The following is a 41,249-nucleotide window of genomic DNA, read 5'->3' as shown; positions in this document are numbered from 1 at the left end:
TCGGGTTCCGGTCGCCTTCTACGTTCAGCGGCGCCAGCACTTCGCCGCACAGTTTCGCGGATTCTTCGATCACGGCCTGAGCCGTTTCAAGGCCGGCTTCTTCGAAGCCAGGCAATGCAGCGACGTCGTCAAGCCCCGCCAGTTCCCGCATCACGAACATCATGTCCTTGATGGGTGCCGTGTAGCTCATTTGTGCCTCCTCCACGACTTCGATAAAAAAGGGGCGCTGGATTCAACATCCTCGCGCCCCTTTGTCTGGTGCCTGACTGTCGTGCGCCGTCATGCGGCGCGGTGTTCTATCAGCCGAGTGCGTTCACCAGTTCCGGCACGAGCGTGAACAGATCGCCGACGAGACCATAGTCCGCGACGCTGAAGATCGGCGCCTCTTCGTCCTTGTTGATCGCGACGATCACCTTCGAGTCCTTCATGCCCGCCAGGTGCTGGATCGCACCCGAAATGCCCACCGCGATGTACAGCTGCGGCGCGACGATCTTGCCCGTCTGGCCGACCTGGTAGTCGTTCGGCACGTAGCCCGCATCGACGGCTGCGCGCGAGGCGCCCATTGCTGCACCCAGCTTGTCGGCCAAAGGCTCGAGCACCTTCGTGTAGTTCTCGCCGCTGCCCAGACCACGGCCACCCGATACGATGATGTTTGCGCTGGTCAGTTCCGGACGGTCCAGCTTCGTGACTTCACGGCTCACGAACTGCGAGACGCCCGCATCGGCTGCGGCTTCGATCTTCTCGACCGACGCGCTGCCGCCTTCCGCCGCGACCGGGTCGAAGCCCGTTGCGCGCACCGTGATGACCTTGACCGGGTCGGCCGATTGCACGATCGCGATCGCGTTGCCCGCGTAGATCGGGCGTTCGAACGTGTCGGCGCTATCGACGGCCGTGATGTCGCTGATCTGCGCGACGTCGAGTTTCGCGGCAATGCGCGGCGCGATGTTCTTGCCGTAGGCCGTCGCGGGCGCAAGGATGTGCGAGTAGTCCTTCGCGATGTTCAGCACCGTCGCCTCGACGTTTTCCGCCAGGCCCGCTTCGAGTTGCGGCGCGTCGGCGAGCAGCACTTTCGCGACGCCTGCAATCTTCGATGCAGCTTCCGCGGCTGCCTGTGCGTTGTGGCCCGCGACCAGCACATGAATGTCGCCACCGATCTTCTGTGCGGCAGCGACCGTGTTCAGCGTCGCGGCCTTGATCGACGCGTTGTCGTGTTCAGCAATTACCAGAATCGTCATTTCATTCGTCTCCGCTTTCCGTAAATTCGCGTCGATCAAAGCACCTTGGCTTCCGTCTTGAGCTTCTCGACCAGCGTCTTCACGTCCGGCACCTTCACGCCGGCGGAGCGCTTGGGCGGCTCACTGACCTTCAGCGTCTTCAGACGCGGCGTCACATCGACGCCCAGGTCTTCGGGCTTCACGGTCTCAAGCGGCTTCTTCTTCGCCTTCATGATGTTGGGCAGCGTGACATAGCGCGGCTCGTTGAGGCGCAGATCCGTCGTCACGACAGCGGGCAGCTTCAGCGACAGCGTTTCCGCGCCGCCATCGACTTCACGCGACACCGTCGCCTTGCCATCGGCCACTACGACCTTCGATGCAAACGTCGCCTGCGGCAGACCCGCCAGCGCGGCGAGCATCTGGCCCGTCTGGTTCGAGTCGTCGTCGATGGCCTGCTTGCCGAGGATCACCAGCGAAGGCTGTTCCCTGTCGACCAGCGCCTTGAGCAGCTTGGCCACCGCCAGCGGCTGCAGGTCTTCATTCGATTCGATGAGGACCGCGCGATCCGCGCCGATCGCCAGCGCCGTACGCAGCGTTTCCTGGCACTGCGTGACGCCGCATGAAACAGCAATGACCTCACTAGCGACACCCGCTTCCTTCAGGCGCACGGCCTCTTCGACGGCAATCTCGTCGAACGGATTCATCGACATCTTCACGTTCGCGATGTCGACTCCCGTGTTGTCCGACTTCACGCGGACCTTCACGTTGTAGTCAACCACTCTTTTGACTGGCACCAGGATTTTCATGCACACGCTCCAAAGTTACGAATACGTCAACCCGACGGACATTATAGCGATAGCCTCCGCGGGAGCCGCCCGGGATTGCTTGATATCGAGGATATCGCTCCCCGATGGCGATGACGGCAATTTCGAACGGTCGTGCTATTCTAGACCGGAAAAAGCCCAAAAGCCAAGTCGGGGTTCCTACCGATACGGCCGCATAGCGGGGCCGGATGCGGCGCACGGCGCCGCGCCGATCATCCTCTGCTCCGACACGCAGCGGCGCGGCGCGCTCCCGCACCACCGCGCCGCATCGATCACCAGGACGCGATCACCGCGCCGCCAAACTTGCTATCGATGAACTGCTTCACTTCCGGCGAGTGATACGCCGCGATCAGCTTCGCCACCCACGGCTTGTTTCGGTCCGACTCGCGGATCGCAATGATGTTCACGTACGGCCCCTTCGGGTCCTCGATCGCGATCGCATCCTGCTTCGGCTTCAGGCCCGCTTCCATCGCGAAGTTCGTGTTGATAGCGGCCGCGTCGACATCGCCGAGCGAGCGCGGAATCTGCGCCGCGTCGAGTTCGACGATCTTCAGCTTCTTCGGGTTCTCGGCGATGTCGAGCGGCGTCGCCTTCAGGCCCGCACCGGCGCGCAGCTTGATCAAGCCCTGCTTTTGCAGCAGAAGCAGCGCGCGTCCGCCGTTGGTCGGATCGTTCGGCACGGCGATCTTCGCGCCCGCCTGCATTTCGGCAAGCGACTTCACCTTCTTCGAATAGATGCCCATCGGGAAGGTCACGGTATCGGCGATCTTGATCAGCTTGTAGCCGCGGTCCTTCACCTGCGCCTGCAGATACGGATCGTGCTGGTAGCTGTTCGCGTCGAGATCGCCGCTCGCGAGCGCCGCATTCGGCTGCACGTAATCGGAGAACTCGATCACCTTGATGTTCAGGCCGTTCTTCGCGGCGACGGTCTTCACCACATCCATCAGTTGCGCGTGCGGACCGCCCGTCACGCCGACCTTGATCGATTCGTCGGCGAACGCGAGCGACGATGCGCCGAACAGCGACACGGCGCCCAATGCGGTCGCGAGCTTCAGAATGAAACGACGTTGCATGACCAAACCTTTATTTTCTAAGAGTGTTATTTGTGGCTCAAACGGCGCACGAGCCAATCCCCGAACGACTGCACCAGTTGCACGAAGACGATCAGGATCACGACGACCGTCACCATCACTTCCGGCAGAAAACGCTGATACCCATAGCGGATGCCGAGATCGCCCAGACCGCCGCCGCCGATCGCGCCCGCCATCGCCGAATAGCCGACCAGCGACACGAACGTGATCGTCAGACCCGCGACGATGCCCGGCAGCGATTCCGGCAAAAGCACCTTGAACACGATCTGCGACGTCGTCGCGCCCATCGCCTGCGCCGCTTCGATCAGGCCGCGATCGACTTCGCGCAGCGCCGTCTCGACAAGCCGCGCGATGAACGGCGCGGCGGCGATCGTCAGCGGCACGACGGCCGCGGCCGTGCCGATCGACGAGCCGACGACGAGGCGCGTAAAAGGAATCACGGCAACGAGAAGAATGATGAACGGCGTCGAGCGCACGGCATTGACGACCACGCCCATCACTCGATTGACGCCGAGGTTCTGCAGCACGCCCTGGCGGTCGGTCAGATAGAGCAGCACGCCGAGCGGCAGGCCGACGGCCGCGCCGATCAGTCCCGAGATGCCGACCATGATCAGCGTCTCCCAGAACGACTGCACGAACATATCGAACATTTCACTCAACATGCGACAACTCCTCGACAACCACGCCCTGTTCGCGCAAAAACGCTTGCGCCTGCGCCACCTTCGACGGCTCGCCGCCCGCGAGCACCGCGAGCGAGCCGAACGCCTGCCCCTGAATCTCGTCGATCTGGCCGTGCAGGATGTTGAAGTCCAGCTCGTAGCGGCGAATCGTCTCCGAAAGAATCGGCTGATCGACGCCCGAACCCGTGAACGCGAGCCGCAGCAGATGGCCGCTGCCCGACTTCAGACGCTCCGCGACGCGCGCCTTCAGCGCCGGCGGCAATTCCTGCGCGATCACGTCGCCGATCAGCGCGCGCGTGACTTCGTGATGCGGTTGCAGGAACACGTCGATGATCTTGCCCTCTTCGACCACGCGTCCGTTGTCGAGCACGGCGACGCGGTCGCACACCTGCTTGATCACTTCCATCTGGTGCGTGATCAGCACGACGGTCAGCTTCAGCTCGCGGTTGATGCGCTTGAGCAGATCGAGAATCGCGCGCGTCGTTTCGGGATCGAGCGCGGACGTCGCTTCGTCGGAGAGCAGCACTTTCGGCTTGCTCGCGAGCGCGCGCGCAATGCCGACGCGCTGCTTCTGCCCGCCGCTGATCTGCGCCGGATAGCGGTCCTTCTGCGCCGACAGCCCGACGAGTTCGAGCAGCGGCAGCACATGCGCCTCGATCTCCGCGCGCTTCATGCCGGCCAGTTCGAGCGGCAGTGCGACGTTGTCGAACACCGTGCGCGACGACAGCAGATTGAAGTGCTGGAAGATCATGCCGATCTCGCGGCGCGCCTCGCGCAACTGCGCGGCGGGCATCGTCGTGAGGTCGCGGCCGTCGACGACGACATTGCCTTCCGTCGGGCGCGTCAGCAGATTGATCGTGCGGACCAGCGTGCTCTTGCCCGCGCCGCTGCGTCCGATGATGCCGAACACCTCGCCTTGGGGAATCGACAGATTGACGTTGTGCAGCGCTTCGACCCAGCCCCGTGGCCCCGGAAAACGCTGCGAAAGATTGCGTAGTTCGATCATGAAAAACGAAACGGCGGACTTTGCCAGCAAGCGTCGCACGCTCCAGGCACCGGCCGCCGTGACTTTTATTGGGATTTGAGCCGCCGATTTTACCGCAGACGCGTCATATCCTTTAATAATCAATTAAGAGACTTTCATAACCGGTGGGAATTAGAGGGCTGCCCGGTTCGATCGGCCGCAACGGGCGCGATGCGCGCCGCTATGATCGCCGCACCACGACAACAATCGGAAGATGTCCATGGAGACGACCCGAGCCGCTGCGACTCCCGCGATGCCCCATCCCGAACGGTCGCGCGCCACCACGGCCGACGGCATCGAACTGCCCGTCTACCGATGGCGCGCGGCGGGGATGCGGCGCGCGACAGTCGCCCTTCTCCACGGGCTCGCGGAGCACGCCGGACGCTACGCGGCGCTCGCGCAAGCGCTCAACGCAAACGGCATCGAACTGATCGCGATCGATCTGCGCGGGCATGGCCATGCGCCCGGTCCGCGCGCATGGATCGAGCGCTTCGACGAATATCTGCTCGATGCCGACGCGCTCGTCACAGTGGCCACGCGCAACGACGGACCGCTGTTCCTGATGGGCCACAGCATGGGCGGCGCGATCGCGGCTTTGCACGCGATCGAAAAGCACGCCCATCACGGACGGCCGTTGAACGGCCTGATCCTGTCGAGCCCCGCGCTCGCTCCAGGCCATAACGTGCCACGCTGGATGCTCGCGTTAAGCCAGAAGATCAGCCGCGTGTGGCCACGCTTCCCGGCGATGAAAATCGAAGCCGCGCTGTTATCGCGCGATCGCGCAGTCGTCGAGGCGAACCGGAACGATCCGCTCGTGCATCACGGTCCGATTCCCGCGCGCACGGGCGCCGAACTGCTGCTCGCGATGCAGCGCATCGAGCAAGGCCGGGCGGGCCTGCGCATGCCGCTGCTGACCTGGCACGGCACGGCGGACAAGCTCACCGAGCCCGACGGCAGCCGCGACTTCGGCGCGCACGCCGGCTCACCGGACAAGACGCTGACGCTCTACGAAGGCAGCTATCACGAGACGATGAACGACCTCGATCGCGAGCGCGTGATCGATGCGCTCGTCGACTGGATATTGAAGCGTTCGGAATGAAGCGGACGGACGCGCGGCCTAGCGGCCGGACGTGTGCTTCCAGTCGGGCGGCCGCTTGTCGATGAAGGCCTGCACGCCTTCGAGCGCCGAGTCGTCCATCATGTTGCAGGCCATCGTCTGCCCGGCCAGCTGATACGCCGCCTCGATGCCCATTTCGAGCTGCCGGTAGAACAGGCCTTTGCCTGCTGCGACGGCCTCGCGCGGTTTCGCGCAAATGCTCTTCGCGAGCGCGGCCACCTCGATATCGAGGATGTCGAGCGGCACCACGCGATTCACGAGGCCTTGCTGCTTCGCCGCCATTGCATCGATGAAATCGCCCGTCAGCAGCATTTCGAGCGCGGCCTTGCGCGATACGTTGCGCGACAGCGGCACCGATGGCGTCGCGCAGAAGAGTCCGAGATTGACGCCCGACACGGCGAAGCGCGCGATGTCGGCGGCCACGGCGAGATCGCACATCGCCACCAGCTGACAGCCCGCTGCCGTCGCGACGCCGTGCACGCGCGCGATCACCGGCTGCGGCATGCGCTGGATCGCGAGCATGACTTTCGTGCAGCGCGCGAAGAGCGCCTGGTAATAATCGAGCGACGGTGCGGCGCGCATTTCCTTCAGGTCGTGACCGGCGCAGAACGCGCGGCCCGCGCCCGCGATCACCACCACGCGCGCATCGCTCTTCGCGATGTCGGCGAGCCTGGTCTGCAGTTCGTCGAGCAGCGCCTCCGACAGCGCATTGAACGCGTCCGGCCGGTTCAGCGTGAGACGCACGACACCGGGCACATCATAGGCATCGTGCGTAACATCGATCAGCGGGCCCGTTGCATCGCTATTCATGATGAGCTTTCCTCCCGTGCGCGGCGCTCGCGTTCAGATGCCCGCGAGCGTGCGCACATGCGCGACGACGCTGCGTCCGAGCGCCGACAGGTTGTAGCCGCCTTCCAGACAGCTGACGATGCGCCCTTGCGCGTACTTGTCCGCGACATGGCGAATCTGCTCGGTGATCCACACGTAGTCGTCCTCGACGAGCCCCATGTTGCCGAGATCGTCCTCGCGATGCGCGTCGAAGCCCGCCGACACGAACAGCATCTGCGGCTTGAATGCATCGAGACGCGGCAGCCAGATCATGTCGATTGCCTCGCGCACGACCATCCCCTTCGAACGCGCCGCGATGGGCACGTTGCACATGTTCGGCGCCTGGTTGTCAGCGCCCGTGAACGGATAGAACGGGTGCTGGAAGATGCTGCACATCAGCACGCGCGAATCGTTCGAGAACGCGGCCTCCGTACCATTGCCGTGGTGCACGTCGAAATCGATGATCGCGACGCGCTCGAGGCCATGTACTTCGAGCGCGTGCCGCGCGGCGATCGCGACGTTGTTGAAGAAGCAGAAGCCCATTGCGCGCGCAGGCTCCGCGTGATGGCCCGGCGGACGCACGCTGCAAAACGCGTTGTCGTAACGTCCTTCGATGACGGCGTCGGTGGCCGCAACAGCCGCGCCCGCCGCGCGCATCGCGGCCGTCCACGTATGCGGATTCATCGACGTGTCGGGATCGATCTCCGCATAGCCGGAGCCCGGCGAGCGCTCGCGGATGTAGTCGACATGTGCCTTCGTATGCACGCGCAGCAACGCGGACTCGTCGGCAAGCGGTGCGGACTCTCGTTCGATCAACTCGCCGATGCGGCTCGCGATCAGTTGGTCTTCGATTGCCTGCAGGCGCGCGGGGCATTCGGGATGCCATTGCCCCATCTCATGTTGCAGACAGTCTGCGTGTGTATAGAAGCCGGTTGCCATGAGTCTATTTCGGGCGGCGCGCCGCGCGAGGCGTGCGAGGGGCACCGCGTGTCTCCGTCCATGAGCGCAAGGGGTTGCGCGAATACTACGAACTTACCACACGATGCGCCAGGACCGCGCTGGCGCAACGCTTCTACACAGATTGGCGAACCTCGTCGGGTATACTCCCCCGTAACTTTTTTGCCCGCACACACCCTCAGTTCACTATGACCGTCAAGCTTGCACTGTCCGCTCAACATCGGCTACGCGCAACGACTGTAGCCGCCGCACTGACCGTCGCGTGGTGCGTGTTCGCGGGAGCCGGCCCGGCCTCGGCGCAAACCGTCAAAAGCAGGCCGCGCGCGCTGCTTGCGCAAAGCCAGCCGGAACAGCCGACGCAAGGACAGACGTTCGAAGAAGAGATCGTTCCGCAGCGCTATGCGAACAACGGCAATGTCGATGCATTCGTCAACGACATGGTCGCGCGCTATGACTTCGATCCCACCGCGTTGCATGCCCTCTTCGCGCGCGTGAGCTATTCGGCGACGGCCGTGAAACTCGTGACGCCATCGCCGACGCCGTCGATCAAGAACTGGCGTGTGTATCAGGCGCGCTTCCTCGATCCCGTCCGCATCAACGCGGGCGTGAAGTTCTGGCGCGCGAATCAGGCAACGTTGCAGCGCGCGTACGAGCAGTACGGCGTGCCGCCGGAAGTGATCGTCGGCATCATCGGCGTCGAGACGATTTATGGGCGCTACATGGGCAACTTCCGTGTGCTCGACGCGCTCACCACGCTCTCGTTCGATTACCCGGGCACGCCCAATCGCGACGAACGCCAGGCGACGTTCCGCAAGAATCTCGAAGACTATCTGGTGTGGACGCGCGACGCGCAGATCGATCCGACGACAGTACTCGGCTCGTACACGGGCGCGATCGGCATTCCGCAATTCCTGCCCAGCAGCATCGTCCAGTATGCGGTTGACTACGAAGGCAACAAGAAGATCGATCTGCGCACGAGCCAGGCCGATGCGATCGGCAGCGTCGCGAACTATCTCAGGCAGAACGGCTGGGAAACGGGCCGGCCCGTCGTGTGGAACATCGCGACAGATACGGGCAGCCTCGGCATCGCGCAGGCGGCCGCGACGGGCGCGCCGGAACCGCGCTGGTCGCTGCAGCAACTGCTGAAGGCGGGCATGCTGATGAACCAGCCGGGCCTCGACACGCGCACGGAAGCGGGTACGCCCGTCACCGTGGTCGATCTGCCGTCGCCGGGCCGGCCGACGGAATTTGTGCTGGGGCTGAAGAACTTCTACGTGCTCACGCGCTACAACCGCAGCTTCTTCTATGCGCTCGCCGTGTATGAACTCGGTGAGCGCGTGAAGGCGCAACTGGATGCGAGTTCGGTGGGCAATGCATCGGTGCCTGCCGCGTCTCAGTAGTCGACTGACTGTCGATGTGATTCATGAAAAACGCCGGCAGTTGCCGGCGTTTTCTCCTATGGCATGCCACATCTGGCATGTCATGTTTATGCAGGGAACACGCCCGTCGACAGATAGCGGTCGCCGCGATCGCACACGATGAACACGATCGTCGCGTTCTCGACCTGGCGCGCGATACGCAGCGCCACTTCGCACGCGCCCGCTGACGAGATGCCGCAGAACACGCCTTCGACGGCCGCCATCCGGCGCGCCATCGCTTCAGATGCCGACTGGCTCACGTTCTCGACGCGATCGACGCGGCTGCGGTCGAAAATCTTCGGCAGATATGCCTCGGGCCATTTGCGGATGCCCGGAATGCGCGAGCCCTCTTCCGGCTGAGCGCCGATGATCTCAATGGACGGCTTCTGTTCCTTCAGATACTGCGACACGCCCATGATCGTGCCCGTCGTGCCCATCGCCGACACGAAATGCGTGATGCGGCCTTCCGTGTCGCGCCAGATTTCGGGGCCCGTCGCTTCGTAGTGCGCGATCGGATTGTCGGGGTTGCCGAACTGGTCGAGGATGATGCCTTTGCCTTCGCGCTGCATCTGCTCGGCGAGATCGCGCGCGTATTCCATGCCGCCTTTCACAGGCGTCAGCAGGATTTCGGCGCCGTATGCCGCCATGCTCTGACGCCGCTCCAGCGACAGGTCTTCCGGCATGATCAGGATCATCTTGTAGCCGCGGATCGCCGCCGCCATTGCGAGCGCGATGCCCGTGTTGCCGCTCGTCGCTTCGATCAGCGTGTCGCCCGGCTTGATGCGCCCGCGCAGTTCGGCTTTCTTGATCATCGAAAGCGCCGGGCGGTCTTTCACCGATCCCGCCGGATTGTTGCCTTCGAGCTTGCCCAGCACAACGTTGTTGCGGCTGCGGATGTCGTCGTCCACAAGGCGGACGAGCTGGATGAGAGGCGTGTTGCCGATCGTGTCTTCAATCGTTTTGTAAGCCATGTCGTTGTGTGCTGTGACGATGCGCGGAGTCTTGAATCCGTCGATTTTAAACCAGCATCCGGATGGCCGCCCGCAGCCCCTAATGGCTGCATGGATGCCACCGGGTTCCTGTCCTGTCGCATGTGACTACGATGTGGCCGCGATGTGGCTGCATACAGGGAGGCATTCGCCGCTCTTTCGACGGCAAACGGAATACGCGATCTCCTGCGACGACCGGTCGCGCAAACGCAAAAAGCCGCGGCAGGCTGGATCTGCCGCGGAAGCCAGTCATTTGCATGACGGCTGAAGGGAGCGGTTGCCACAACTCCGGCCAGAAGGAAAGATGGATGGCACTGGACGAGCGCCCGCCGCGCGCGAGCGTTGCCGCGCATGTCAGGCGCTCAGTTCATGCGGCTATTTCTTGACCACCACGGCGGCGTCGTTCTTCGCAGCGGGCGCGGCTTTCGCGTGAGCCGGCGCAGCCTGTGCGCCAGCAGCAGCGACAGTCGCCGCACCAGCGCCCGATGTGCCGACAGCGAGGCCCTCGGCCTGGAGACGCTCGACGGTATGACCGCCGAGACCTTTGACACGCTTGCTGAGATCCGCCGCATCCTTGAACGGGCCATGGGCCGCACGTTCGTCGAGGATAGCTTTGGCCTTCGCGGGACCGATGCCCTTGATGCCACGCAGCCCGGCCTCGTTAGCGGAATTGACGTCGACCGTAGCGAATGCCTGGCCGAAAGCGGCGAGCATGGCCGCCGTGACGATGACTTTTTTGAACATATGGAATCTCCCTGAAACGCCGGCCGGTGACGATCACCGACCGGGAGACTCCAGTGTAGAGAGGCGTACGAACGATTTACACCTGGCCGAACAGCCAACGCACGTAGCGATCGACGCCTTCCTGCACTGTCAGGAACGGGGCCTCGTAGCCCACTGCGCGCAGCTTCGTCTGATCGGCTTGAGTGAAGCACTGGTACTTGCCGCGCAGCGCATCGGGGAACGGAATGTACTCGATCAGCCCGCGCTGCACCAGCTCGGCGAGCGACAGCGCCGGCTCGCCGTCGAGCACGCGCAGCGTGTTGACGACCGTCGAGGCGATGTCGTTGAACGGCTGCGCGCGGCCGCTGCCCAGATTGAAGATGCCCGACTTCTCCGGATGATCGAGGAAATACAGGTTGACCTTCGCGACGTCTTCGACGGAAACGAAATCGCGCGTCTGCTCGCCTGCTGCGTAGCCGTTGTACTCGCCGAACAGCTTGACCTTGCCTTCGGCGCGGAACTCGTTGAAGTTGTGGAACGCGACGGAAGCCATGCGCCCCTTATGCGCCTCGCGCGGCCCATACACGTTGAAGTAGCGGAAGCCGACGATCTGGCTCTTCGCGGTGGGCAGCACGCGGCGGATCACCTGGTCGAACAGGAACTTCGAATAGCCGTACACGTTGAGGGGCGCTTCGAACTCGCGCTCCTCGACGAAGCGCGACGAGCCGCCATACGTCGCCGCCGACGATGCATACAGAAACTGCACGCCCTGCGCGAGGCACGCGTCGAGCACCGCGCGGCTATAGCGAAAGTTGTTGTCCATCATGTAGCGGCCGTCGGTTTCCATCGTGTCCGAGCAGGCGCCTTCGTGGAAAATCGCGCGCACCTTGCCGAAGTCGCCGCGCGCAAAACGCTCGACGAATTCCGTCTTGTCGATGTAATCGACGATTTCGCAGTCGACGAGATTCTTGAACTTGTCGGCGCGCGTCAGGTTGTCGACGGCGATTATGCTGTCTTCACCGCGCTCGTTGAGCGCCTTGACGATATTGCTGCCGACAAATCCAGCCGCGCCGGTGACGATGAGGGTCATGGTCGTCCTGATGAGATGAGAGTCAACGGATGCGGAGATGAGCTGCGCGCCGCGCTGCATGAGCCGGCGCGCGGCGACATCAATGAAAGAGTTCGTCGTAGTCGACGGTGGCTGTGCCGAGCTTGGCGACCACGATGCCCGCTGCTCGATTCGCGAGTGTGACGGCTTCGTCGAGCGGCAGGCCCGCGCCGATCATCACGGCGAGCGTCGCGATCACGGTATCGCCCGCGCCCGACACATCATACACTTCGCGAGCTACAGCCGATGCGTGCAGAATGCCTTCGTCGGAGAAGAGCGTCATGCCTTCTTCGGAGCGCGTGAGCAGCAGCGCCTTCAGCTCCAGTTCGGCGCGCAGCTTCGTCACGCGCGCGAGCAGATCGGCTTCCGACTTCCACTGCCCGACCACCTCGCGCAGTTCTGCGCGGTTCGGCGTGATCAGCGTCGCGCCGCGATAGCGCTCCCAGTCGTCGCCCTTCGGATCGACCAGCACCGGCTTGCCTGCCGCGCGCGCCTTCTCGATCATCTTCGTGACGTGCGTGAGACCGCCCTTCGCGTAGTCCGACATCAGGATCACGTCGTGCGTCGGCAGCAGCGCGTCGTAGCGCGCGAGGCCCGCGAGCAGCGCTTCGTGCGCGGGCGCCCTTTCGAAGTCGACGCGCAGAAGCTGCTGCTGACGCGACAGCACGCGCAGCTTGATCGTCGTCGGCAACTCGGGGTCGCGCTCCAGATGCGGTGCGACGCCGCTATCGCCGAGCAGTTGCACGACGCGCTCGCCCGGCTCGTCGTGGCCGACGACGCACAGCAAGCCTGCCTGCGCGCCAAGCGCCGCGGCGTTGCGCGCGACGTTCGCCGCGCCGCCCAGACGGTCTTCCTGCTTCTGCACGAGCACCACGGGAACGGGCGCCTCCGGTGAAATGCGATTGACGTCGCCGAACCAGTAACGGTCCAGCATCACATCGCCGACAACCAGCACGCGCGCCGCCGCGAGGCGCTCGCGCGCGACGATGCCCACCTCGGGTGCGAGCGCCGCGCCTTCAGGTACGGTCGGAGTCGGATGTAGATTCAGCGGGTCGTGCATACGGACGTCCAATCGAGTGATAGTCGATGCCGAGTTCGGCCATCGCGTCAGGTTCATACAGATTGCGGCCGTCGAAGATCAACGGCGTCTTCAGTTCGGCCTTCATATGCACGAAGTCCGGGCTCTTGAATTCCTTCCATTCCGTGACGATGACGAGTGCATCGGCGCCCGCCAGCGTCTCGTCCTGCGTGCTCGTGAAGTGCAGGCGCGCCTGCTGGTCGGGTACTCCGGCGAGGTCGAGCGCGAAGACGCGCTTCGCTTCCGTCGTCGCGACGGGGTCGTACGCGTGCACCGTCGCGCCGCGCGCGAGCAGTTGCGCGATCACGCGGCGGCTCGGCGCCTCGCGCATGTCGTCGGTGTTCGGCTTGAACGACAGGCCCCATACGGCGAACGTGCGGCCGCTCAGATCGTCGCCGAGTGCGGCCGTGATCTTGCGCACGAGCACTTCCTTCTGCTCGTGGTTCACCTCCTCGACGGCTTCCAGAATGCGCAGATTGTGCCCCATCTCGTTGCCCGTGCGGATCAGCGCCTGCACGTCCTTCGGGAAGCACGAGCCGCCGTAGCCGACGCCCGCATACAGGAAGTGATAGCCGATGCGCGGGTCCGAGCCGATGCCGTGGCGCACGGCTTCGATGTCCGCGCCGACCGTGTCGGCCAGATTCGCCATCTCGTTCATGAACGAGATGCGCGTGGCAAGCATCGCGTTGGCCGCGTATTTCGTGAATTCCGCCGAGCGCACGTCCATGTACAGCGTGCGGTCGTGGTTGCGGTTGAACGGCGCGTAGAGGCGGCGCATCTTTTCGCGCGCCTTGTTGCCGTCCGCATCGTTGTCGATGCCGACCACGATGCGGTCGGGGCGCATGAAGTCATCGACGGCCGCGCCCTCTTTGAGGAATTCCGGGTTCGAAACGATCGAGAAGCGGTGCTGCGCGCTGCCCGCGAGACCGCGCTTCTGCAGCTCTTCTTCGATAACGGCACGCACACGCTGCGCGGTGCCGACGGGCACCGTCGACTTGTCGACGATCACCTTGAAGCTGTTCATCGTGCGGCCGATATTGCGCGCCGCTTCGAGCACGTATTGCAGGTCGGCGGAACCGTCCTCGTCGGGCGGCGTGCCCACCGCGATGAACTGGACCTCGCCGTGCGCGACGCTCGCCTCGACATCCGTCGAAAACGTGATGCGTCCCGCCGCGCGCGAACGCGCGATGATCTCTTGCAGACCCGGCTCGTGAATCGGCATGCCGCCGTTATTCAGGATTTCGATCTTGCGTGGGTCCACGTCCAGACAGAAAACGTCGTTGCCGACCTCGGCAAGACATGCGCCCGTGACGAGACCTACGTAACCCGTGCCGATAATGGTGATTTTCATACGCTTTCCGGTAGGTGATGCCGGTTCAAAGTTTGAAACTTCAGTGCTGCGCGATGGCCGCTGTCCGCGCTGACGCGCTCGCGACGCATGTCAGCTCGACGCCGTGATCGGCTCGACGCGGCGCGGCGCATAGGTTTCCCAACCACTGCAGCCCGGACACTGCCAATAGAACAGCCGCGCCCGGAAGCCGCAATTCTGGCACGTGTACCGTGGCAGATTCTTGGTCCGCTGACGGATCAGCGTGCGCATCAGTTCCAGTTCGCTGCGGCGCGGCTCTTCGGCCACCGCCTGTTGCGCTTCGAGCAAGCGCGTCATGCCCGCCAGATTCGGCGACTTCTGCATCTGCGTGCGCGCGAGCGCATGCGCCGCCTCCGGGCCGCGCAACGCCGACACGTACTGGTACGCGACGTCGAGCAGATCGTTCGACGGATAGCCGTCGACCCACGTCGTCAGCAGGTCTGCGCCCTCTTCCTGCCGGCCGAGCGTTTCGTAGGCCTTCATGACCTTCTCGGCGACGAGCGGCAGATACGCGGGATTCTGCTCCTCGACGCGCCGCCACTGGACGATCGCCTTGTCGTGATGGCCGGCCGCCGCGTCGACGTCGCCGAACAGAATCGTCGCGCGCACGTTCTGCGGATGCGCCTTCAACGCGAGTTCCAGCTGACGCCGCGCTTCATCGGGCTTCTTCTGCTGCAGCGCTTCCTGCGCGAGCTCGCAGTGAAAATGGCCGATTTCCTTGTCGAGCGACTCGGCGCCCATCGTTTCGAGCCGGCGCGCCGTGTCGATCGATTTGATCCAGTCCTTTTCGATCTGATAGATCGTCAACAGAGCACGTTGCGCGCCTAGCGCATAGTCGCCCGACTGCAGCGCCTTGAACGTCTCTTCCGCGCGATCCAGCAGGCCGGCCTTCAGGAAGTCCTGGCCCAGTTCGTACAACGCATGATCGCGCTCGGTGACGGGCAGATCGGCCCGGTTCAACAGGTTCTGATGCACGCGGATCGCCCGGTCGGTTTCGCCGCGACGGCGGAACAGATTGCCCAGCGCGAAGTGCAATTCGACCGTTTCCGGGTCGAGCTTGACGACTTCGATGAACGCGTCGATCGCCTGGTCCGGCTGTTCGTTCAACAGAAAGTTGAGTCCGCGAAAATAGGAACGCGGCAAATTGGCGCTTTCGGAAAGCAGCGCCTTGAGGTCATAACGCGCGGCTACCCAACCGAACGCGAACGCGACGGGTATGACGAGCAGCCACCAGAGGTCTAGATCCATGCGAATGTGCGGGAGTGCGAAAGAGGCCGCGTGGTGCACGCGGCGTGTAAGGGCTAGATGAGCGGCGGCATCGGCGGCTCTTCGACGGCGACGGGCGTTTCGCGCGCCACGCGCAGTTCACGCTTGAGCCGGCCGTTTTCCATCCGCAAGCGGAACATCGCCGGCAATGACGACACCAGGCCGGCCAGCAGGCCCACCACGAAGAACGCCAGTCCGATCAGGATCAAGGGCGCCTGCCACGAATATCCGGCGAGGAAATTCAGCGTAGCGCTCTGCGTATTGGACAGTGCAAGCACCAGCAGCAGCACGAACACCAGCACGCGAATCAGCCAGACGATAAATTTCATGTAGTGATCTCTTGACGGCAGTTGCGGGAGGACGCCGGCCAGATGACGCGTCGCGCCACGGTGTGTGCCCGCGCCGAAGTGACCCGTATTGTAAATGAACGCCATGGCGACTGGCACAAGCGTGCGGATCGTGATGCCTCGCTGTCGTTTAGGGAATGGATGCAGTCCACGTTCCAGACCCGGCACCCTCAAACCGACGGGCGAAAAAAAAGCGCCCAAAGGCGCTTTTTCTGGTCAATGCCGACTGGCGTGGCCACCGGCGAACTTCAACGCGAGCTGCATACTTGCATACGGCCGGCTCAAAGGTCGTCATCCGGCGCTTCGTCTTTCAGAGGCTCGCCCGCGCGACGATCGACGCGTTCACGCAACTCTTTGCCAGGCTTGAAGTGTGGCACGTGCTTCTCAGGCACCAACACCTTTTCGCCCGACTTCGGGTTGCGCCCGACGCGGGATGGACGACGGTTGAGGCCGAAGCTGCCGAAGCCGCGAATTTCGATGCGATGGCCGTTGGCCAGAGCGTCCGACATCGCATCGAGCATCGTCTTCACCGCGAAATCCGCATCCTTGAGGACAAGTTGCGGAAATCGCGTAGCCAGCTGGGCGACCAATTCCGATTTGGTCATACTGCAGCAGACCCCTTAAGTCTTACTGGTTCTGGCCGTCGAGCTTGGCCTTCAGCAGCGCGCCGAGGTTCGTCGTGCCGCTTGCTGCCGAGCTGCTGTCAGCTTGCAGGCCGCGCATGGCTTCCTGCTGCTCAGCCGAGTCCTTCGCCTTGATCGACAGGTTGATGCCGCGCGACTTGCGGTCGATGTTGATGATCATCGCATTGACCTTGTCGCCGTCCTTCAGCACGTTGCGAGCGTCTTCCACGCGGTCTTGCGCGATTTCCGAAGCGCGCAGGTAGCCTTCGACGTCAGCCGTCAGCTGAACCACAGCGCCCTTCGCGTCAACCGACTTGACCGTGCCGTCGACGATCGAACCCTTGTCGTTCATTGCAACGAAGTTGCTGAACGGGTCGCCTTCGAGCTGCTTGATGCCCAGCGAAATGCGTTCCTTCTCGACGTCGATGCCGAGAACGATCGCTTCCACTTCGTCGCCCTTCTTGTACTTGCGAACAGCTTCTTCGCCCGTTTCGCTCCACGACAGGTCCGACAGGTGAACCAGACCATCGATGCCGCCAGGCAGACCGATGAACACGCCGAAGTCGGTGATCGACTTGATGGCGCCCTGGATCTTGTCGCCCTTCTTGAAGTTGCGACTGAAGTCGTCCCACGGATTCGGCTTGCACTGCTTCATGCCGAGGCTGATACGGCGGCGGTCTTCGTCGATCTCGAGAACCATGACTTCGACTTCGTCGCCCAGCTGGACAACCTTCGACGGCGCAACGTTCTTGTTGGTCCAGTCCATTTCCGACACGTGGACGAGGCCTTCGATGCCCGATTCGACTTCAACGAACGCACCGTAGTCGGTGATGTTCGTGACCTTGCCGAACAGACGCGTGCCCGACGGGTAGCGGCGCGAGATGCCTTCCCACGGATCGTCGCCCAGTTGCTTGATGCCGAGCGAAACGCGGTTCTTTTCCTGGTCGAACTTGAGGATCTTCGCGGTGACTTCCTGGCCAACCGACAGCACTTCGCTCGGGTGACGCACGCGACGCCATGCGATGTCGGTGATGTGCAGCAGGCCGTCGATACCGCCGAGGTCCACGAACGCGCCGTAGTCGGTGATGTTCTTGACCACGCCTTCGACGATCGCGCCTTCCTTCAGCGTCTCGAGCAGCTTTGCGCGCTCTTCGCCTTGCGTCGCCTCGATGACGGCGCGGCGCGACAGCACGACGTTGTTGCGCTTCCGGTCCAGCTTGATGACGCGGAATTCCAGCGTCTTGCCTTCGTACGGCGTCGTGTCCTTGACGGGGCGCGTGTCGACCAGCGAGCCCGGCAGGAACGCACGGATGCCGTTGACCATGACGGTCATGCCGCCCTTGACCTTGCCCGTGATCGTGCCCGTCACGAGTTCGTTGTTGTCGAGGGCCTTTTCCAGCGACAGCCACGAAGCCAGACGCTTCGCCTTGTCACGCGACAGGATCGTGTCGCCATAGCCGTTTTCCAGCGCATCGATCGCGACGGAAACGAAGTCGCCCGCCTGCACTTCTACCTCGCCCGCGTCATTCAGGAACTCTTCGAGCGGGATGTAGGCTTCGGACTTGAGACCAGCGTTCACAACGACGAAGTTGTGGTCGACGCGCACGACTTCGGCGGAGATCACTTCGCCAGCGCGCATGTCCTGCTTGGTCAGCGACTCTTCGAACAGAGCCGCAAAAGATTCGGTATTCGGGGTAGAGGTTTGCAGGTCGGACATAAAAATCTGAATTTGCATGGTTTTCGCAGCGTCAGGTGAACCACCATGGTTCAGCACTACGGCAAAGGAGCGAAAGCCATACGGGGTTAAGGGTTAAACAATCGCTTCGCGCTTCGTTCACACTCAGCGGCAAAGCACCTACTCGACAACAAAAACAACTTCGATGCGAGCTTCCGCATTCAGTTCTGCGGAGCCAGCGCCCGGTACCATTGCACCACCTGTTCGACCGCCTGGTCGATCGACAGTGCCGAGGTATCGAGCAACTGCGCATCGGCTGCGGGCTTGAGCGGCGCGGCTTCGCGCTTGCTATCGCGCTCGTCGCGTTCACGCAAATCCCGAAGCAAGTCATCCATATTAGCAGAAAAACCTTTTTGGATCAATTGCTTATGCCGACGGGCCGCGCGCGCCTCGACGCTGGCCGTCAAAAACACCTTCAGCAAGCCGTCAGGAAAGATCACAGTGCCCATGTCGCGGCCATCCGCGACCAGGCCGGGCTGCTTGCGAAAAGCCCGTTGACGGGCCACCAGCGCGGCCCTGACGGGTGCGTGGACGGCAATCGCCGACGCCCGGTTGCCGATTTCCTCGGCGCGGATTTCCGTCGACACGTCGACGCCGTCCAGTTGCGCGATGCCCTCGCGAAACGTGATATGGAGATCGCCGACCAGTTTTGCAAGCGCCTCGGCGTCAGCGGCGGCGATGTTGTAGCGCACGCTGGCGAGCGCCGCGAGCCGGTACAGCGCGCCGCTGTCCAGCAGGTGGAAGCCGAGTTCGGCGGCTACCAGCGCGGCCACCGTGCCTTTGCCGGATGCGGTCGGGCCGTCGATCGTGATGACGGGCGTCTGGTGAAAGGGACGAGTCGATTTCATCTAGAAAGTCGCCCGTCGAAACGGGCGGCGGATGTTGTCAATGCGAGGGTCAGGGTTGAGCGAGCGCAAGGAAGCGCTCGAAATAATCGGGGAACGTCTTGCCGACGCACTTCGGGTCGTTGATCCGCACCGGCACGCCGCCCAGGCTCACCAGCGAGAAGCACATCGCCATCCGGTGATCGTCGTAGGTGTCGATTGCGGCGTTCGGCGTCAGTTTTTCGGGCGGCGTGACGACGAGAAAATCCTCGCCCTCCTGCACCTTCGCGCCGACCTTGCGCAATTCCGTCGCCATCGCGGCGATCCGGTCGGTTTCCTTCACGCGCCAGCTCGCGATATTGCGCAGCGTCGACGTGCCGTCGGCAAACAGCGCCGCCACCGCGATCGTCATGGCCGCGTCAGGAATCAGGTTGAAGTCCATGTCGATCGGATCGAGCTTGCCGTGGTCGTTGCCGACGCCGCGCACCTCGATCCAGTCGTCGCCCATCGTTACGTTCGCGCCCATCTTCGTCAGCGCCGTCGCGAAGCCGACGTCGCCCTGGATGCTCGCGCGGCCCACGCCTTCGACGCGCAGCGGCCCGCCGCCCAACGCGCCCGCCGCGAGGAAGTACGACGCCGACGACGCATCGCCCTCCACCATGATCTTGCCCGGCGACTGATAGCGCACACCGTTCGGAATCGTGAAGCGTTCCCAGCCGAGCCGCTCGACTTTGATGCCGAAGCGGGCCATCAGTGCAATCGTGATCTCGATATAGGGCTTCGAAATCAGTTCGCCCGCCACTTCGACGATCGTCTCGCCGCTTGCCGTCCTGACAAGCGGCAGCGCCATCAGCAGCGCCGTCAGGAACTGGCTCGACACGTCGCCGCGCACGCGGATCGGCGCGTCGACGGAGATTTGCCCCGGTCGGATGCGCAGCGGCGGAAAGCCTTCGTTCTCTTCATAATCGATCTTCGCGCCGATCTGACGCAGCCCGTCGACCAGATCGCCGATCGGCCGCTCGTGCATGCGCGGCACGCCGTGAATGCGGTAATCGCCGCCGTTTACCGCGAGCGCCGCCGTCAGCGGCCGCACGGCCGTGCCCGCGTTGCCGAGGAACAGATCGGCGCGCGCCGCCGGCAGCGCGCCGCGCGTGCCCGTGACGACGCAGGTGTCGCCGTCGCGCTTGAGCTTCGCGCCGAGCTTTTCGAGCGCGTCGAGCATCACGCGCGTGTCGTCGGAATCGAGCAGATTCGTGATCGTCGTCTCGCCCTCGGCCAACGCCGCGAGCAGCAGCACACGGTTCGAAATGCTCTTCGAGCCGGGCAGACGGACCGTGCCGGACGCACGGGAAAATGGTCCGAGATCGAGATGTTCCATATGAATTCCAGTGTCCAGTTATTTCGACGCGTCGTCGGTTGCGGAGCGCGCGGGCGACGGCTGCCGCGACGCTTGTTGCGACGACGCCGCGCGTTCCTGCCACTCGCTGCGTGCCGAGCGCGAGCGTGCGAACACGGCTTCGAGCGTCGCGCCGTCGCCGGCTTCGATCGCCGCGCGCAGACGCGCCAGCACGGCCGTATAGGCGTCGAGTTCGTCGAGCAGCGCCGCGCGGTTCGCCACGCACACGTCGCGCCACATTTCCGGGCTCGACGCGGCAATCCGGGTGAAGTCGCGGAATCCGCCCGCCGCGAACGAGAACTTGAGCGCGGCGTCGGGCGAGTTGAGAATCTGCTCGACGAGCGCGAACGACAACACGTGTGGCAAATGGCTGACCGACGCGAACACGCAGTCGTGCTGCGCAGGCGACATCGCGTGCACACTCGCCCCCGTCGCGCGCCACATGGCGACTACGCGCTCGACCGACGCCGGCGCATTCTCCGGCAACGCGCACAGCACGACGTTGCGGTTCACGTACAGGTCAGGCAGCGCCGCATCGACGCCGCTCGATTCGCGGCCCGCGATTGGATGCCCGGGCACGAACTGGCCGATGCGCTCGCCCAGCGCCGCGCGCGCCGCAGCGACGACATCGGACTTCGTGCTGCCGGCGTCGGTGACGATCGTCGACGGATCGAGAAACGGCGCGATGCGTTCGAGCAGAGGCTGCGTCTGCGCGACGGGCGCCGCGAGCAGAACCAGATCGGCGCCCTTTAGCGCGTCGCGCAGCGCGGCGTCATCGGCAAGCGCTGAGCTCGCATCGATCACGCCCAGCTCCAGCGCGCGTTGCGTCGATGCCGCCGTGCGCCCCACGCCGATCACGCGGCGCTCGCCGCCCACGTCGGCGCGCTCGCGCAGCGCGCGAGCGAGCGAGCCGCCGATCAGCCCGACGCCGAAAATCACCAGTTTGTCGAAAGAGAACGCTGCCACATCAGTCACAGAAAAAACGCGCCTCGCACTCGATGAGGCGCGTGGATTGCATTGAGCGCTCAGGCCGTCGCCAGCGTCTTTTCGAGCGCGGCGATGAACGCCTCGTTTTCTTCGGGCAAGCCGATCGTCACGCGCAGCCACTGCGGCAAGCCGTAGCTGCCCACGGGCCGCACGATCACGCCCTGCTTCAGCAGTTCGAGATTCACGCGATTGCCCGCGCTGTCGTCGTCGCCCACGCGCACCAGCACGAAGTTGCCGTCCGACGGCACGTATTCGAGACCCAGCTTGTCGTACGCTTCCGTCAGCCGGCGATAGCCCTGCGCATTCAGTTCCGCGCTCTTCTGCAGGAAAGGCTTGTCGCTCAGCGCGGCGATCGCGGCCGCTTGCGCCAGCGTATTCACGTTGAACGGCTGACGCAGACGGTTCATCAGATCGGTCAGCTCCGGCTGCGCGATCGCGAAGCCGACACGCAAGCCGGCAAGACCAAACGCCTTCGAAAACGTGCGCGACACGAGCAGCTTCGGATAGCGGCGCACCCACGCGATCGAGTCGTAGCGCTTGTCCGCGCTCAGGTATTCCGTGTATGCCTCGTCGAGCACCACGGCGACGTGGCGCGGCACCTTCGACAGGAACGCTTCGATCGTCGGACCGTCGATGAACGTGCCCGTCGGATTGTTCGGGTTCGCGACGAAAACGAGCCGCGTATCGTCGGTGATCGCGGCGAGCATCGCGTCGAGATCGTGGCCGTACTTCACGGCGGGAACGACGATCGCGCGGGCGCCCAGGCCTTGCGTCGCGAGCGCGTACACGGCGAACGAATACTGCGAGTAGACGATCGACTGGTCCTTCTCGACGAACGCATGTGCGGCCAGTTCGAGAATGTCGTTGCTGCCGTTGCCGAGCGTGATCCAGTCGGCGGGCACGTCGTAGTGCGCGGAGAGCGCCGCCTTCAGTTCGAACGCGTTCGCGTCCGGATAGCGGCCGAGTTCGCTCGCGGCCTGCGCCATCGCCGTCTTCGCGGACTCCGGCATGCCGAGCGGATTCTCGTTCGACGCCAGCTTCACGATGCGCGCTTCGTCCAGCCCGAATTCGCGCGCGACTTCCGAGATCGGCTTGCCAGCCACATAAGGCGCGATCGCGCGAACGTAGGAAGGACCGAAAGACGTTGTCATAGGGCTCTCCGGATAGCTCTGTCCAGGTGTGTTGGTTGGATCGGAATCGAACGCGGCGTGTCAGCGGGCGCGCGGATACGAGCCGAGAATCTTCAGGAAGGCCGCTTTCTGGCCCAGCTCGGCGAGCGCGGCCGCAACGGGCGCATCGTCGCGATGGCCTTCGACGTCGATGTAGAAGTAGTACTCCCACGTGCCGACGCGCGCCGGACGCGACTCGAAACGCGTCATCGACACGCCGTGCCGCGCGAGCGGCTCCAGCAGCTTGAACACCGCGCCGGGTTCGTTCGCCACCGACACGATCAACGACGTCTTGTCGTAGCCGCTCGCGCCCGTCGGCTGCTTGCCGATCATCACGAAGCGGGTGCGGTTGTGCGGGTCGTCCTGGATCAGCGCGTACGTGACTTGCAGACCATACTGGGTCGCGGCGCGGTCGCCGGCGATGGCCGCGATGGTTGGATCTTCCGCAGCCATCCGCGCGGCCTCCGCGTTGCTCGACACCGCCTGGCGCTCGACATGCGGCGCATGCGTGGACAGCCACCGCTGGCACTGCGCCAACGCCTGCGCGTGCGCGCATACGCGGGTCACGCCCGTCAGCGCGCCGTCGAGCGTCAGCAGATTGTGGTGGATCGGCAACGCGAGTTCGCCGCCGATCAGCACCTGCGTTTGCAGCAGCAGATCGAGCGTGCGCGACACCGCGCCTTCCGTCGAATTCTCGATGGGCACGACGCCGAATTCCGCGCCGCCCGCTTCGACCGAGCGGAACACTTCATCGATCGACGAGCACGGCAGCCCTTCGATCGACTGGCCGAAGTATTCGTGCATCGCCTGTTCGCTGTAGGTGCCCGCCGGCCCGAGGTATGCAGCCGTGAGGTTCTTTTCCAGCGCGCGGCTCGCGGCCATGATCTCGCGCCAGATCGCGTCGATGTGCTCGCCGGCAAGCGGGCCCTGACTCATGTCCTGCAGACGCGCGATCACCTGCTGCTCGCGCTCCGGACGAAACACGGGCGCGTTGAAATGCTTCTTCACCTCGCCGACTGCGAGCGCGATGGCAGCGCGCTGATTCAGCAGCGCAATGAGCTGCGCGTCGATCGCGTCGATCCGATCGCGCAGCGGTTTGAGTTGGGAGTTGAGTTCGTCGTCCATGCTTCTAAAGGGCCGCTTCGGGTCCTGTATGGGCCAGTTCGGAAAGGATGCGCGCGCCGTGCCCGAAGGATCACGCGCTGCGCTGTTCAAATTCCCTCATGTACTCGACAAGCGCTTTGACGCCTTCGAGCGGCACCGCGTTGTAAATCGACGCCCGCATGCCGCCGACGGACTTGTGGCCCTTCAGCTGCACCAGCCCGCGCGCTTTCGCGCCGGCCAGGAAATCTTCGTTGCGCGACTCGTCGGCGAGGAAGAACGGGACGTTCATCCGCGACCGCGCGTTGCGCTCGACCTTGTTCAGATAGAAGCGGCTCGAATCGATGGTGTCGTACAGCAGCTTCGCCTTTTCGACGTTGCGCGCCTCGATCGCCTTCAGACCGCCCTGCTTCTTCAACCACTTGAACACGAGCCCAGCGATATAGATCGCGTACGTGGGCGGCGTGTTGTACATCGAATTGTTCAGCGCGACCGTCTTCCACTCGAACGCCGACGGACAGATGGTCATCGAACGGTCCAGCAGGTCTTCGCGCACGATCACGACGGTCACGCCCGCCATGCCGATGTTCTTCTGCGCGCCACCGAACAGCACGCCGTATTTGGCAATGTCCATCGGGCGCGACAGGATGTGCGACGACGCGTCCGCGACAAGCGGAATGTCGCCGAGATCGGGAATCTCGAACGTCTCGACACCGTGAATCGTCTCGTTCGTGCAGAGGTGCACGTAGGCGGGATCATCGGATAGTTTCCACTCGGCGCGCGGCGGGACGCGCGTAAAGCCTTCGGGCGTTTCGCCGCTGGCGGCCAGATTGGCCATGCCGTATTTCTGCGCTTCCTTGAACGACTTCTGCGACCACGAACCCGTCACGACGAAGTCGGCGCGCGCCTTGCGGCCCATCAGGTTCATCGGCACGATTGCGTTTTCGCCGAGCCCGCCGCCTTGCAGGAAGAGAATCTGATGACTGGACGGCACGTGCAGCAAATCGCGCAGATCGGTCAGCGCCTCTTCGTGGATCGTCATGAACTCTTTGCCGCGATGGCTCATTTCCATCACGCTCATGCCGCTGCCGCGCCAATCGAGCATTTCGTCGGCTGCCTGGTGCAGCACGTCTTCGGGCATGGCCGCCGGACCGGCGGAGAAATTGAACACGCGCATCGTGAGAACCCCGAAAGGCAGGCGCACGGCATAGAAAAGAACCGGAAACCGCGCCTGAAAGAAAATGGCCGTCTGCGCGCAAGCGCAAACGGCCATTATCGCATTGACGCTCAAAACCCGCCAAACGCGGCGATTCAAGGGAATTCAACAAACTCCTTCAACCGCCGCCTGTGTCACGCGCTTCGAACGTCGTTCAGCCTCGTTCGACCTGCTTACTTCGCCGGCTTGACGGAAGCGACTTCCTTGTCGGCCTGGTCGCGCGTCGCCTTGATCGATTGCGGCATGTACTTCTGCATCAGACCGTTCACCACGTCGCGGCCAACCTGGTCTTGAACCTGGATGAACTTGCGGCCCGTCGGGCTCTTGTAGAACGTCGTCAGGTCCTTGATTTCCTGCACGCTGTAGTACTTCGCGTAGGCGTCGTACTGAGCTTGCATCGCGTCCTGCTTGAACGCGTCCGTTGCGAAGACCTGGCCTGCCGAGTCAACCAGCTTCGGCACGGCGTTCTTCTGCAGCGACGGGACGGAAGCCTGCTTTTGCTTGTCCGTCATCGTCTTGTTTTCCGACAGCGCGTCCGACAGGATTGCCGGAACCAGTTGCTTGGCCTGCATCTGCGCGCTGTTGCCGATCGCGCCAACCAGCTTCTGCGCGTCGATTGCATCCAGCAGATCCTTGATGGCGGCTTGCTTCGCGGGGTCGACCGGGCCAGCGGCAGCCGGGGCAGCCGGAGCCGGCTGCTGGTTTTGCAGCGCTTGCGCCATCGCCAGGGTCGGCACGAAAGCGGCCAGAACCATCAACTGCTTGAATCGTTTTTGCATCACTACTCCCTAAGAGAAATTAACCTAACTGGTTTGCCGCGCAGGCGGCGCATCGACCCGATGCGCCTATGAGGCCCGCGCGATCACACGCATGACTTGAGAAGCTTCGGTGCGGATCAGGACGCTTCGCCGTTGGTGTCGTCTGCTTCGTCGGCGGAAGTGTCGGTGTCGCCGTCCACGTCAGCTTCCGCTTCGGCAATCTGTTGCAGACCGGAAAGCTTGGTGCCTTCATCAAGGCTGATGAGTGTAACACCTTGCGTTGCACGGCCCATTTCTCGAATTTCCGACACTCGCGTACGAATCAGCACACCCGTGTTGGTGATCAGCATGATCTGCGATTCCGGATCGGCCAGCGTCGCGGCGACCACCTTGCCGTTGCGCTCGGATGTCTGGATCGCGATCATGCCCTTCGTACCGCGGCCGTGGCGCGTGTACTCCGTAATCGGCGTGCGCTTGCCGTAGCCGTTTTCCGTTGCCGTCAGCACCGACTGCTGCTCGTCGCCAGCGACGAGCAGTGCGATCACCTGCTGGCCGTCTTCGAGTTGCATGCCGCGCACGCCGCGCGCCTCGCGGCCCATCGGACGAACGTCGTTTTCGTCGAACCGGACTGCCTTGCCCGAATCCGAGAACAGCATCACGTCGTGTTCGCCGTCGGTGATCGCCGCGCCGATCAGGTAGTCGCCGTCATCCAGACCGACCGCGATGATGCCCTTCTTCAGCGGACGGCTGAACTGCTCGAGCGGCGTCTTCTTGACGGTGCCGAGCGCCGTCGCCATGAAAACGAACTTGTCCGCCGAAAATTCCTTGACGGGCAGAACCACCGTGATCTTCTCGCCTTCCTGCAGCGGGAACATGTTGACGATCGGACGGCCGCGCGAGTTGCGCGAGCCCTGCGGCACTTCGTAGACCTTCAGCCAGTAGACGCGGCCGCGATTCGAGAAGCACAGGATGTGATCGTGCGTGTTCGCGATGAAGAGCGTGTCGATCCAGTCGTCGTCCTTCATCTGCGTCGCCTGTTTGCCGCGACCTCCGCGCTTCTGGGCGCGATATTCGGACAACGGCTGCGATTTCACATAGCCGGCGTGCGACATCGTCACGACCATGTCCTGTGGCGTGATCAGGTCTTCGGTGTTCAGCTCCGTCGCGTTCATTTCGATCTTCGAGCGGCGCTCATCGCCGAATTCGCTCTTGATCGACGTGAGTTCGTCGAAGATGATCGCAGTTATGCGCTCGGGGCGTGCCAGGATGTCCAGCAGGTCGGCAATCTGCGCCATCACGTCGCGGTACTCGCCGATGATCTTGTCCTGCTCCAGGCCCGTCAGGCGTTGCAGGCGCATCTGGAGAATTTCCTGAGCCTGCGTGTCCGACAGCCGGTAGAGTCCGTCGGCCTGCATGCCGTACGCGGGGTTCAGCCCTTCCGGACGGTACGCCGCGCCGCCGCCGGACGACGCGGCGTCGGATTCCGCGCGCTGCAGCATGTCGCGCACGATCGTCGAATCCCACGTGCGGTCCATCAACTCCTGCTTCGCGATCGGCGGCGTGGGCGCGGCCTTGATGATCGCAATGAACTCGTCGATGTTGGCAAGCGCGACGGCGAGGCCTTCGAGCACGTGACCGCGTTCGCGCGCCTTGCGCAGCTCGTACACGGTACGCCGCGTCAGCACCTCGCGACGATGCGACAGGAAATGCGTGAGCATTTCCTTCAGGTTCAGCAGCTTCGGCTGGCCGTCGACCAGCGCGACCATGTTCATGCCGAACGTGTCCTGGAGTTGCGTCGCCTTATAAAGATTGTTGAGAATGACCTCAGGCACTTCGCCGCGCTTCAACTCGATCACGACGCGCATGCCGCTCTTGTCGGATTCGTCGCGAATGTCCGAAATGCCTTCGAGCTTTTTCTCATTCACCAGCTCTGCGATTCGCTCGAGCAGCGAACGCTTGTTCACCTGATACGGCAACTCGTCGACGATGATCGCCATGCGCTGACCGCGGTCGATCTCTTCGAAGTGCGTCGCGGCGCGCATCACCACGCGCCCACGGCCCGTGCGATAGCCGTCGCGCACGCCGGCGACGCCGTAGATGATGCCGGCTGTCGGGAAATCCGGCGCGGGCACGATTTCGATCAGCTCGTCGATCGTCGCTTCCGAATTCTTCAGAAGATGATGGCAGGCGTCGACGATTTCGCTCAGATTGTGCGGCGGAATGTTCGTCGCCATACCCACGGCAATGCCCGACGAGCCGTTGATCAGCAGATTGGGAATGCGCGAGGGCAGAATGGACGGCTCGTTCTCGCTGCCGTCGTAGTTCGGCTGGAAGTCGACCGTTTCCTTGTCGATGTCGGCGAGCAGTTCATGGCCGATCTTCGCCATGCGGATTTCGGTGTAACGCATCGCCGCGGCGTTGTCGCCGTCGACTGACCCGAAATTGCCTTGTCCATCGACGAGCATATAGCGCAGCGAAAAATCCTGCGCCATGCGCACGATCGTGTCGTATACAGCCGAGTCGCCGTGCGGGTGGTATTTACCGATCACGTCGCCGACGATACGCGCCGATTTCTTGTATGCCCGATTCCAGTCGTTGTTCAGCTCGTGCATCGCGTAGAGCACGCGCCGGTGAACCGGCTTCAGACCATCGCGGACATCGGGAAGCGCGCGCCCTACGATCACGCTCATCGCGTACTCGATATACGAGCGGCGCATTTCCTCCTCTAGGGAGATTGGTAGAGTCTCTTTGGCGAATTGATCCATTTTCCGTATCGTTTACGCGCGAAGACGATGAGGGACACGCGTTTTTCGCCTCACCGCTTGGGCCTACCCCTATGCGTCTGCGAGCGCAGCGCATCACGCGATTCTAACATGCGGCGCAACCGCTCCCGACGACGTGCGTATACCTATTAGTGGGACACGCGAAAACAGCACCTGGAAGCGCCTCGCGCGCGCCATGGCCGGGCCCGGAAAATGCTCGCCGGCAAGCCGCGCCGAACCGCCTCTGGCGGGCTCCAGGCGAACTTGGCACCTTTTGTTGCGCATGCACCACATTCGACCGGGCGTATCTGTAGGGGGAGGATTTTTTTATCGTCGGAAGGGAACGATATGGCAAAATGCGAACGCACAAAGTTAGACACTGCTCGAAGTCTACACACAGCGTCTTTTGTTCCGCACCGATGTTATACTTCGAGCAATGTATGACTGGTCTTCGTCAACAGGCTCGCAGTAAACCTGCGGTAATCTCAATTTCGAGAGGAGAAATATGAATAAACTTTCAAAGCTCGCGTTCATTGCAGCTACCGCAGTTATGGCTGCATCCGCTTCGGCACAGTCGGTGCCGGCGTCGCGACAAGCCACGAACGACAACTGGGTGAACGGCACCGGCGAATACGTGTGGATGAACGGCACGAACGAGCTTTGCTGGCGCGATGCGTTCTGGACGCCGGCAACGGCTAACGCAAAGTGCGATGGCGCACTGGTCGCACAAGCACCGACCCCGCCGGCTCCGCCGCCGGCAGCTCCGGCAATCACCAGCCAGAAGATCACGTATCAAGCTGACGCCCTGTTCGACTTCGACAAGGCAATCCTGAAGCCGGCTGGCAAGGAAAAGCTGGATGACCTGGCATCGAAGATTCAAGGCCTGAACCTGGAAGTCGTCGTGGCCACGGGCTACACCGACCGCATCGGTTCGGACAAGTACAACGACCGTCTGTCGCTGCGTCGTGCACAAGCTGTCAAGGCATACCTGGTCAGCAAGGGCATCGAAGCCAACCGCGTCTACACGGAAGGCAAGGGCAAGCGCAACCCGGTCACGACGGGCTGCAACCAGAAGAACCGCAAGCAACTCATCGCCTGCCTCGCACCGGATCGTCGCGTGGAAGTCGAAGTTGTCGGTACTTCGAAGCAGTAAGCTACAAATTACCGCAGTGTCAAAGCCCCGCTTCAGCGGGGCTTTTTTTATGCCTTTATGTCATTTGGTGCGAGTGCCAACGGGCACCCGGCCAGGCACCCGGTCACATGGAGATGCAGATGCAACCGCAGCGCGAAGCCGTGCCGCGCCTGCCGCTTTTGCCGCCCTGTTCGCGGCCCTATATACTCAGGGTTTCTCCGATCCACCCTGCTTTTCAGCCTTCGAGGCCGCATCTGTCATGACCAACGCCGATCCCCACGAACTGCAGAAATTCAGCGATCTCGCGCATCGGTGGTGGGACCCGAACGCCGAATTCAAACCTCTTCACGAACTGAATCCGGTGCGGCTCAACTGGATCGACTCGCATGCGCATCTGGCAAGCAAGCGTGTGCTCGACATCGGCTGCGGCGGCGGCATTCTGTCCGAGTCGATGGCCACGTTGGGCGCCGATGTGAAGGGAATCGACCTTTCCAACGAAGCGCTGGGCGTCGCGGACCTTCACAGCCTTGAAAGTGGTGTAACGGTAAATTACGAAGAAATCGCCGCCGAGGCGCTTGCGGCCCGCGAACCGGCGTCATTCGACGTCGTGACATGCATGGAAATGCTCGAGCACGTGCCCGATCCATCCAAGGTCGTCGAGGCCTGCAAGACGCTGGTCAAACCTGGTGGCTGGGTGTTCTTTTCGACGCTCAACCGTAACGTCAAATCGTATCTCCTGGCCGTAATCGGCGCGGAGTACCTCGCACGCATGCTGCCGAAGGGCACGCATGACTACGCCCGCTTCATCCGTCCGTCGGAGCTCGCGGGCTTCGCGCGCGTGGCGGGCCTGCGAACGGCCGACATCAAGGGCATCACGTACAACCCGCTCACCCGCCACTTCGGGCTATCGAGCGATACCGACGTCAACTACATGCTCGCGTGCCGCCGCGACGCCTGAGCCACCCGCCTTTTTCGCACCCTGCGCCTACATCAATGAGCGATCCCACGCCCCTGCCACAACGAGAAGACGAAGACGCGTCGATCGGTCTCTGCCAAGGCATCCTTTTTGATCTCGACGGCACGCTCGCGGACACCGCGCCCGACCTCGCCGCCGCCGTCAACAAGATGCGCCACGAGCGCGGCCTCGAGATGGTGCCGCTCGAGCAGTTGCGGCCGCTCGCGTCCGCCGGCGCGCGCGGGCTGCTGGGCGGCGCATTCGGCATCGGCCCCGAGCATCACGACTACTCGTCGATGCGCGAAGAGTTCCTTGCGAACTACGAAGCCGATCTGTGCATCGAGACGACACTGTTTCCCGGCATCGGCGACATACTCGACGAACTCGATGCGCGCGGCGTGCTCTGGGGCATCGTGACGAACAAGGTCGCGCGGCTGACCGAGCCGCTCGTCGCACAACTGGGGCTGGATATGCGCGCCGGATGCGTCGTCAGCGGCGACACCACGCCGCACTCGAAGCCGCACCCCGCGCCGCTGCTGCACGCCGCAAAGGAGCTGGACTTGCCGCCTGAGCGGGTCGTGTATGTCGGCGACGACTTGCGCGACGTTCAGGCAGGCTTTGCCGCCGGAATGGTGACGGTGGCCGCGGCGTACGGCTATTGCGGCAACGACATTCCGCCGACTCAATGGCACGCGAGGCATGTGGTGAACTCGCCCGGCGAATTGCTGGAATTGCTGCGCTACATCAGTTGACCCGCCCATGCGCGACGGACCCCGAGCCTGCGTCACACGAACGTTCGCCGTGACTCACGGGAGCCGGTGTTGTAAAATGATATTTGAGCCACATATGTGGCTCATTCCTTCTGTGGGGGCGACCTGGTTTCGACAGGGGTTGCGAAGCGGCTAGGGCATGTCGAGGACCCGTCACCTCGTTAATCAATGGGAAAAACGTAACTGCAAACGACGATACGTTCGCACTGGCAGCCTAAGGCCGCCGTCCTCTGCCTGGCTCACTGACGGGTCAGAGTCGCAAGACCGGTAGCAATACCGCCAGAGGTCATATACGTCAGTTAAGCCTTGGTGGCGTCACGACGCCAAGGTCGAAAATCCAGTGAATCGCCGTAGCGCAGCGTGTTCGTCCGCGTCGCTGCGGTTAAATCAAAAGACAGAACTAAACATGTAGAACTGGTCGTGGAGGACTTCTGGACGCGGGTTCGATTCCCGCCGCCTCCACCATATATTTTCCGGCAGCGTCTACGCTGCCCCGAAACCCGCGATAGCCTTGGCTGCGCGGGTTTTTGTTTGCGTCTTGCTATGCGCGGCAGGCGCCTTAAGGCAAGCCAAACACCGTCCGCCCCTTTTTTCAACCTTTTCTGATAGCCAGCTTCACGTGGCATAGCGTGAAATCGCGGGACGCCGATCCGTTCCAACGGTCCGCGACAATCGCGCAGTAGAACTAACCACCTCACACAATAGAAACGGACATGAGAGACATAGACGACCGCCCGATGGCCCGCCTCGGCGACACCACCAGTCACGGCGGAACGATCGTCGAGGCAGCGTTGGATCTGACAGACGAAGGCGTCCGCGTCGCACTCGACGGCCATCTGGTCGCGTGTTCTCGCTGCGGCGGCAAGTATCCGATCATCGCCAGCGGTAGACGTCGGCACGACGGTCTGCGTGTGGCCTACCTCGGCGACATCACCACATGCGGCGCGACGCTGATCCGAACCTGATCGGCTGCCGATCTGACGCGCGGGCTATGCATCGTCTCCGCAGATGACAACCGCAAGACGAACAATATTCGGCTGCCGTCCCACGACGCATGGAATATCGCGGCTCGCAAACCGTTTAACCCATGCGCACGCAATTACAGCGTACGCATGCCGATCGATTGCATAAACTCCATATACAACGTCAGAACAGGAGCCGCATCATGCGCAAGACTCTCCTTCTCATCGCCGCTCTCGCCGTTCAGCAGACTGCCTTCGCTGCGCCGCCGAAAACCATGGACGGACGTCTCGTCGATGAACAAGGCAGAACGCTCTACACCTTCGACAAGGACACGACACCCGGAAAAAGTGCCTGTACGGGTGGCTGCACGACGTACTGGCCCGCAGCCGCCGCCGACTCGGCCGACAAGCCCTCGGGCGAATGGACCGTGATCGACGGCGGGGATGGCAAGAAGCAATGGGCGTACAAAGGAAAGCCGCTCTACCGCTTTGCCAAGGACGAAAAGCCCGGCGACATGAAGGGCGACGGCTTCAAGGACATGTGGCACACGGCAAAGCCGTAGTCACACAGATTTTCCGCCAGCACGCAACGCGCGGCAAAAACGGCCGCAGCCGAAACCCTGAATGGTTACTGATCCTCGGGGCACTTGAGGTTGCAGCCGTTCGGATCGCCGTTGTCGCCGCGCTTGCGCAGCTTCGTAGGCTTGTCGCTCTGGAACTTCTTCGACGGAGCCGACGCGCCGAACGGCATCTGCGGATGCTCGTTCAGACGGAACCCCTCACTCAGGATGCCGCCCGGCACGCCGGGCGAATTCTGCGCGAATGCAACAGACATAGTGGCAAACAACGTGCCGGCGGTGAGCGCGGCCGCACAAGCGGGAACAAGATATTTCATGTCGATTCGGTGCGGCACGAGCGCCGCGCAAATGAGGCGGAATAACGAAAGCGTAAAGATTAGCGCAAAGCGCGCAGCGACGCAGCCTCTACGGCTTTACGCGTTATTACCGTCGCTTACCCGCGCCGAAAGCCGTTCTCTTCATGCGCCACCCTACCCCGCGAGACCTTCGTTCAGTTCGAGCAGCCTGCCGCAATCGATGGGATCGTAGCCCTCCAGATGCGCGACGCTTTGCCGGAACGTGTCGCCGCCCAGCACGGTCATGACCGTCGTGAGCGGCTCGCGCTCGAGCCGCGCGCGATCGCACGCAAAGTAATAGTCCTCGTCGACAATCGGAATGAAATCGAGCCCGAAGTGATGCGCGGCCGGCTCGACGCCGAACCCGACATCTGCCATTCCGCTCGCGACGAACGCCGCGATCGCCGAATGCGTCAGTTCCGTCGACGCATAGCCGTTGATCCGGTCCGGATCGACCCCCACGCGCCGCAGCGCCAGATCGATCAGCATGCGCGTGCCCGAACCGTGCTGCCGGTTGACGAAGCGAATGTCGTCGCGCGCGAGGTCGGTCAATCCTTCAATGCGTTTCGGATTGCCCTTCGCGAGAAAGAGCCCCTGCTTGCGTCGCGTCAGATGCACGAGCACGTGACGTTGCGGATCGAGCCACTGGCGATACTTGTCCGCGCACACCGCGCGAAACTCGCCGCGCGGCAGGTGAAAGCCCGCCAGATCGCACTCGCCGCGCGCAAGCGCCGTGATCGCTTCGGCGCTATCGCGATACTTGATATCGAGCGGCACGTCGTCGGCGACGAGCGCCGTCACGAGCGCGGCCACCGCGTAACCATGCGACGCATGGATGCGCACATCATCGGCAGGCGGCGCGAGCCAGCGGTTCAGATCGCTTGCGACTTCGCTCGCCAGAGCCTGCATGTTGCCGTCCAGACGCTCGCCGCAAAGTCGTTGCGCGCGCAACACTGCCTGCCCCAATTCCGATAGCGCAGAGCCGCGCCCGCGCTCCTTTTCGATCAGCGCGCCGCCCAGTTGCGTCTCGATTGCGCGCAGCAAACCCCACGCATGACGGTAGGACAAACCCTTAAGCGCAGCGGCCTGCGCAATGCTCCCCGTCTGGTCGACGAGCGCGAGCAACGGCACAGCGTCAGTCAGGCTGGACGTTCCGCCGTTGCTGTCCCGCACAATCAGCTGGGCCTGGCATTCGATTCGAATCATATATGCAGTTTGAGTTCCTATTGCGAAAGCCGGTACACCCGCCTATCGTTCGCATTGATATATCACACAAGCCAAGCATAGATGCACGGCTTATGAATAACAAGTGCATATATAGCTCTTGGAGGAGCCCCACTGTGGATCGTTCGACCGCCATAGCACCAGATGATCTCGTGCGACGTCACGCACAACCCGGCATGTCGCTGGTTGCTGTACTACATGCCATTCAGGATGACGTCGGCTTCGTGCCGCCCGCGACCGTCGCGCCGCTCGCGCGGACGATGAACCTCTCGCGTGCGGAAGTCCACGGCGTGATTACCTATTACCACCACTTTCGCCAGTCGCCCGCTGCACCCGTCACGGTGCAGCTGTGCCGCGCGGAAGCGTGCCGCAGCATGGGCACGGAAGCGCTCGCGCAGCACATCGAAGCGCGCACGGGCTGCCGCTTCGACGCGCGCAAGCACGACGCACACGATCACGCATGCGATGACGCCGTCGGTCTCGAATCGGTCTACTGCCTCGGTCAATGCGCGCTGTCTCCGGCGATGATGATCAACGGCGAGCTGCACGCGAAAGTGACGCCGCAGAAGTTCGACGCGCTGCTCGCAGCCGCAATGAAACGCGTGGAGGAAACGGTATGACGCGCATCTACGTTCCCCGCGACTCGTCGGCACTGGCGCTCGGCGCGGATGCCATCGCCCGGGCCATCGCCGATGAAGCGCAAGCACGCGGCATCGAAATCGAACTCGTGCGCAACGGCACGCGCGGCTTGCTGTATCTCGAACCGCTCATCGAGGTGGCAACGACTGAAGGCCGCGTCGGCTACGCCAATGTCGAAGCCGACGATGTGAAATCGCTGTTCGACGCGGGCTTTGTCGAAGGCAAGGCGCACGCGAAGCATGTCGGCCTCGTCGAAGAGATTCCTTATCTGAAGAAGCAGCAGCGCCTGACGTTCGCGCGCATCGGCATCACCGATCCGCTTTCGACGGACGACTACATCGCGAACGGCGGCATCGTCGGCCTGTACAACGCGCTCGCGATGAACGGCGACGCGGCCGTCGAAGCGCTCGTCGAATCGGGCCTGCGTGGCCGCGGCGGCGCGGCGTTCCCGGCGGGCATCAAGTGGCGCACGGTGCGCGCCGCGAAGGCCGACCAGAAGTACATCGTCTGCAACGCGGACGAAGGCGACTCGGGCACGTTCTCCGATCGCCTCGTGATGGAAAGCGATCCGTTCGTGCTGATCGAAGGGATGATCATCGCGGGCATCGTGACGGGAGCGACGGTCGGCCATATCTATGTGCGCAGCGAGTATCCGCATTCGATCGCGACGCTCGAAGAAGCCATCGTCAAGGCACGCGCAGCCGGCTGGCTCGGCGACAGCGTGCTCGGCTCGGCGCATCGCTTCGAGCTGTTCGTCGCGAAGGGCGCGGGCGCCTATGTGTGCGGCGAGGAAACGGCGCTGCTCGAATCGCTTGAAGGCAAGCGCGGCATTGTGCGCGCGAAGCCGCCGCTGCCGGCAATCGAAGGACTGTTCGGCAAGCCGACCGTGATCAACAACGTGATCACGCTCGCGACCGTGCCCATCATCTTCGCGAAGGGCGCGGCGTACTACAAGGACTTCGGCATGGGCCGCTCGCGCGGCACGCTGCCGTTCCAGATCGCGGGCAACGTGAAGCGCGGCGGTCTCGTCGAGCTCGCGTTCGGCTGCACGCTGCGCGAGCTGATGTTCGACTACGGCGGCGGCACGGCGAGCGGCCGTCCGGCGCGCGCGGTGCAGGTCGGCGGTCCGCTCGGCACCTATCTGCCCGAAAGCCAGTGGGACATCCCGCTCGACTACGAGGAATACGCGAAGGTCGGCGCCGTGGTCGGTCACGGCGGTCTCGTGATTCACGACGACACGTCGAATCTCGCCGAACTCGCGCAATACGCGATGCACTTCTGCGCGCTCGAATCGTGCGGCAAGTGCACGCCGTGCCGGATCGGCTCGACGCGCGGCGTCGAAGTGATCCAGCGCATCCGCAACGGCGATACGTCGACGAAGCAAGTCCAGCTGCTGCGCGATCTGTGCGACACGATGGTGTCCGGTTCGCTGTGCGCGATGGGCGGCATGACGCCGTTCCCGGTTGTCTCCGCCCTCGACCATTTCCCCGAAGACTTCGGTCTCGGAACCGCGACGCCGAAACAGGCGGCGTAACAGGGAGCCCAACATGTCTGATCCGATTACCTTCAAGTCCGGCGGCTGCGGCTCCGGCAACTGTGCCTGCAAGGCCGGCGCGCTGCGCAACGAGCGCGGCCCGTTCGACGATACCGACTACGGCACGCCGCTGCGCCACTCCGACGTCGACGTGACGCTCGAAATCGACGGCGAGGCGATCACGGTGCCCGCGGGCACGTCGGTGATGCGTGCCGCCGCCGAAGCGGGCGTCAACATCCCGAAGCTGTGCGCGACCGATTCTCTCGAACCGTTCGGCTCGTGCCGCCTGTGCCTCGTCGAAATCGAAGGGCGGCGCGGCTATCCCGCGTCGTGCACGACGCCTGTCGAAGCGGGCATGAAGGTGCGCACGCAGACGGACCGTCTGCAGGACCTGCGCCGCAACGTGATGGAGCTGTACATCTCCGATCACCCGCTCGACTGCCTCACCTGCCCCGCCAACGGCAACTGCGAGCTGCAGGACATGGCGGGCGTGACGGGCCTGCGCGAAGTGCGCTACGGCTTCGACGGCGCGAATCACCTGAAGGACCAGAAGGACGAGTCGAATCCGTACTTCACGTACGACCCGTCGAAGTGCATCGTCTGCAACCGCTGCGTGCGCGCGTGCGAAGAAACGCAAGGCACGTTCGCGCTGACCATCACCGGACGCGGCTTCGAATCGCGCGTCGCCGCGAGCGAGAGCCAGCCGTTCATGGAATCCGAGTGCGTGTCGTGCGGCGCGTGCGTCGCGGCATGTCCGACGGCGACGCTGCAAGAGAAGAGCATCGTGATGATGGGCCAGGCCGAGCACTCCGTCGTGACGACGTGCGCGTACTGCGGCGTCGGCTGCTCGTTCAAGGCCGAGATGAAGGGCAACCAGGTCGTGCGGATGGTGCCGCACAAGAACGGCCAGGCGAACGAAGGCCATGCGTGCGTGAAGGGACGCTTCGCATGGGGCTACGCGACGCACAAGGACCGCATCAAGAAGCCGATGATCCGCGCGAAGATCACCGATCCGTGGCGCGAAGTCAGCTGGGCAGAAGCACTGAACTACGCGGCGTCGGAGTTCCGCCGCATCCAGCAGAAGTACGGCCGCGATTCGATTGGCGGCATCACGTCGTCGCGCTGCACGAACGAAGAAACGTATCTGGTGCAGAAGCTCGTGCGCGCCGCGTTCGGCAACAACAACGTCGACACCTGCGCGCGCGTGTGCCACTCGCCAACGGGCTACGGCCTGAAGACGACGCTCGGCGAATCGGCGGGCACGCAGACGTTCGCGTCCGTCGACAAGTCCGACGTCATCATCGTGATCGGCGCGAATCCGACCGACGGCCACCCGGTGTTCGGCTCGCGTCTGAAGCGCCGCGTGCGTCAGGGCGCGAAGCTGATCGTCATTGACCCGCGCCGCATCGATATCGTCGATACCGCGCACGTGAAGGCCACGCACCATCTGCAACTGCGTCCGGGCACGAACGTCGCGATCGTCACGTCGCTTGCGCACGTGATCGTCACGGAAGGCCTGCTGAACGAGAAGTTCATCGCCGAGCGCTGCGAGACGCGCGCGTTCCAGCAATGGCGCGATTTCGTCGCGCTGCCGGAGAACTCGCCGGAGATGATGGAAAGCGTGACGGGCGTGCCGGCGAAGGACGTGCGCGAAGCCGCGCGTCTCTATGCGACGGGCGGCAACGCGGCGATCTACTACGGCCTCGGCGTGACGGAACACGCGCAAGGCTCGACGACCGTGATGGGCATCGCGAACCTCGCGATGGCGACGGGCAACATCGGCCGCGAAGGCGTCGGCGTGAACCCGCTGCGCGGCCAGAACAACGTGCAGGGCTCGTGCGACATGGGCTCGTTCCCGCACGAGCTGCCGGGCTATCGCCATATCAGCGATACGATCACCCGCTCGCTGTTCGAAGGCGCATGGGGCGTGACGCTGCGGCCGGAACCGGGCCTGCGCATTCCGAACATGTTCGACGCCGCGATTCACGGCACCTTCAAGGGCCTGTATTGCCAGGGCGAAGACATCGTCCAGTCCGATCCGAACACGCAGCATGTGGGCGCGGCGCTGGAGTCGATGGAATGCATCGTCGTACAGGACATCTTCCTGAACGAGACCGCGAAGTACGCACACGTGCTGCTGCCGGGCTCGACGTTCCTCGAAAAGGACGGCACGTTCACGAACGCCGAGCGCCGCATCTCGCGCGTACGCAAGGTGATGCCGCCCCTCGCCGGCTACTCCGACTGGGAAGTGACGATCCTGCTCTCTCGCGCGCTCGGCTACGACATGGACTACACGCATCCTTCGCAGATCATGGATGAGATCGCGCGCCTCACGCCGACTTTCCACGGCGTGTCGTTCGAGAAGCTCGACAAGCTGGGCAGCATCCAGTGGCCATGCAACGAACACGCGCCGGAAGGCACGCCGACGATGCACATCGACGAGTTCGTGCGCGGCAAGGGCAAGTTCGTGATCACGCGGTACGTCGCGTCGCCGGAAAAGGTCACGCAGAAGTTCCCGCTGATCCTGACGACGGGCCGCATCCTGTCGCAGTACAACGTCGGCGCGCAGACGCGCCGCACGGACAACTCGCGCTGGCACGAGGAGGACCGCCTGGAGATCCATCCGCAAGACGCAGAGGACCGCGGCATCAAGGATGGCGACTGGGTCGGCATCGAATCGCGCGCGGGCTACACCGTGCTGCGCGCGAAAGTGGCCGACCGGATGCAGCCGGGCGTCGTCTATACGACGTTTCACTTCCCCGAATCGGGCGCGAACGTGATCACGACGGAAAGCTCCGACTGGGCGACCAACTGCCCCGAGTACAAGGTGACGGCCGTGCAGGTGCTGCCCGTCGAGCAACCGTCGCAATGGCAGAAGGACTACTCGCGCTTCAACAACGAACAGCTCGAGCATCTGCGCAACCGCGAGCTGGCGGCCACCACGTCAGGCAAGTGAGGCAACACAATGGATGAACATAACCTGGTCGACATGGCAAACCGGATCGGCGACTTCTTCGAGTCGATGCCGGATCGCGAAGAGGCGATCGACAACATCGCGGATCATATCCGCCGCTTCTGGGAACCGCGGATGCGTCGCGCGCTGCTGGCCACGCTTCACACAAAGCCCGAAGGCGTGGAGCTCGAGTTGCATGAGATGGTCCGCGAGGCGCTCGTCCGGCATCGCGAGGATCTGACGCCGAAGGAGGCAGCGGCGGCGTAGCACGCTTTCATTTCACGCAGAAACAACAGCACCTGGCGTTCGCATCGTGCACGATGCGAACGCCTTTTTTATGGGCGCGTCACTGCGCCGGCGACGGCGGCTCGGGCAGCGCGCTCTTCGCGAACCACGCTTCGCAATGGCGCAGCAGTCCGTTCAGATCGGAGCCCGGGCGGCCGCGTGCGCAGACGTAGCCGTCGGGCCGCACCAGATAGAACGAAGGCCGCGTGCGTCCGAACGATTCGCTGAGCGACGGGCCGCCGCCCTCGCCGTTCGCATCCGACACTCGCCAGATCCGCACCGCGCCCGGCAGCAGGTCTTCGACGGCCGCGACGAATCGGTCCAGATCGGCGGCACGCACAGGCTTGCGATGCAGCGGGAGCAGCTTGCCGTTGCTCGATGCCGAGTCTTCAGGCGGATCGACGAGCAGAAAAAGCGAAAAGAACGCGGGGTCGTGCAGATCGAAAATGCAGCCGACGCCGGGCGCGCGTCCCAACGGTCCGTCGACGACATGCACGAGCGCATCGGGCGCGCGCTCGCCCGCGCGCGGACCGCCGTCGAGCACGCGCTCGAGCGTCAGCGGACTGCGCCGGTATTGAATCGAAAGCTCGCTGACGGTAAGCCGCGCGGCATCGCGCAACGGTCCGAGCGCGGCCAGCACGGGCATCACGCGATCGCGCAGCAGCTTCATCGGACCATGATCCGCTTCCGCCATATGCGTGACGAAGGTCGTCTGACGCAGCACGTCGCGCTCGATGGGATGACGCTCGATGTGATAGGTGTCGAGCAGACGGTCGGGTGCGTCGCCCTTCAGCACGCGCGCGAGCTTCCAGCCCAGGTTGAACGCTTCCTGGATGCCCGTGTTCATCCCCTGCGCGCCCGCCGGACTGTGCACGTGCGCAGAATCGCCGGCGAGAAACACGCGCTGTACGCGTAACTGCTCGACCATGCGGCTATTCAGGTGAAAGTAGCTCGACCACGACAGTGCCGTCAGCGCGATGGGGTGATGAATGCGGCTCTTCGCGATCTGCCGGCACTCGTCGAGCGTCGGCGCGGGGATCGACGAGAGCGGCGCCGGGTTGCCGCTCGCCGATGCAGTCGACGGCATCGCGGGATGATCGGCGATCAACCGATGCCGGCCCTTGCCCATCGGAAACAGCCCGGCAAGCCCCGCGCCCGACGCGAAGATGTGGAACTCGTCGTCGGACCAGCCTGTGTCGACCTCCGCGTCGGCGAGCAGAAAGGTCTGCTCGAACGTCTTGCCCGCGAAGCTCATGCCGAGCCGATGACGGATCGCGC

General features: G+C 63.5%; 39 protein-coding genes and 1 other RNA gene (1 of these 40 running past the window's edge). 12 read left to right on the top strand and 28 right to left on the bottom strand.

Going from position 1 to position 41,249, the window contains the following annotated elements; translation table 11 throughout:
- The 6 genes from BN2476_RS31380 to BN2476_RS31355 all read right to left on the bottom strand — a co-directional run.
- A partial coding sequence (locus BN2476_RS31380; protein ID WP_143811088.1) for an acyl-CoA dehydrogenase N-terminal domain-containing protein occupies nt 1-190 on the bottom strand: 190 nt, incomplete at its 3' end.
- Between the two features lie 109 nt (nt 191-299).
- A complete protein-coding gene (locus BN2476_RS31375) occupies nt 300-1,235 on the bottom strand; it encodes an electron transfer flavoprotein subunit alpha/FixB family protein (protein ID WP_087738074.1) in 936 nt (311 codons plus the stop codon).
- Nucleotides 1,236-1,270: 35 nt separating this feature from the next.
- Nucleotides 1,271-2,020 (bottom strand): electron transfer flavoprotein subunit beta/FixA family protein, encoded by a 750-nt coding sequence (locus BN2476_RS31370; protein ID WP_087738073.1) that lies wholly within the window; start codon nt 2,018-2,020, stop codon nt 1,271-1,273.
- Nucleotides 2,021-2,310: 290 nt separating this feature from the next.
- Nucleotides 2,311-3,111 carry a MetQ/NlpA family ABC transporter substrate-binding protein gene (locus tag BN2476_RS31365; RefSeq protein ID WP_087738093.1) on the bottom strand — a complete coding sequence of 267 codons (801 nt, stop codon included), beginning with the start codon at nt 3,109-3,111 and terminating at the stop codon, nt 2,311-2,313.
- A gap of 26 nt (nt 3,112-3,137) precedes the next feature.
- Nucleotides 3,138-3,791, bottom strand: coding sequence for a methionine ABC transporter permease (locus BN2476_RS31360; protein ID WP_087738091.1), 654 nt, complete (start codon nt 3,789-3,791; stop codon nt 3,138-3,140).
- Entirely contained in the window at nt 3,781-4,815 is a 1,035-nt protein-coding gene (locus BN2476_RS31355; protein ID WP_087738092.1) for a methionine ABC transporter ATP-binding protein, read from the bottom strand. Before BN2476_RS31355 ends, BN2476_RS31360 begins: the two co-directional genes overlap by 11 nt.
- 238 nt (nt 4,816-5,053) lie before the next feature.
- On the opposite strand from BN2476_RS31355, the gene BN2476_RS31350 reads away from it, so the two are divergent.
- Nucleotides 5,054-5,932 carry an alpha/beta hydrolase gene (locus BN2476_RS31350; RefSeq protein ID WP_087738072.1) on the top strand — a complete coding sequence of 293 codons (879 nt, stop codon included), beginning with the start codon at nt 5,054-5,056 and terminating at the stop codon, nt 5,930-5,932.
- 18 nt (nt 5,933-5,950) lie between these two features.
- On the opposite strand, the gene BN2476_RS31345 is transcribed toward BN2476_RS31350, so the two are convergent.
- Both BN2476_RS31345 and BN2476_RS31340 read right to left on the bottom strand, forming a co-directional pair.
- Complete coding sequence (locus BN2476_RS31345; protein WP_087738071.1) at nt 5,951-6,760, bottom strand: enoyl-CoA hydratase; 810 nt, start codon at nt 6,758-6,760, stop codon at nt 5,951-5,953.
- 33 nt (nt 6,761-6,793) lie between these two features.
- Nucleotides 6,794-7,717: a histone deacetylase family protein gene (locus BN2476_RS31340; protein ID WP_087738070.1), complete on the bottom strand. Its 924-nt coding sequence runs from the start codon at nt 7,715-7,717 to the stop codon at nt 6,794-6,796.
- A gap of 206 nt (nt 7,718-7,923) precedes the next feature.
- Here BN2476_RS31340 and mltB point away from each other — a divergent pair, with 206 nt between their 5' ends.
- A complete protein-coding gene (gene mltB, locus BN2476_RS31335) occupies nt 7,924-9,135 on the top strand; it encodes a lytic murein transglycosylase B (protein WP_087738069.1) in 1,212 nt (403 codons plus the stop codon).
- Between the two features lie 86 nt (nt 9,136-9,221).
- Here mltB and cysM read toward each other — a convergent pair whose 3' ends face one another.
- The 17 genes from cysM to gyrA all read right to left on the bottom strand — a co-directional run bounded on the left by cysM (nt 9,222) and on the right by gyrA (nt 28,607).
- Nucleotides 9,222-10,124, bottom strand: a complete 903-nt coding sequence (gene cysM, locus BN2476_RS31330) for a cysteine synthase CysM (RefSeq protein WP_087738068.1) — start codon at nt 10,122-10,124, stop codon at nt 9,222-9,224.
- 393 nt (nt 10,125-10,517) lie between these two features.
- Nucleotides 10,518-10,886 carry a ComEA family DNA-binding protein gene (locus BN2476_RS31325; RefSeq protein WP_087738067.1) on the bottom strand — a complete coding sequence of 123 codons (369 nt, stop codon included), beginning with the start codon at nt 10,884-10,886 and terminating at the stop codon, nt 10,518-10,520.
- Nucleotides 10,887-10,962: 76 nt separating this feature from the next.
- Nucleotides 10,963-11,955, bottom strand: coding sequence for an ADP-glyceromanno-heptose 6-epimerase (rfaD, locus tag BN2476_RS31320; RefSeq protein ID WP_087738090.1), 993 nt, complete (start codon nt 11,953-11,955; stop codon nt 10,963-10,965).
- A 79-nt stretch (nt 11,956-12,034) separates the two neighbouring features.
- A complete protein-coding gene (gene rfaE1, locus BN2476_RS31315) occupies nt 12,035-13,033 on the bottom strand; it encodes a D-glycero-beta-D-manno-heptose-7-phosphate kinase (RefSeq protein WP_087738066.1) in 999 nt (332 codons plus the stop codon).
- On the bottom strand, nt 12,990-14,402 hold the full coding sequence (locus BN2476_RS31310; protein ID WP_087738065.1) for a UDP-glucose dehydrogenase family protein: 1,413 nt from the start codon (nt 14,400-14,402) through the stop codon (nt 12,990-12,992). The genes rfaE1 and BN2476_RS31310 overlap by 44 nt, the downstream gene beginning before the upstream one ends.
- A 90-nt stretch (nt 14,403-14,492) precedes the next feature.
- Nucleotides 14,493-15,668 carry a lipopolysaccharide assembly protein LapB gene (gene lapB, locus BN2476_RS31305; protein ID WP_087738064.1) on the bottom strand — a complete coding sequence of 392 codons (1,176 nt, stop codon included), beginning with the start codon at nt 15,666-15,668 and terminating at the stop codon, nt 14,493-14,495.
- Between the two features lie 53 nt (nt 15,669-15,721).
- On the bottom strand, nt 15,722-16,015 hold the full coding sequence (locus BN2476_RS31300; RefSeq protein WP_087738089.1) for a LapA family protein: 294 nt from the start codon (nt 16,013-16,015) through the stop codon (nt 15,722-15,724).
- A 299-nt stretch (nt 16,016-16,314) separates the two neighbouring features.
- Entirely contained in the window at nt 16,315-16,638 is a 324-nt protein-coding gene (locus tag BN2476_RS31295; protein WP_087738063.1) for an integration host factor subunit beta, read from the bottom strand.
- Between the two features lie 22 nt (nt 16,639-16,660).
- Nucleotides 16,661-18,391 carry a 30S ribosomal protein S1 gene (gene rpsA / locus BN2476_RS31290; RefSeq protein ID WP_087738062.1) on the bottom strand — a complete coding sequence of 577 codons (1,731 nt, stop codon included), beginning with the start codon at nt 18,389-18,391 and terminating at the stop codon, nt 16,661-16,663.
- Nucleotides 18,392-18,552: 161 nt separating this feature from the next.
- Complete coding sequence (gene cmk, locus BN2476_RS31285) at nt 18,553-19,239, bottom strand: (d)CMP kinase (protein ID WP_087738061.1); 687 nt, start codon at nt 19,237-19,239, stop codon at nt 18,553-18,555.
- Between the two features lie 49 nt (nt 19,240-19,288).
- Complete coding sequence (gene aroA, locus BN2476_RS31280) at nt 19,289-20,593, bottom strand: 3-phosphoshikimate 1-carboxyvinyltransferase (RefSeq protein ID WP_087738060.1); 1,305 nt, start codon at nt 20,591-20,593, stop codon at nt 19,289-19,291.
- 18 nt (nt 20,594-20,611) lie between these two features.
- The gene (locus BN2476_RS31275; RefSeq protein WP_087738059.1) at nt 20,612-21,586 is read right to left on the bottom strand and encodes a prephenate dehydrogenase; all 975 of its coding nucleotides are present in this window, start codon (nt 21,584-21,586) and stop codon (nt 20,612-20,614) included.
- 50 nt (nt 21,587-21,636) lie between these two features.
- Nucleotides 21,637-22,749, bottom strand: coding sequence for a histidinol-phosphate transaminase (gene hisC / locus BN2476_RS31270; protein WP_087738058.1), 1,113 nt, complete (start codon nt 22,747-22,749; stop codon nt 21,637-21,639).
- A gap of 60 nt (nt 22,750-22,809) precedes the next feature.
- Nucleotides 22,810-23,892 (bottom strand): prephenate dehydratase, encoded by a 1,083-nt coding sequence (gene pheA / locus BN2476_RS31265; protein WP_087738057.1) that lies wholly within the window; start codon nt 23,890-23,892, stop codon nt 22,810-22,812.
- A 70-nt stretch (nt 23,893-23,962) separates the two neighbouring features.
- Nucleotides 23,963-25,045, bottom strand: coding sequence for a 3-phosphoserine/phosphohydroxythreonine transaminase (gene serC / locus BN2476_RS31260; protein ID WP_087738088.1), 1,083 nt, complete (start codon nt 25,043-25,045; stop codon nt 23,963-23,965).
- A 212-nt stretch (nt 25,046-25,257) separates the two neighbouring features.
- Nucleotides 25,258-25,863: a DUF2059 domain-containing protein gene (locus BN2476_RS31255; RefSeq protein ID WP_087738056.1), complete on the bottom strand. Its 606-nt coding sequence runs from the start codon at nt 25,861-25,863 to the stop codon at nt 25,258-25,260.
- 116 nt (nt 25,864-25,979) lie between these two features.
- Entirely contained in the window at nt 25,980-28,607 is a 2,628-nt protein-coding gene (gyrA, locus tag BN2476_RS31250) for a DNA gyrase subunit A (RefSeq protein ID WP_087738055.1), read from the bottom strand.
- Between the two features lie 502 nt (nt 28,608-29,109).
- Here gyrA and ompA point away from each other — a divergent pair.
- The 6 genes from ompA (at nt 29,110) to BN2476_RS31220 (ending at nt 32,986) form a co-directional block, all read left to right on the top strand.
- On the top strand, nt 29,110-29,757 hold the full coding sequence (ompA, locus tag BN2476_RS31245) for an outer membrane protein OmpA (protein ID WP_087738054.1): 648 nt from the start codon (nt 29,110-29,112) through the stop codon (nt 29,755-29,757).
- A gap of 238 nt (nt 29,758-29,995) precedes the next feature.
- Nucleotides 29,996-30,694 (top strand): bifunctional 2-polyprenyl-6-hydroxyphenol methylase/3-demethylubiquinol 3-O-methyltransferase UbiG, encoded by a 699-nt coding sequence (gene ubiG / locus BN2476_RS31240; RefSeq protein WP_087738053.1) that lies wholly within the window; start codon nt 29,996-29,998, stop codon nt 30,692-30,694.
- Between the two features lie 35 nt (nt 30,695-30,729).
- Nucleotides 30,730-31,443 (top strand): HAD family hydrolase, encoded by a 714-nt coding sequence (locus BN2476_RS31235; protein WP_087738052.1) that lies wholly within the window; start codon nt 30,730-30,732, stop codon nt 31,441-31,443.
- A 114-nt stretch (nt 31,444-31,557) separates the two neighbouring features.
- Nucleotides 31,558-31,926: a transfer-messenger RNA gene (gene ssrA / locus BN2476_RS31230) on the top strand.
- A gap of 272 nt (nt 31,927-32,198) precedes the next feature.
- Nucleotides 32,199-32,426 carry a PAAR domain-containing protein gene (locus BN2476_RS31225; RefSeq protein ID WP_438942915.1) on the top strand — a complete coding sequence of 76 codons (228 nt, stop codon included), beginning with the start codon at nt 32,199-32,201 and terminating at the stop codon, nt 32,424-32,426.
- A 200-nt stretch (nt 32,427-32,626) separates the two neighbouring features.
- Entirely contained in the window at nt 32,627-32,986 is a 360-nt protein-coding gene (locus tag BN2476_RS31220) for a COG4315 family predicted lipoprotein (protein ID WP_087738050.1), read from the top strand.
- Between the two features lie 65 nt (nt 32,987-33,051).
- Here BN2476_RS31220 and BN2476_RS31215 read toward each other — a convergent pair whose 3' ends face one another.
- Nucleotides 33,052-33,318 (bottom strand): hypothetical protein, encoded by a 267-nt coding sequence (locus BN2476_RS31215; protein ID WP_087738049.1) that lies wholly within the window; start codon nt 33,316-33,318, stop codon nt 33,052-33,054.
- A gap of 153 nt (nt 33,319-33,471) precedes the next feature.
- Entirely contained in the window at nt 33,472-34,542 is a 1,071-nt protein-coding gene (locus tag BN2476_RS31210; protein ID WP_087738048.1) for a substrate-binding domain-containing protein, read from the bottom strand.
- A gap of 92 nt (nt 34,543-34,634) precedes the next feature.
- Here BN2476_RS31210 and BN2476_RS31205 point away from each other — a divergent pair, with 92 nt between their 5' ends.
- From BN2476_RS31205 to BN2476_RS31190, 4 genes are read left to right on the top strand one after another with little or no spacing between them, the layout of a single operon-like run.
- Nucleotides 34,635-35,180 (top strand): NAD(P)H-dependent oxidoreductase subunit E, encoded by a 546-nt coding sequence (locus BN2476_RS31205; protein WP_438942914.1) that lies wholly within the window; start codon nt 34,635-34,637, stop codon nt 35,178-35,180.
- Complete coding sequence (locus tag BN2476_RS31200; RefSeq protein WP_087738046.1) at nt 35,177-36,733, top strand: formate dehydrogenase beta subunit; 1,557 nt, start codon at nt 35,177-35,179, stop codon at nt 36,731-36,733. Before BN2476_RS31205 ends, BN2476_RS31200 begins: the two co-directional genes overlap by 4 nt.
- 13 nt (nt 36,734-36,746) lie before the next feature.
- Entirely contained in the window at nt 36,747-39,689 is a 2,943-nt protein-coding gene (fdhF, locus tag BN2476_RS31195; RefSeq protein ID WP_087738045.1) for a formate dehydrogenase subunit alpha, read from the top strand.
- Nucleotides 39,690-39,698: 9 nt separating this feature from the next.
- Nucleotides 39,699-39,953, top strand: coding sequence for a formate dehydrogenase subunit delta (locus BN2476_RS31190; protein ID WP_087738044.1), 255 nt, complete (start codon nt 39,699-39,701; stop codon nt 39,951-39,953).
- 79 nt (nt 39,954-40,032) lie between these two features.
- Here the strand turns inward: BN2476_RS31190 and BN2476_RS31185 are convergent, their stop codons facing one another.
- Nucleotides 40,033-41,249: the 3' portion of an FAD-dependent monooxygenase gene (locus tag BN2476_RS31185; protein ID WP_087738043.1), read on the bottom strand. It continues 505 nt past the right edge of the window; only the last 1,217 of its 1,722 coding nucleotides appear in the window; its start codon lies off the right edge, out of view; it ends in the stop codon at nt 40,033-40,035.

Origin of the sequence: Paraburkholderia piptadeniae (assembly GCF_900007165.1) — a bacterium.
Lineage (GTDB): Bacteria > Pseudomonadota > Gammaproteobacteria > Burkholderiales > Burkholderiaceae > Paraburkholderia > Paraburkholderia piptadeniae.
The sequence above is the reverse complement of the archived record's forward strand: the minus strand, read 5'-3'. Positions and strand labels throughout refer to the sequence as shown.

Excerpts from the sequence above, each read along its gene's own strand:
- BN2476_RS31215 (WP_087738049.1), bottom strand. The coding sequence starts at position 33,318 with ATGAAATATCTTGTTCCCGCTTGTGCGGCCGCGCTCACCGCCGGCACG.
- hisC (WP_087738058.1), bottom strand. The coding sequence starts at position 22,749 with ATGACAACGTCTTTCGGTCCTTCCTACGTTCGCGCGATCGCGCCTTAT.
- BN2476_RS31355 (WP_087738092.1), bottom strand. The coding sequence starts at position 4,815 with ATGATCGAACTACGCAATCTTTCGCAGCGTTTTCCGGGGCCACGGGGC.
- rfaE1 (WP_087738066.1), bottom strand. The coding sequence starts at position 13,033 with ATGCACGACCCGCTGAATCTACATCCGACTCCGACCGTACCTGAAGGC.
- BN2476_RS31370 (WP_087738073.1), bottom strand. The coding sequence starts at position 2,020 with ATGAAAATCCTGGTGCCAGTCAAAAGAGTGGTTGACTACAACGTGAAG.
- BN2476_RS31220 (WP_087738050.1), top strand. The coding sequence starts at position 32,627 with ATGCGCAAGACTCTCCTTCTCATCGCCGCTCTCGCCGTTCAGCAGACT.
- aroA (WP_087738060.1), bottom strand. The coding sequence starts at position 20,593 with ATGGAACATCTCGATCTCGGACCATTTTCCCGTGCGTCCGGCACGGTC.
- BN2476_RS31210 (WP_087738048.1), bottom strand. The coding sequence starts at position 34,542 with ATGATTCGAATCGAATGCCAGGCCCAGCTGATTGTGCGGGACAGCAAC.
- cmk (WP_087738061.1), bottom strand. The coding sequence starts at position 19,239 with ATGAAATCGACTCGTCCCTTTCACCAGACGCCCGTCATCACGATCGAC.
- BN2476_RS31295 (WP_087738063.1), bottom strand. The coding sequence starts at position 16,638 with ATGACCAAATCGGAATTGGTCGCCCAGCTGGCTACGCGATTTCCGCAA.
- BN2476_RS31235 (WP_087738052.1), top strand. The coding sequence starts at position 30,730 with ATGAGCGATCCCACGCCCCTGCCACAACGAGAAGACGAAGACGCGTCG.
- cysM (WP_087738068.1), bottom strand. The coding sequence starts at position 10,124 with ATGGCTTACAAAACGATTGAAGACACGATCGGCAACACGCCTCTCATC.
- serC (WP_087738088.1), bottom strand. The coding sequence starts at position 25,045 with ATGCGCGTGTTCAATTTCTCCGCCGGTCCGGCGGCCATGCCCGAAGAC.
- mltB (WP_087738069.1), top strand. The coding sequence starts at position 7,924 with ATGACCGTCAAGCTTGCACTGTCCGCTCAACATCGGCTACGCGCAACG.
- BN2476_RS31340 (WP_087738070.1), bottom strand. The coding sequence starts at position 7,717 with ATGGCAACCGGCTTCTATACACACGCAGACTGTCTGCAACATGAGATG.
- BN2476_RS31345 (WP_087738071.1), bottom strand. The coding sequence starts at position 6,760 with ATGAATAGCGATGCAACGGGCCCGCTGATCGATGTTACGCACGATGCC.
- fdhF (WP_087738045.1), top strand. The coding sequence starts at position 36,747 with ATGTCTGATCCGATTACCTTCAAGTCCGGCGGCTGCGGCTCCGGCAAC.
- ubiG (WP_087738053.1), top strand. The coding sequence starts at position 29,996 with ATGACCAACGCCGATCCCCACGAACTGCAGAAATTCAGCGATCTCGCG.
- BN2476_RS31325 (WP_087738067.1), bottom strand. The coding sequence starts at position 10,886 with ATGTTCAAAAAAGTCATCGTCACGGCGGCCATGCTCGCCGCTTTCGGC.
- BN2476_RS31255 (WP_087738056.1), bottom strand. The coding sequence starts at position 25,863 with ATGCAAAAACGATTCAAGCAGTTGATGGTTCTGGCCGCTTTCGTGCCG.
- lapB (WP_087738064.1), bottom strand. The coding sequence starts at position 15,668 with ATGGATCTAGACCTCTGGTGGCTGCTCGTCATACCCGTCGCGTTCGCG.
- BN2476_RS31310 (WP_087738065.1), bottom strand. The coding sequence starts at position 14,402 with ATGAAAATCACCATTATCGGCACGGGTTACGTAGGTCTCGTCACGGGC.
- ompA (WP_087738054.1), top strand. The coding sequence starts at position 29,110 with ATGAATAAACTTTCAAAGCTCGCGTTCATTGCAGCTACCGCAGTTATG.
- BN2476_RS31190 (WP_087738044.1), top strand. The coding sequence starts at position 39,699 with ATGGATGAACATAACCTGGTCGACATGGCAAACCGGATCGGCGACTTC.
- gyrA (WP_087738055.1), bottom strand. The coding sequence starts at position 28,607 with ATGGATCAATTCGCCAAAGAGACTCTACCAATCTCCCTAGAGGAGGAA.
- BN2476_RS31360 (WP_087738091.1), bottom strand. The coding sequence starts at position 3,791 with ATGTTGAGTGAAATGTTCGATATGTTCGTGCAGTCGTTCTGGGAGACG.
- BN2476_RS31350 (WP_087738072.1), top strand. The coding sequence starts at position 5,054 with ATGGAGACGACCCGAGCCGCTGCGACTCCCGCGATGCCCCATCCCGAA.
- BN2476_RS31300 (WP_087738089.1), bottom strand. The coding sequence starts at position 16,015 with ATGAAATTTATCGTCTGGCTGATTCGCGTGCTGGTGTTCGTGCTGCTG.
- pheA (WP_087738057.1), bottom strand. The coding sequence starts at position 23,892 with ATGGACGACGAACTCAACTCCCAACTCAAACCGCTGCGCGATCGGATC.
- BN2476_RS31205 (WP_438942914.1), top strand. The coding sequence starts at position 34,635 with ATGAATAACAAGTGCATATATAGCTCTTGGAGGAGCCCCACTGTGGAT.
- BN2476_RS31365 (WP_087738093.1), bottom strand. The coding sequence starts at position 3,111 with ATGCAACGTCGTTTCATTCTGAAGCTCGCGACCGCATTGGGCGCCGTG.
- rfaD (WP_087738090.1), bottom strand. The coding sequence starts at position 11,955 with ATGACCCTCATCGTCACCGGCGCGGCTGGATTTGTCGGCAGCAATATC.
- BN2476_RS31200 (WP_087738046.1), top strand. The coding sequence starts at position 35,177 with ATGACGCGCATCTACGTTCCCCGCGACTCGTCGGCACTGGCGCTCGGC.
- BN2476_RS31225 (WP_438942915.1), top strand. The coding sequence starts at position 32,199 with ATGGCCCGCCTCGGCGACACCACCAGTCACGGCGGAACGATCGTCGAG.
- rpsA (WP_087738062.1), bottom strand. The coding sequence starts at position 18,391 with ATGCAAATTCAGATTTTTATGTCCGACCTGCAAACCTCTACCCCGAAT.
- BN2476_RS31375 (WP_087738074.1), bottom strand. The coding sequence starts at position 1,235 with ATGACGATTCTGGTAATTGCTGAACACGACAACGCGTCGATCAAGGCC.